We start from the raw sequence: 57,671 nt of genomic DNA, 5'->3' as shown, positions 1-57,671 counted from the left end.
TAGCAACCGATCGTATTCTTTATCATACATAGCCATTCCTCCCAACGTGTTTATACCCATTGTATCTTAACAGAAGAAAAAATCACCGACATTTTAAAAACGAAGTCAAACTTTTACCCGATGAATAGTTGGACCTGTATTCAGCGGGTAATTCCAACTATATAAGCTGAAGGACTGAACCCGCTGTATAAACGAAGCGAAGGTGCCTTAAGAGGTGCAGAGGTGCAATGGAGTTCTTTACTTCAACATATATATGAACACCTTAATTTAATTGTTTTAAAAAATCAGTCTACTATAGGTTGCCAGTATGGTATAATCCCCCGTATATGTAAATTCCATTAAATAAGAGTCGACAGAGAGGAGCGGATGGCATGGACACCAAATCATTACAAGCGTCTGTGACATTATTAGCTGGATTTCAGTGGCTATTCTTTATGTTTGCCAATACGGTCGTCATTCCAATCTCGGTTGGCGCGGCTTTTCAATTGGAGTCTGTTGAAATTGTTTCTGCAATCCAACGCTCCTTCATTTTCACGGGGGTAGCTTGTTTGCTGCAAGGACTTATTGGGCATCGCTTGGCGATAATGGAGGGACAATCTGGATTATGGTGGGGCGTCATTTTAAGCTTGGCAGCCACTGCAAGTGCAATGAATCTTGAACTAACTACGATTGGCGGAAGCATAGCAGTCGGAGTTATAATTTCGGGCATTCTCGTTACAGCCTTTGGTGTTTTAGGCATGGGAGAAGTTTTAAAAAAGTGGTTTACGCCTATTGTAATGTTCGTCTTTCTTTTACTATTGGCCAATCAGCTCATCACGATTTTCCTGAAAGGGATGATTGGTCTAAATACTGGAAATTTCATCGATGTAAAGGTCGCCTGCTTTTCATTTACTCTCGCCGCACTGACAATCCTTATCCATGTGAAAGGGAAAGGCATTATCAGCAGTTTAAACCTGCTCATCGGGATGACAGTCGGATGGATAGGAGCTATCCTATTATTTCCTGCGGAAGTAACAGAGACTATCAAAACAACTCCCTTCCTTACTTGGTTTCCTTGGGGGCAACCCGCCTTTGAGTGGGGTATTGTTATTACGGTCGTCATTACAGGGTTACTCAATACCACGAATACGATTGCCACATTAAAAGGGGCGGAAGATATTTTTGAAAAGGAGACGACACCCAAGCAATACCGAGCTTCCTTTATGTTGACGGGACTGCTATCGACGGCTTCAGGCGCTCTTGGACTCGTCCCTTATGCACCATACGCCTCCTCGTTAGGCTTTTTGCAGTCAACAGGCATTCGTGAAAGGGCTCCCTTTTTTGTAGGATCCGTATTATTCATCTTCTTGGGGATGGTTCCGCAATTAAGTGCCTTCTTCTCAACAATTCCGCATAGCGTTGGTAACACGGTATTGTTCGTCGCTTATTTACAGCTTTTTCGTTCAGCAATCCGCAATATTGAAGGATTGACATTTGAACCTACAACCGTCTATCGCATTGCCTTGCCTGCGCTACTTGGGCTATCAATCATGTCACTTCCAGCAACTGTTTTTACAACGATTCCGCAACTAATAAGACCTATCCTGTCGAATGGCATGCTCATGGGGATTCTGGTCGCGCTCTTTATGGAGTTCCTGTATTATGTTGGTAATAAGAGCCGTGTGAAGTTGTAAAGAACACTGTTCATAGAAAAGCACATAATTTCAGAAGCTTTCTCCTCTGTCACCATGTGCTTTTTCGATTGTTTCATACTCATAAAATTAAGCTATTTGAGTCAATTTCATAATTGCTTATTTTAAATAAAAGTACAAACATTAACGTGTTTTAGCAATTAATTATTCGTTTATGTGAATGAGTTCCGTTGATGGTGACGGAAGGCGGCGACTCCAGCGGGAACAGAAGGCAAAGATAGGAAGAGAAAGTTCACTCTTCCTTAGCTGAAAGTCCTGCAGGAACGCAGTGACGAGAAGATTGAAGCCGTGCCCGCGGAGCTTATAGCACAGAAGACCTTTCGAAAAAAACAGATAATCGTCAGATCTATTTGTGATACTTAACTTCTCTAGTGGGGAGCCCTCGTATTCCTAACCTTTCTTGATTCCTTTCTCTTGTTGCTTGTAGTGGAAGCGCTCGACTCCTGCGGGAATAGCATGAGCCTTGAGACCCCACAGGGAGTGAAGCGGACGAGGAGGCTCAAGCCATGCCCGCGGAAAGCGAGCGCTGGAACGAAAAGCAATTGCCTCGGGTTATTCTTTATTCCCCCACCAATTTCTTTAGAAATTACTTGACTAGAGGTAAGAAAGCGTCCGCTTGGAGTGGACATCAACCTTGTTCGGGTTTTAATACAAAATCCTCTAGTATGGAATTGATTCATTTGTATATTTTTTCTTCAGCGATAGAGCTAATGAAACAGCCGTTAATGCCAGGATAACGATAACTGTTCCATCAAGAACCGCAGTAGATCCGCCTTTGCCTAAAAACTGAATTAAATTGTGCAACGTATGAAATAGTATTAACGGATAAATGCTACCATTTTTAATAAATAGTTGTGCTAACACAATACCTATCAGGAATGCGTAAACCAGTTGAAGCACCGTTTGCCCAATACTCTGCCCTGATAACAAGTTTAGGACGTGTGTTAATGAAAATAATAGGCTAGACGTCAATATTGCCGGTACTATCCCTAAAGGTAATAAGATTTTTATCATTATCCCTCTGTAAATACTTTCCTCAACAAAACCAACTAAAGTTGCAAAGCCAACATAGAAAGCAATTGTTTCTATGGGCACGTAATCGAACCCTTGAAAACATAAAATAACCAAGATGGCGAGGAGAGGTAAATAATATAGCCAATTTGTTCTTACCACACCGACTTCGAAACCAAAAGAAGTCCATTTTCCTTTCCAAGTAAAATAGACGATTAGAACTAATGCAGTTGGAATGAATGATATCAATATCGGAGAGTTGTAGCTTAACTGGTTAATAGTTGCAATTGCTCCAGCTATAAAAACCGCTAATAAAAAACTAACTTCAACCATAATAATACTTTTAATAGGGTGTTTACGGGAATAAGACTTGTCGTTTTCCATTAAACATCTTTCCTCCTTATGATATCCTCTAACCAATCCAGTTCCATTTCAAAATGTCTGACGCCATATTGCAAAACAGACAAGCGATAATAGAAGTCCTGAGGATTGGTAATCCCCTCCAGTTCTCCTATAACAATCTTTTCGACTTCTTTCAGCTTATGCCGCTCACTTTTCAATTTGTTTTGATATTCTTTTAAAAGGAAATTTTGTTTTTCTTCATCGAGGTAGTCTAAAAAGAAAATTCTTAGTAAATGTTCATTTTTGGAACTTTTCAGTGGTTGCTTAAGCCATTCAACGAATGCCACCTCCCCGTCTTTCTGTAATGTATACATTTTTTTATTTTTACTGTCGCCTTTTACCTCCTCCACGATTACATACTCTTTTTCTTCAAGTCTTCTTAACGCAGGGTATAAACTTCCAAAACTTGTTCTGTAGAAAAACCCAACCGTTGAATCAATCGTCTTCTTTAACTCATATCCAGTCATTGGCTGTTCACGTAATAACCCTAGAAGTATATGTTCAAGCATTACATCACTCCTTGTGTATATCTAAACTATATATCGTTTAGATATATTATGTGGCAATATTGCAAATATTACAATGAAAATTATTTATATGCGGAGAAGTCATACCTCTTTTTTCAAATGTCTAGACATTTCAACCGCAGCACTCCTAGCAATTCTAAACTATATAAATTGAACAAATGAATACCTACATAAGCTGAGTGAAGGCGGCTTCAAGGGGATTATTTATATCAACATAAATAGTGGTTATATTCATTCGACAAAAAGCACATAATATCAGAAGTTTTTCCTCTGTCATCATGTGCTTTTCGATTGCAATTATATTTATGGCAAGATGAATTATTTCCCACTGCCTCGAGCAAACTCTATACTACCTTTTGACGGAAAAACCATTCGCCAACCTATGAGAACCACTGCAAGAAGCAGAACGAGATAGACATAAATCCCATACTCGAACACGTTGGCAATGAGATGACCCACTACAAATACACCGGTGACCAAGCTGAGCAGTAGCATTTTAGCCCCGCCAGCTTCTTGGGTAAATTCAAACGACTTTGAAAAAGGATACTCCTCATCATTAACAAGTTTATATGTAACAAGCGTTTGACCGATTCCAGCTAACAAAACCGCGACTAGGTCTGGTAGTATTCTCACCGAAAAAATCCAGATAAACACACAACTAAGTAAGAAAAGGACAGGTACATATAACTTCACCAACAATGCTTTTAATGCCCCACTGTAAACAGAAGAGACTTGGTAAATGGGAGCTGTCTTGAAAAGCCAACTACCTTTATAATTCCCTGAATACCTTAGCATGAGAACAATGTTTGGTATCATCAGGTTGCAAAAATAGATAAATAAAAATGAGTTACCCGTTCCAATATCCGCCAACGTTCGGTCACGTAATTCATTAAAGATAAAGATGAACGGAAAAATAATTGACATACCAAGGGCCGGATACACTTTTAACTTGAATTCTCTTTCTTGTTTCATCATAAGCGCGGCAAAACGAAAGAACACTCTCTCCTCATTACGTCGGCATGTTATTCTCGCCCACAACTCATCCAGTCGATTGCTTTTCTTTTTCCTTTTTTTCGTATCACTCATTAACTTTTCTAAATTCCGTTCAAAAGAAGGCATCAGCCGAGCATAACAATAAATTGCAATAAGTGGAATACATACGGCAAGAACCACAAAACCTATCATGTAATTGGTGAAATTATGCGCCAGCAACAATTCAAAAGGTGCACCATACCAAATTGGCGGGATGAACAGATGCCACCAACTAAATGTATACGTCATATTCAAGTCAACAAACTCAAATGACCGGATCAGTATTTGATAGCCCACGATAACTCCAACGGATAAAAGAATTTGCACGTAGTTAATAATATCCTTTAGTCTTTCACCATCGAAAAATCGTAAGACAAACAAATAAAGCAACGAAGTTAACACAACGACAAAGAGCATTGTAAACAATAGCCCGGCTAAAAAAATGAGCATAAAAATAAAGCCGTGACTAAAAAGGCTGACGAGGACCGGGATCGTAACAAACGCCCCCGTTATGAAGGTCATATAAATCATGACATGGACAATTTTAGCCGCACCAATCGTCTTCCCGCTAATTGGTTTCGTTTGTAAAATGTTTTTGTCCCTCACATCGAGCAATACAGTCGAAAAATCAGAAATCATAGAAGTCATTAAAATAAACATAATCATGCCAAAGACAATGCTCATTTGAAAGATATAATTATCTCCAAGCACAATAAACGGGATTAACATAATCCCATATAATCCGTAGATCCAAAGAGATTTTAAAAACTGATTGCCGTCCTTCTTTTTTTTCGCATCATTAAATATTGTCGGTACTCTTCTTTCATCCATCGTCAATTTAACACGTAATATTTTTTGCATCGCTTCATAGTCAATCCCAAATTTTATAAACATGTTCTTGAATAAAGCAAGGAACTTTAATGATTGAAAGTTACGCATGTACCTGCTCCTCTTGGACAATTGAAACAAAATTTTCTGCTCTGTTTTTATGCTCGGTAAACCCGGTCAATTGATTGAAAATCTCCGCAAGGGTCCCTTCTTCACTCATTTCTTGTAACTCCTTAAAACTACCATCTGCAATGACCTCACCCTTAACAAGCAAAACAATCCGGTTGCTGATTTTCTCAACGAGATCCATGATATGTGAAGAATAAAAAATTGTTTTTCCCCGCGCTGCAAGTTGCAATAAAATCTCCTGAATGACCATCATACTGTTTGCGTCTAACCCGCTTAACGGTTCATCTAAAAACAATAAATCTGGATCATGAAGTAAACTCGAAATAATGAGGACCTTTTGCTTCATTCCTTTTGAAAACGAAGAAAGTCTCGTATGAATGACGTCTCCTAACTCAAATTCATGCATTAGTTTCGTCGCTTTTTCTTCTGCATGGGCACGATTCATTCCGTAAAGCTCGGCAGTAAATATCAAATACTCACTCGCCGTCAAATTATCATACGCCTCAGCATTTTCCGGAACGTAGCCGATCTTTCGTTTGTACGATGGATCGCCCAAAGCAATATCCTGGCCAAAAATTTCAACTTCGCCTCGGTAATTATCAATTAAACCTAGCATAATTTTAACCGTTGTACTCTTTCCCGCACCATTAGGACCGATATAGCCAATAATTTGACCTTTGGACACTTCCAAATTCACACCATTTAGTACACGTTTTCCCCCATAATCCATCGTTACATTTTTAAGAGACAATATCTTTTCAGCTATAGATTCCATTTTCGCACCTCTCAAACATAATTATTCTACTATTCTATCACTTATTCGCCCTGGATTATGACTGACTTCCTAATTAAACCAAACCCCTAGACTGAATTCCTAATTTATGTTAACATAATATAGTTACTGAGGGTAACTATATTTTACAGGAGGTGTTTAAGATACAGATTTATCAAAGATTCTTTCATCAACTATTGCTGTTATACCGCCCCTTTGAGAATCACCTCAATTTGCAGCTTGCCAAGCACGATCTGTATAGAGCGCAATGGTCCATTCTGTATTACTTATCCAATAATGATTCCGCAACGCTAGTGGAGCTTTCCCATTATCAAAGTGTCGAGAAACCCACCATTACGAGGACCATTAACCGTTTAGAAGAACTGGGCTATGTAGAGCATATTCCCGGCAAAGACAAACGTGAAAAAAGAATGAAGCTTACAGATCTTGGGAAAATAGTATATAAGGACGTCCGGGTGACGATTGACCAATTTGAACAGGACATTTTACAAGGAATTTCAGAAGAGGAACAACTCGAGACAATCCGTGTTATGGAAGGAATACGAAACAATCTTATCGGATAAGGAGACAAACATATGACTCAAACAAAACCTAAATTATGGACGAAGGATTTCATCGTTGTTTCCTCTGTCAATTTTATCTTAACGTTAATCTTTTATTTATTAATGGTGACAATTGCCGTTTACGCAGTGGCTGAATTCAATGCGACTACAAGTCAGGCCGGCCTTGTAACAGGAATCTTTATCATTGGAACTTTGATTGGACGGTTATTTATCGGACGCTTTATCGATTCGATTGGTCGCAAAAGAACTTTATTCATTGGCCTTATTTTTTTCACACTGACAACCACTTTATATTTTGCAAATTTCGGCCTTACCTTCCTGCTTATTAATCGTCTAGTCCACGGGATTGCATTGGGTGTGGCGAGCACAGCAACAGGAACGATAGTGGCTCAAATTATACCGACAACACGAAGAGGAGAAGGCATCGGCTATTACAGTATGAGCGCGACACTTGCTACCGCAATCGGGCCTTTCATTGGTCTCTTTATGAGCCAGCATACAAGCTATCCTGTGATCTTTGGCTTCTGTCTGGTATTAGGGGTCATTTGTTTGCTAACAGCCTTCTTCCTGCGTGTGCCAGTGGTAGAGAAAGCAACAGATACAGTGGCGATAAAAGGATTCAAACTTTCCAACTTTATTGAGCCAAAGGCACTGCCAATTGCTGTCGTTACGCTTGCAGTCGCTTTTTGTTACTCTAGTGTCCTTTCATTTATCAATTTCTATGCAATTGAAATCAATCTGGTTGAAACAGCCAGTTTCTTCTTCGTTATATACGCAATCGCAGTATTGGTATCACGTCCTTTTACTGGACGCTTAATGGACGTGAAAGGGGCGAACTATATTATGTACCCTGCTTTTCTGATCTTTGGAGCGGGAATGTTGCTTCTGAGTTCAGCAAGTAGTGGTTTCACTTTGTTAGCAGCCGGTGCCCTTATCGGTCTTGGTTTTGGGAATATGCAGTCAAGCACCCAGGCCATTGCGGTTAAACTAACTCCTACCCATCGTTTGGGACTGGCAACGTCGACTTTCTTCATTGCATTGGATGCGGGACTCGGGTTTGGTCCATATCTACTTGGTTTCATCATTCCCGTAACAGGATACAGTACGCTATATATCATCATGGGTGTGTTGGTTCTCGCTACTTCAGTTCTTTACTACTTTCTTCATGGAAAGAAAGAACGCGCGACCTGGGCTTAAATTTAATGAAAGCGCAAAAAAGGGGTATCCTGTACGTGGATATCCCTTTTTTGCGCTTTCGCTTATTACATCTTCAAATGATGTATTTTATAGCTGCTCATTTTCAACAATCTCAACAAATTTAGTTGAGGCAGGCGATAGAGGCACACTTTTCAAAAAACATACGCCTACATTTCTCCTTGGTATTTCTTCAGTTAGTTGTACTTCTGATAATAGTCCTTTCGTTAAATAGTCTTGAGAAAACTCTTTCGTCACGCAAGCGATCCCTAAGTTAATTTTTGCAAACTCTAATAATAAGTCATGGGAGCCTAATTCAAATTCCGGCGCTATCTGTATACCTTTCGAAATCAGATAATCCTCTACGTACTTTCTAGAATTTGATTTTGATTCAAGAAAAATTAACGGGAGTTTGACTAATTCATGAAGACTTAACGGCTTTGCTAATATTTTCTTAAATCTTTCTCCGTAAACAAATGTATCCTGAATTTCAAAACAGGGTCTCAGTTCCAATGTAGGATCGTCTATTGGAAGGTTACAAATGGCGATATCCACCCCTCCCGATTTTAAAATCGAGCAAAGTTCAATTGTTGTGCCATTTGCAATGGTAAACTTGATATTCGGGTATCTATTATGGAAAGCCTCTAAATAGGGAAGGAGAAAATATCTAGAAATAGTATCACCTACACCTATTTTTAATTCACCTGTCGTTAAATTTTTAAATTCTAAAATTTTTTCTTCCCCAACATGGAGTAAATTAATTGCCGAGTTAGCATACTCAAATAGAAGGTTGCCTTCATTTGTTAAAGAAACCCCTTTAGGTGTTCGATTAAAAAGACGTGTATCTAATTCCTTTTCCAATTGCTTGATCGCTTGACTGACTGCTGGTTGTGTCATGTAAAGTTCTTTAGCAGCCTCGGAGAAACTTTCACTTTTCCCTACCTTACAAAATACTTTATATAAATCTAATTTGCTGACCACATAACCACTCCTTATACCTACCATTTGATATATTAATTTTACTTATACCATTAGAGTAATGTATATTACAAGTGGGTAGTTAAATAATAGCAATTATACCTCGGCGTAATTGCGTCCCAATTTTGATTTGCGCTTGCGCGATTAATTCCTTTCAAGATTTGTGACATCCGGTTGAAGCAAGGTAAGTAAACTTGATAATTTGAAGGAGCGATACTATTGGAAAGAGTAGTTGGTACAGTTGTAAGAGGCCTTCGTTGCCCAATCATAAATCGAGGCGACAATATAGAAGAAATCGTTGTAGATAGTGTGTTAAAAGCTTCAGAAGTTGAAGGCTTTACCATTAATGATAAAGATATCGTTACAATAACAGAATCAATCGTTGCTCGTGCACAAGGGAATTATGCATCCATCGATAATATTGCCAAAGACGTAAGTTCAAAATTTGGTGAAGAAACTGTCGGCGTTATATTCCCAATCTTAAGCCGTAATCGTTTTGCAATCTGTCTTCGCGGCATTGCAAAAGGCGTTAAAAAAGTTGTTTTAATGCTTAGCTATCCATCTGATGAAGTTGGTAACCACTTAGTGGATCTGGACATGCTTGATGAAAAAGGAATTAATCCTTGGACAGACGTTTTAACAGAAAAACAATTCCGTGATCATTTTGGATATGGTAAACATACTTTTACAGGTGTTGATTATATTGATTACTATAAATCGTTAGTTGAAGAATATGGTGTTGAATGTGAAGTTATTTTCTCAAATAATCCAAAGACTATTTTAGATTACACAAAACATGTTCTTGCTTGTGATATACACACGAGATTTAGAACTAAGAAAATACTAAAAGCAAATGGTGGAATTAACGTTTATAGCCTCGACGACATATTAGCTGAGTCTATTGATGGCAGTGGATATAATGAAGACTATGGTTTGCTCGGATCAAATAAATCTACAGAAGATGACGTTAAACTTTTCCCACGTAATTGCCAACCTACAGTGGACAAAATACAGCATATGCTTAAAGAAAAAACAGGTAAAAATGTTGAAGTCATGATTTATGGAGATGGCGCATTCAAAGATCCAGTAGGTAAGATCTGGGAACTTGCGGATCCAGTTGTATCACCAGCTTACACAGCAGGGCTTGATGGTACCCCTAATGAAATCAAGTTAAAATACCTTGCTGATAATAATTTTGCTGATTTAAGAGGCGAAGAACTGAAACAAGCTGTATCCCAATTCATTCGTGATAAAGACGAGGATCTAGTAGGCTCGATGGAAGCACAAGGTACGACACCAAGAAAACTTACCGATCTTATTGGCTCTCTATCCGATTTAACATCAGGGAGCGGAGACAAAGGTACACCGATTGTCTTTATCCAAGGGTATTTTGATAACTTTACGAAATAAAATAAATAATGCAAAGCCAGATGCTCATTTCAACATTCAATGAGCATCTGGCTTTTTTTCAAAACCGCAATAGTTCCTTGCTGTGGAGTATAATACGTGTTTCCCCCCCCTATTGGAGCAATTTCAATCTATTCTCTGTAACAAATCTTTTTTTAGTTACTGTTTTTTCTAACGGATCTAGGAGATGTGCAGCAATACTATTACTTCCTAAAACTTTTCCTAAGTAAAAAAACCATTTATCGAGACTTTCCTCTATAGAAGAACACATCGATAAATCACGTGTAACACTAAGTAATAACTGCTTTTCAGCAATAAGATCTTCCTTTTGTTTTAAATTATTTGCGTTTTGAATGGCGACTGCAGCCATATTCACATAAGCTTCAACACTTTGAATTTCTGACTCTGTTAAGTTCATTGGCGTTCCATAATCAAATAAAAATATTCGCGAGCCTAGAATATCTCGTCTGTTCACTTAACATTCACATGGTCTCCAATCAAAAGCCTACTAAAATTAACAGTATAATTTCTAGCCACTAATACTTGTCTACTACTTTTAACTTTTTTCTGTATTCTGTTTTACAAGGAAAACCTCATTTACTTATGATACGGTTCTTCGTGATATGGCTAAGTGCGGTTTTTTTTTGAAAAAAAGTACCTTATCCATTTCACATGAATAAGATACTTTAAAATTTTACTATAACTTCCAATCAATACATTATTCTCTTGTAAGTTTCGGTAAATAAATCATCGCCTTAAATAAATCACCATCTACTTGAACTAAGAACTTTCCGCGTTGGATATGAATAAGGCTTTCGGCAATCGACAACCCTAATCCACTGCCCTGACTTGTTCTAGATTCATCCCCTCGTTTAAAGCGTTCCATTAGCTCATCAGCTGAAATATTTAATTCATATGCTGAAATATTTTTAAATGTCACGAGTATTTCATTCCCTACATCTTCAACATCAATATATACCCTTGATGCAGGCTGTGCGTATTTAAAAATATTCGAAAATAAGTTTTCGATGGAACGCCATAACAGTTTCCCATCAGCCTTCACATAAACCTTTTCTGTTGGATAGGCTAACTTAAAATCTAATGCCGACGCTTCAATTTTTTCATCCATTTCTCCTATTCCTTGCGTTAGTAATGATACGATGTCAATCCGTTCTTCCTGAACAGGTATACTTCCACTTGATGCTTTAGCCGCTTCAAATAAATCATCCGTTAAGTGCTTGAGTCTTTTCGATTTTTGATCTAACACATCTACATATTCAGCAATTTTTTCAGGGTCGTTTTCTATTTTTAATAAATCGACATACGTAATGATTGACGTTAAAGGCGTTCTAATATCATGTGAAACGTTCGTAATGAGCTCTGTTTTTAAACGCTCGCTCTTAATCTCACTATCCACCGATTTTTTTAACCCATCAGTAATACGATTAATATTCGCTGCCAGTCGGCTAAACTCCCCTTTTCCTTTTCCATCTACTTCAATTCGATGCTGAAGATTTCCATTCTTAATTTGCTCCACACCCTCTTTGATACGGTTAAACGACTTCACTTTTTTTAACGCAAACCAAGCTGCTAGACCAATCGTAATCGGAAACATGAAAAACGTTGCCGCAACTACGATTGGATAACCAATGACAAGCAGCACGGTTTTTACACCTATACTGCCACTATCAAATACATGCTTCCCCGCAAGAAAAACTTTTTTCAGGATTTGATAAATGAGTGTATACGAAAGTATTGTCCTATTTTTGATATGCTTGACGAGCGATAAAATCAGCAGTAAGACAATGATAAAAATTGGTACCGAGAGCGGCAGGTAGATCTCACGAACCACTTCAATAATCAGTACGAACCACATCGACATTAAACAACCGACAATCACCATATTAAGGTCATTATAAAGCTTATCAATGACATGAACATGAATGTTTTTATCTTTAAACGATGTTCTTCCAATCACAATCACTAAATATATAAAAGATACAATAAATCCTATTAAAAATAATATGGATTCATTCATAAACTTTTGGGCTTTTACTTTATCTATTTCCCATTCTTGTATTTTTTGCTGTAAAAAAGAATCTGTAAATGCTACATACATAACATCTGTTTGCGGGTTCAGTTCATCAAATTTATACGTGGAAAAATCATAGTAGTGACTTTCCACCACTCTATTTGGGTACACTTTTTGTTGGTAATCCCCAAATAGCGCATAGGCATCATACGATTCAAATTGCTCTTTCTTATTCAGTTCACTATTGGAAAATATATGCTCACCATCGCTCGCGTAATAGACGATACCTTCATACGTTTTCAGTGTATCGACTGCCTGATAAAATTCCTTCACTTGCATTTGTATATGTTCTTCTTTTTTTTGCTTGATGTCATCTGCATATATTTCTTTGAAGATACGCTTATTGTCCGCTTCAGGTAAGTTATGATCATACCCATCCGAATAATAAAATTTATCATAGAATAATTCATTTTCAATTTCTCGTCTGTTATCTTTCGTTAATGCCTTACCACTTAAAATATTGGCTTCACTTTTATAGTTTCCAACTAATTTCGTTAAGGTGTTAAATAGGCCGTAACTTTCCTCCGAGAATGCTTGGCTTTCAAAATAATTATCTGCATTTACATCATTGAGATTGACTCTATTATATTCCAAATCAATCAGTGCCTTCGCTATACCCGTTAAACAAACAATGGCAATCAGAAACGCAACTACTTTCGTAATGCGTGCATGACTAATATTTTTCAACTTTGTATCCAACTCCCCATACAACTTTTAAATACTTCGGCTCTTTCGGATTAATTTCAATTTTTTCTCGAATCTTTCGAATATGGACTGAGACCGTATTTTCTGGATTAACAGCCCTTTCATTCCATACCTTTTCGTAAATCTCTTCAATTGTGAATACTCTCCCAGCATTTGCTGTGAGGAGTTTTACAATTTTATACTGCACCGGTGTCAAATGAACATCTTCTCCATCCACGGTAATGACTTTCTGTTCATCATCAATCGTGAGCCCGCCCGATTGAAATACATGACTACTCACCTCAAGACTCCCAAATGTCGTATACCTTCTTAGCTGCGATTTCACTCTGGCCATCAATTCTAACGGATTAAACGGCTTAGCCACATAATCATCTGCTCCGATATTTAATCCGAGTATTTTATCATGATCCTCTGACTTAGCAGAAAGCATAATTAACGGAATCATATTATCTTGCCGAATTTTCATCGTCGCCGTAATCCCATCCATTTTCGGCATCATAATGTCCATAATAATGAGGTGAATCACGTGATCTCGAATAAGATTGATTGCCTCTAGCCCATTGTAAGCTTTGAACACTTGATATCCCTCATTTTCCAAATAAATGCTAATCGCCCTTACAATTTCTTTATCATCATCACAAATCAAAATGTTCAACTACATTCACTCCTCCATCTCTCTCGGTTCACATGATCACCCCTATAGGATTCGTATAAGGATATAATACTAGTTAAATCTTAACAAACACACATACCCTTTCTTAATGTTTTCTTAGTATTTTTCCTAAGTAAGTGCTTGTGCCAAATATACGTCATGAACTTAGAAAATTATATAACCTGACATACATGAAAAAATTCTTAAAAAATTGGTAAAAGCCGATTTTCTGTTTGCTCAGAAAATCGGCTTTCTTTTTGTATTTATATTTAATTTGATAAATGTAAAGCAAAAATATCTCTTACTTATGATACGGTTCGCCCAGCACAATTCCCTTTTCTTTTAATATCAATTGTATAGCTTGTAAACGTGTAATTGGATCATTTGGTTTAAATGTTCCATCTGGATAACCTTTAATTATTCCTTTGACTGTCAAATACATAATTTCATCGACAAATGAACTTACATCCTTAAATTTAGGCGTTGTTTTAGGTAGTGTTCTAGCGTTGGTTGCTTGTTCAAAAGAATAGGCTAGATCTAATAGTGACTGTTCACTGTACGGCAATCCTAGGAAAGATACCCCAACAGGTAATTCTTCTTTCGTGGAACCGGCAGGAACTGTAATTTCAGGGAATCCCGTAGCCGTTGCTACGTAACCAGCGGCATACGTGTCATACGCTTCACATATATATGTCGGGTCTTCCTGATCGAATCTTGATGATGCAGGACATGACATGGTTGGGAAAACAATTGTATCCAAGCTTTCCTTATCCATGATTGACTGAACTTCATTGCGCACCTTAGGGATCTCTTTTGTTACTAAATCATTATATTCTGGCGTATCTTTAAATGCCGCTTGTTTCAAATTCGTTTTTAGACCTTCCAAACCTGCTGGATTTACTGGCGTTGCAGAATTCAAAACTTCTGGCGATTCACTGACTTTGATAACATCTTCTACTGTTTTTGGCTGACTTCCCGGGAACCGTTGTAAATACTTCTCCAATTGAACCTTGAAATCTGCTGCGCCAATCGGCCCAATAATAGGTGTCCACAGGTACTTTGTCGTCTCCGAGAAAGATACCGGTATAAGTTCGGCACCCATTGCCTCCATTTTCTTCAAGGCTTTATTCGTAATCGCATCTACTTCGGCGTTATCTCCAAAGAAGTCAACAGCTACTCCAATTCTCGCATTTTTCAGGGCCGCATTGTTTAATGACTTACTATAATCTTCAACAATATGTCCCTTTGCCGCTAATGTTTGCTCATCCTTCTCATCGACTCCAGCCATGAAACTCAATGCAATGGCTACATCTTCTACAGATCTAGCCATTGGACCTGGCGTATCGAAATTTAACGAGGAAGGAGCGACTCCGTCACGACTGATTAAACCTAGCGTCGGTCTAATACCGACTAGACCCGTAACATGGGCTGGTCCTCTAACAGACCCAGATGTATCCGTCCCTAATCCAAATACACCAAAGTTTGCTGTGACCGCTGCTGCAGTTCCGCTACTAGAACCAGAAGCATCGCGTTTAAGGTTGTAAGGGTTTAAGGTTAAACCACTCAAAGAGCCATATCCTAACCTTCCATATGATGCTGCGAACTCTGACATATTTGTTTTCCCGATGATAATGACTCCTGCATCCTTCAATTTCTGGATCGTAAAAGCATCTTTTTCAGGGTAAGCTTCCTTTAGTACAACAGAACCTGCAGTTGTAGGCATTCCTTTTACGTCAAAATTATCTTTAACAACAATCGGAATACCATGTAGTACACCTCTTGTACCTTTACTTTGTCTCTCTGCGTCCAATTGCTTTGCAATCTCTATAGCTTCTTCATTAATGTTAGTCAACGAATTAATCGTAGGGCCTTGCTTGTCATAAGCTTTTATACGTTCTAGATAATACGTAACCAACTGCTCAGAAGTAATTTGATTGTTATCCAAGGCTTCCGAAATTTCTTTAATACTCTTTTCAAATGGATCGAATTTGGTTTCTTCTGCAGAAACACTTGCCATTGGAAGCACGGCCATAACTGCCATAAGGGCTATCAAGGTGATAACATGATTTAATACTTTTAACATGGTATTTCCCCCCTATTCTAAATTAAATGAAACATAAAAATTTTTCTTTTACAATTTAAATTGCTGAATGGCTACTTCCAATTCATTTGACATCCTAGCTAACTCTTGAGAAACCGCTGAAACCTCTTCCATGGAGGCACTCATTTCTTCGGAGGATGCCGCAACGTTTTGAGAATAATTATTTACTTCAATACTCGTTTTTGAAACTTCTTCTATGTGAACGACCACTTCAGCTATATGATTCTTCATGTTTTCCATCGCTATGCTAGCTTCAGATATTTTTGTTGTACCAGTGAGAATAGAATCCATAATTTCCCCAAATGCTTTCCCGCTTTCATTCGCAAGTTTCATTCCCTCTTTAGCCGAACTTACGCCTAGATTGACAAGTTCCATCGAATCTTCAATTCCATCATTAATATCGTGAATGATCTCATTGATCTGCAATGCTGAGTTGCTAGATTGCTCTGCAAGTTTTCGAACTTCATCTGCCACGACTGCGAATCCTTTTCCATGTTCACCAGCTCTAGCAGCTTCAATTGCAGCATTCAAAGCTAATAAATTCGTTTGCTCTGAAATGGACTGTATCATTAAGCTAATTTGTCTAATTTCATTTGATTTTTCATTTAACATGCTGATTTTCTCAGCGGAAGAACTCACATTTTTATCAATTTCACTCATCTGACTTACCGTTTGTTCAACGACCTCACTACCTTGTTTAGCCGTTTCCGTTGAATAATGGATGGAATCTTTTACGTTGCCCATACTCACTGTCACATCATCTACACGATTAAACACTTCATTGATAATACCTACAGCGTTTTTCATAGCCTCATCCTGGTCATCAGCTCCAGTAGCAACCAATTGGATTGACTCGGATATTTCGCTGGAAGCTGTTTGATTTTCAATCGAAGACGCTGCCAACTCTTCAGAGGTCGCAGATAATTGTTGAGATTCATGCGCAATTTTTCGCATGGTTTCTTTCAAACTGGTAGACATGGTATTGAAATTCTCTCCCATATCCCCGATTTCATCGTTCACCTTTACCGTGACTTGTTGCGTCAAATCACCTTTTGACATCGCTAAAGACAAATCACTAATGCTTTTAATTCTCTTCGTTATACGTAAACTCATTATAATAGACGCAATGACAGCAAGAATCGCGAAAACCCCACCTATAATGAAAAGCATTGTTCGTATGAAAGTCGCCGTACTTAAAATTTCGTCCTTCTTAATGACAGCAATATACTTCCAGCCATCAATTTCTGAAGTGATTGTGTTCAATACATAGTCTTCACCATCTAGGTTCGTTTCAAATGGGCCGTCTTTGCTTAAATCTGTTAATTCCGGAACATTTAGTTCGGAAACGGGTTGGAAGTTCAATTCGGAGTTTTTCGGATGTGCAAGGATTGTTCCATCTTCTTGCGCAAGAATGACATAACCTTTTTTACCGATACTGATTTCCTTAATAATATCTGTTAAGCCTTCCAAACTTACATCCAGGCCTAACACACCTGTTTGCTTTCCGTTTTTTTCAATCGATACTACATTACTGACTATAATTCCCTCTACCCCAGTTGCCTTATAGGCACTTGTTAATTTTACTTCTCCTGGTTCTGCAATAGCCGTGTTATACCAAGGACGGTCTCTAGGATCGAAACCAGCTGGCGTGGGCCCCTCGGGATATTGGACATAACCTCCATCCGATGTACCTATATAAACATAAGAGGCTTTAGGATGACTATTACTAAATTGAGAAAACACATCAAAAATGGCTTTCTCCTTATCCCCATTTTCTGAAGGGGTCATATCAATTGAGCCTTCCCCCGCTATATCTTTATAGGAAGTAATACTTGAATCGGCATTTAGAACGGAATGGTCATTAGCTAATAAATTGACATTTTCCCTAATCGTTTCAAAGTATAGAGAAATTCCATTATCCACCTGTTTAATTTCTTTCTCGCTGAAACTAATATAATCATCCTTGGTTTTTTTGCTAACTGTTTTATTCACTAACACGCCAACAAATACAATCGGTACTATCGATAGCAATAGTGAGAAAACTAATAACTTTGCTTTGAACGAAATCCTTTTCTTATTCATTTGCACAATCCTTTCTATTTAATTAATAGTGAATCAAGCGTAAGTTGCCTGCTGCTTCAAAGCTTTTAAATTGTTAACTTCAAGAATCTCTTAATCCTTTCTAACTACGTCTTTTTGCCAAATTCATTCTAGGTGGTTTTAAACACTCAAAAAACTATTCTATTTAATATAGAATAGCCAAAGGATTTATATATATATTAATCCATAAATTTGGTAACCAGGCGATCATTGTTTAGATTGCAGGACTTTTGATTAATCCCTAAACTTTAGATCCTAGGCTTTGCGTGCTGCCCTTTCAGAACAGGTTGCCTTTAACTTCTATAGTTTTAGTTTAAAATTACGCTCACCAATAATCTCACGTAACTCTACAAAATTCAAGACTTTTTAACCACTCCTCACTGTTTATCTATGAAAAATGAATCACGAGGATAGTTCGGAACCAGTTAAAAAGTAGGTTTTCATCGACTATGTATAAGGTTTTATAGAAATGAAGTCAAAAATATGATTTCAAATTAGTAATTGATTGATTTTGGCGACATTATCCAATATTTGGCTGATACTATCGCTTCACCCGCCTACTATTTGCTACAATGATAACTAATCTCGATTACTTTGACACACCTAATTGGCCTATCTCCCAGTTCGAGATAGACCTTGAAACCATTTGAGCTTCGCATTTTCTCCTTGAAATCCCTTTTCTTATGGTTTCCTTTGAATTTATCTGGCTCTAACGTTTGTCACTGACCGAGTCTCATCATATTTTATCAATAACCGCCTTTACTTATGATACGGTTCCCCCTTCATAATCCTGAAGGCCCTATACACCTGCTCCAACAATATCAGCTTCATCATCTGATGCGGAAATGTCATTTTCGAAAAAGACAACAATTCATCCGACCGTTTTATCACGCTATCATGAAGCCCCAGCGAGCCTCCGATAACAAACGCTACCTTGCTCCGCCCGTATGTCATTAGCGACTCCATATCCGCTGCTAGCTCTTCTGATGTCTTCATCTTCCCTTCAATCGCGAGCGCAATCACATAGGAATCCGTCCCTACTTTCGCCAAAATACGATCCGCTTCTTTTTTCTTCACGATTTCCATATCTGCATCACTTAATGATTCAGGTGCTTTTTCGTCCGGAACTTCTATTAAGTTAATCTTTGCATAAGCACCTAGTCTTTTTGAGAATTCTTCTATACCCATTTTTAAATATTTCTCTTTTAATTTACCCACTGTCACAATTGTAATATTCACAAGTTGTCCACCCTTTTTTTATTATTATAAACAAAACTTATACACATATCCACATCACTTATCTACATGTTGTGTCCGACTACTCATCCCTCACAACATATAATGCCGCGTCTTCACAATACGAGCACTTTGTGGATAACTTATTTTCTTCTGCTACAGCTTCCATGATTGGAAACTTTCCCTGCTCAGCTACAAAAACGTCAAGAGCATGGTTTATATGGGTTTCACAGCTATAAGTATTCATTTTCATCCCAACTTTCAGCTTTTTTATTTTACACAAAGTTATTCACAAATTTTTAGATTTATCCACAAAGAGCGAATACAATAAAAAAACGGGCATAATAGCTAGCCGATAGCTATTATGCCCGCTGTGGATAAGTTTTCATTGTAAAGTGTTTGTAATGCTATTACTAAAACGAGTTACCGTCTTTTAACACCATTTCTATTTCGAGCAACTTGCCTTCACGATACACTTTCATTTGCATCGTATCACCCACATTCTTCGCATTATACAGGTGTTTTCGTAAACTGACCATATCTTCTATTTTTTCTCCATCCATTTCAACAATAACGTCATATTGCATAACGTCGGCAATTTCAGCGGCTGATTTGCTCATGACTTCATTCACGACTACTCCGTCTGTTATGGTGGCCGGTAATTTGAGCATATCCCGTTGCTGTTGTGCCGGAATACTTCGGAGGTCAAGTAACGTGACACCCATTGTCGGACGGTTTACCTTACCGTTTTTTTCAAGTTGATCGATAATCGGCGTTGCAAGATTGATTGGGATTGCAAGGCCAATTCCTTCAACCGTTGCTTCTGAAATTTTCATGGAATTGATGCCGATTAGCTGGCCGGCAAGATTAATTAGAGCACCGCCAGAGTTCCCTGGGTTAATGGCTGCATCCGTTTGCAAGACATCCGCAAACCAGTCAACTGTACCATTTTCATCGAAATCAATTGGAATTGATCGATCTTTTCCCGATACAACACCTACTGTCACAGAACCTGAAAAACCGAGGCCCAGCGGATTGCCGATTGCAATTACCGTTTCTCCACGTTTCAACGCATCTGAATCTCCAAAGCCAATAACTGTTTTGACAGGTTTAGCATCAATTTCAATGACGGCCAAGTCTGTCCACATATCGCTACCAACGGTTTTTCCTGCTGTTTTTGAGCCATCATCGAAAGTGATTTCTAATTCTTGTGCACCTTCCACGACGTGATGATTCGTGACGATATACGCTTTGTCGCCTTGTTTTTTATAAATAACGCCCGAACCTGATCCCGTTTCCCTAGTTGTTTCTACGGGTGACCAAGGATCGTGAACCGTCTGCAAGTTTGTTATGCCAACAACCGAATCCGCCACTTTTCCGACGATATCTGTTATGTCATTATTCATATCGTAAGATAAACGTTCAGTTTGAATACCGGCCTGTTGTTTTGACACATCTACAAGAGGTGTTTCCTTCGTACTACTTCCACCTTGCATGATAAACCAGACAAGTAACGCACCAACTACAACGCCAAGAATGCCTGGCAGAAAGCCGCCCCTTTTCTGAGGCCGGCGCAGACTTGGTTGCGGTTTATTTTCCGGCACAGAAGGTTCCAAATCCCTAGTGGCAGGATTTTGATTGTATTCGTCCATATACTTCTCCCTTTCTGAAAATGCTGTTGTATTTAACATTACCCTATTTTATCCGTTTCAAAAGGAAAAACCTCACCCTACAGAGATTTAAATAAAATCCCTCAAAGGTAAGGTTCAATGCATGACTTCTATACCGTGACAAGTTCAGTCGGCTGGTCGGCATCCGTATCATAAAGATGAACGAATTCGCCTGTAACAATCCCGCATGTTTCCAGCGTCTGCGTGACACTCATCCTTGCAAGGTCTTTCATATTATTATCTTTACTTAAATGTGAGAGATAGATTTTCGTCTCTTTTTGCTCAACTACTTCACTGATTGCGACTGCTGCATCTTCATTAGATACATGTCCTACATCACTGAGGATCCGACGTTTAACGGACCATGGATACCGTCCTACCTGCAACATACTGACGTCATGATTACTTTCAAAAACAAAAGCATCTGCACCTCTGATAAAACCTTTCATCCTGTCACTCACATAACCAGTATCCGTAATAACCGCAAGTTTCCGGCCGTTTTCATGAAAAACATAAAACATTGGATCAGCAGCATCGTGCGAGACTGCAAATGATTGAACATCGAGTGAACCGAATGATTTTACAGTTTCCATATCAAATTGAAAGCGCTGCTCAAGCGGTATGTTGCCAACAAGACCATCCATCGCCTGCCACGTTTTTTCATTTGCATAAATCGGAATGCCATATTTACGTGCTACGACACCAATTCCTTTTATATGGTCACTATGCTCATGCGTTACAAAAATACCATCGATCTGTTTCATAGAACGATCGATTCCCGCTATTAAACTGTCCATTTTTTTTGCACTGAAACCTGCATCCACAAGAAATGCATGTTTATCATTCTCTATAAATACCGCATTGCCGCTACTGCCGCTTGCGAGAACACTAAAACGCATTACAAAAACCCCTTATTCATTATCTTCTTCAAACGGTTCAGACTGAAACTCTATAATCATACCTTCAATTGCATTGATGAAGTAATCTTCCATTACCTCATCCTTCAATTCTACACGTATATGCCATGTCGGGGCAAATACTTGAGTTTCCGTCACTTGTACAAGGCTGGAATAACCAAGCGTCATATCTTTTATCTTATAGCCCTGTTTCAAATACCCTCGTGAATATAAGTTCTCGATTGCCTCGATAGGTGATAGAAGATCGTTTTTCTGATTGAAGCTGTCGAATTCGCCCAGCATACTTTGTTCGTAATTTGTTACTTCTCCATCTTCGTTCCAGTATACCCTCAACATTGCAGTCCGGCTGTAGTAGATTGGATTGTTATCTACCTTCTGGAAAAGTAACGCCCGTTGTTCTTCTTCATTTACTTCCCAAAGTTCATACCGTTCCCCATTCATGACATACTTCGAAAGAAATTCTGTGAAATCATATTTTCCTTTTTCATGCATCACGCTGAACGGATCTACCAGTGTAGATTGAAGCAGTGATTCATGCAGCAATTTGACGGTTTGATTTTCAAGTTTTTCAAGCTGTTCATTAGCGAATATCACAGGTTTTGCAGACACGTAAAAAGGATCATTTTTATAAGGCGGCAAGTTATCGTACGTAATATTGTCCATCTTTAATGATTCTTCAATCGGTGTTTTTCCGATTACCTGGACGTTTTGTGCATCCGTAAGTTTAGTTAGGTAAAGCCAGTAAAGAAAGACGTTTACGATTAAAAATACGATAATGAATATCGTTTTCGTCTTATTCCAATCCAATCGGCTCACCCCCTAAGTTTTCAGGTGAAAAACGATGCCAGCTTTCGCTATTCTTTCTTTTCACCAAGTAAAACCATGCTGGTTCCATGATGAAATTCTCTTTTTCGGTATCATGCTTCATGAAATAACCTGGAGCAATTTCATCGATAGTATCAAAATCCACCATATCCGATTCGATGAGCCTTTCAGCGATATCGATACCTGAGGGGAGAAATTCAGCTACTTTTTCGTGAGGAAGCGACCAATTAAGAAGGAAGTAAGGCCTCTCATATTTGTATATCTGTTTATTTCCCCATTTTTGTATGATTTCAGCAGTCGAACTAGAATCCGTGTAAACGGGAAGCCCCTGCACGAATAAGCGGAAGTTCACGGTACGTGATTTTGGATTCATGTACGTATATCTAAATTCATCTGTCCAACCACCATGTTCATTAACAAAGTTGATCGTATCTGCCAGCAACTCAGATGGGATTGCAAGTTCACTAAGGCGCGCGGTAGGATAAGCATACTCAAATTTCAACTTATCTTTGTCAATCTTCATCAACGCGTGGTTATCAACTAGCTCTTCCTTGTTAGTAGCCACCTGGCTACTCCGTACTGCATTTGGATCACTGAACAATGCATCACGAAACTTACTGGGAGGGGTTTCTCCCTCAATAAACGTGTATCGGTCTATTTCAACGGGGTTTTTGGGAACAACAATTAAGGTAGAACCTTCAGGGTTTACTTCTGTATACTCTGCAAGTTCCCGGGCTTGTGTCAATACAGTACGTTGAAAGTTTCGATAATCCTCGGGCTTCGCCTTTGCACTATAAAGCGTCTTGTTCGCCCTACTGACAAAGAAAATATCCATCGCTATACCGGCTGGGTTCCAATCGACTATAATACGGTCGAAAGAAATCACCGGTACAATTGGAACCGGCTCATTGATGTTCAAGACATTATCATAAACAGTCAAGGGTACCTCACCATGAAAGAACAATGTAAATCGGTTCTGTTTTCGAAGCAATGTTCTAAGATTCTCTGCACTGAAATTGCTATTCACCGGCTTAAGATCTGATACTTCCCATTCTGTTATTTCATCCATAATCTCATCGATGGTATCTGAATCAGTTGTTCCTCTTAACACGTCGTCAAAATTGAACACAGTTTTATAGGGTTTGATGAGCTCATTAAATTTCTTCTTCTCCGCAATCGCAACATCTGCGGGCGGTAGTTTCTCAATCGTGTCATAACTTGGGGTATACGTCCAAATAGAAAAGGTCAACACCATACTTAATGCGACAAGCAAGAGAAGGATTATCGATTTAACCGTTTCAATGTATTTCAATCCCACTCACCGTCCTCTTGAAGTTCGAACGGCAACGTAAAGATAATTGTCGTTCCTTTTCCTTCTTCACTTTCCGCCCAAATCTCTCCTCCATGCGCCATAATCATTTCGCGGGCAATTGCAAGACCTAGTCCTGTACCACCCAACGCACGTGATCTTGCTCGATCCGCACGATAAAATCTGTCAAAAATACGTTTGACATTCGCCTGCGGTATTCCCATACCATCATCCGAAATCATCACTTTAATAAGATTATCGGACATTGTAATACCAAAACGAATATTGCCGCCATCCGGAGAGTACTTTAACGCATTTGAAATGATGTTATCTAACACTTGCGTCATTTTATCCGTATCAATCTCAACAAACAATTCGTTTGAAGACAGAAGACGTACAAAATGGACTTCTTGCGATTTTGAAAATTCAAATCGATCAATTATTGAGTTGAAAAAGTAATTGAACTCAACCCATTCTTTATTTAAATCATAGTCTTTACTATCCATCCGTGATAGTTTCAATAAGTCATTAACAAGCCGAATCATCCGCTCGGTTTCAGTCTGTGTTACATGTAAGAAGGACGGTGCAATCTCCTCGTTTTTCCACGCCCCGTCAGCGAGTGCCTCCAAATAGCTGCGCATGGTCGTGAGCGGTGTCCGCAATTCATGCGATACATTTGATACAAATTCCCGTCGTTCCATATCAATTTTTTCTTGTTCCGTGTTGTCATGTAAGACAACAATAAGGCCATTCACAAATCCCGTCTCTCTTTGTGTGACGGAAAAGTTTGCCCGTAAAATATAGGGTTGATCTTTCGTACTAAAATCTAGGGCAATTGACTCTTTAATTTGGATTAAATCTTCAAATGCATATTCCTGTTCGAGTCCAAGAATGCTAGAAATCGGACGATTCAAGACAAGATCCCGTGTCAGTCTCAGCATTACAAGAGCGGAGTCATTAATAAGGCTGACACGTCCTTTTCGATCGGTCGCAATGACCCCATCGGTCATATTCTCTAACACAGAGGCCAGTTTTCGTCGTTCACTTTCGGTCGATGACTGGGATTCTTGCAATTGGTTTGTTAAATGGTTGAAGGCGATTGCAAGCTGCCCCATTTCATCATTTCCGTAAACACGAACCTTTCTGGAGAAGTTCCCTTTCGCCATTGCTTGTGCCTGCCGTCGCATGTCAGAAATTGGCCTCGTCATTGTCTGCGCAATTAAAATGCCCAGAATGATGGTAATTGTCAAGGAAACAGCTACACCGCCAGCCAAAATTTGATTCACTTCATCGATTTGAGTAAACACCTTTTCAATGTTAGCTTCTAGATAAAGCGTGCCAATCACTTCTTCATCCACGATGATAGGTGTTGCTCGAACCAAAACCCGATTTCTTGTTTTCAAGTTAAGATTGATCACTTCGTCCGGTGATTTAGATGTGATAGACTTTCTCACAATTTCGACCGGTGAACGCTGTCCTACAACTGATTGGTTATCAGCAGAAGTCGCGAGAATAAGATTCCCAGCACTGATAACCCGGATTTCATTGATATCCTCCGATTTAAAACCTGAAAGGACGGCCCGAAGACTCATTTCGAGTGTCTGCGGGTCGTCCGTGGCACGTTTTTTCGTCATTTCTTCAAGAACACTGAATTCCACTAGACTCATTCTATCGGCTATCGATGTTGTGAAATTTGTTTTCAAGGTTTGCTCAAGCTCACGTGCAAAATAAAGCCCGATAACTTCCATGGCAATAAGAATGAGCATCACATAAATTAGAACAAATTTAACATGGATAGAGCGAAAAAAACCAACCTTTTGCATAGCTGTTACTCCTGTTCCGGATCCCGAAGGTAATAGCCTACGCCGCGTCTTGTTACAATCCACGTCGGATGACTTGGTGTATCTTCAATCTTTTCACGTAAGCGGCGGATTGTCACATCTACAGTCCGTACATCTCCAAAGTAATCATAGCCCCATACCGTTTGTAAGAGATGCTCGCGTGTCATTACTTGTCCGATGTGCTTAGAAAGATAGTGTAGCAGTTCAAACTCCCGATGCGTCAATTCAATTTTTTCATCTCTTTTTAAAACTAAATAAGCATCTGGTTGAATAATCAGGTTGCCGACCGTAATATCATTTGTCGCCCCTTCTAGTTCTTCTTCAACTGACTTCATATGTCTTCGTAAATTCGCTTTTACACGTGCAATAAGCTCGCGTGTGCCAAAAGGTTTTGTAACATAATCATCTGCACCCAGTTCCAAGCCTAGCACTTTATCGATTTCAGAGTCTTTCGCCGTTAGCATAATAATCGGAAAATCATATTTCTTACGAATCTCTCGACATACTTCCATGCCATCCCGTTTTGGAAGCATGATATCGAGAAGTAAAAGGTCGGGTTTTACTTCCTCTACTTTTTCAAGTGCTTCATCTCCGTCATACGCACAGAAAACGGTGAAACCTTCCTTTTTAAGATTAAATTCAAGTATATCTGCAATAGGTTTTTCATCGTCAACAATCAAAATTACTTTATCTTGCATATTCTCTTCCCCCATCTCGCCCTGTCGGCGCCTCTTTCAATGTCCTTTTACTCTATCATTCTTCCCTGTCATTCGCACGTTTCTGTTGCTAACACCTTTTTTACCATTATCATTATTTCCCGGGCAATATTCCCCGAATATTGTCGAATAGCATTAAATAAGTGAAAGTCGCTGTAGTCCAGACAGTGACCTCTATATGTTGAGATAAAGAGTTCCATTGAACTGGTGAGGCGCCTTCGCTAGGTTTATACACCAGATTCAACACTTAAACTTATATAATTATTTAAAAACTGCATACATTCCAATCTTTTAAAAAGGACGATACAACATGTGTATCGTCCTTAATTACCTATTCATCTAAAAAAGCTCATAGGGTCGATATTAGATCCGTTCTTGAATACTTCAAAGTGAAGATGGACACCCGTAGAACGGCCTGTCGATCCCATGACACCTATTTTTGTCCCCTGCGGTACAGTTTGTCCTACGCTAACGTCAATTGAAGAGAGGTGAGCATACAAAGTCTCATAGCCATTGTTGTGTGTAATAACCACATGATTTCCATATGTGCTGTGCCGTCCAGCGGTTGTAACAACACCATTGTCTGCAGCCACAATCTCATATGAGGATGGGCGCGCAATATCGATGCCTTGATGGGTTCTGCCCCAACGAGTACCCATTTGGCTTGATACATACCCTCCTGATGCCGGCCAAATGAAGGTGCCTGATCCTCGTGAAGGCATCACTTTTGTTCCGACAATTGTCACTTTGTTTACTGGCTCAGCAATAATCTTCTCATCAGATATTGAGCTACCTATCTGCTGACCGTCCATTTTGCGAATCAGAGCAGTAACTATTTTTTCTCCGTCAGAACCTTTCTGTGTCACTTTCTTTTCACCTTTGTATAAGGAATTATCTTCTTCAGATAGCTTAGCATATTTAATTGTTTCTTTTTTCTTCGTCTCATAATGGACTTCCACTTCTACATAAGGTTCGATAGCTGTAACATTGAGCTCATCGCCTAACCTAAGAATCGTATTTTCTGTAAAGCCCGGATTTAGTTCCAACAGTTTAGCTGTCGCCATATTGTGAGTGACAGCAATCGATCCAAGGACATCCCCGGAACTGACTACATACTTCTTCTCTTCCAGCGTACCTTTATTAAGAAGGGTCATGGCTTCTTTTGCATTTCTTACCTTTTCTGGAGCTGTTTTTCCTGGCACAGCCTGTATCTCACCACTAATCAAGATGTTGGCAATGCGCGTTTCATCCACCTTCAAAGGGGGTACAGTTTCAGAAGACGCTGTGCGGGCTTCGAATTCGTTAAGCTCCTTCTCAGTAACGGATTGTAATTTCAGTTTGCGAATCACTTCATCGTACGTAGCCATATCATTGACGTAGAATGCCAGTTCTCCGTCAATTGAAACACCGATTGCTTCCGCTTCTACGGATAGCATTTCATGAAGTTTTTCGAAGACGATGCTATCGTCCGTTTCTGCTGTAAATACTCGTTCTGGAATCACTGACAAATCTGTTCCTATAGTGAGCGGGAGATTCTCAAATTCGGAGGCCGCCTTTTGTAGTTCTTCTTTTTTCAATTTTTCCAACTTTTCTTCGTCCGATATAACACCCACATATTCCCCTTTTGAGTAGATATGGAATATTGTTGAGAGGGCTGCATTCTCATCTTCATTAGCAACAACTGAATTTATCCCAAGTCCTGCTAACATTAGTGTCATAATAAGGACTTTCTGAACCTTTTTAAAAGGACGATTAAAACTTGGTAAAGTTCTTTTTGTTTCGTCCTGCTTATTTCTTTCGAAAAACATGTATGAAACTCCCTCCATATTTCAATCAGAAGACTGATATAGATCATTTTCAATTGACCAAATTTTTCACGCCCCTTTAATTTAACATATCCTATCCAGTTCTTATAGCATTCTAGATCTTTGTAATGTAATTGTAGAATTGCATCCAATTATTAACTATTCCTTTTTATTTAGTAGGGAATTTTATTTTCTAGCACATTGCTTGTCTACAATTTCCTAATTTGTACACTTGTCTTTCTACTTCTCTATCATTTTTGTGAAGATAATTTACAAAAAAATACATCTCGTCTACCGGAAGCTCTTGGTAGATGAGATGTATTTACATTTAGTAACTTGACGTTCCTGTTCTATTAGTAGTCAGACGACTCGTGTTGACTCCAGTCGATATTGACAAACTTGTTATATTCCTTTGCAAAAGCAAGCGTCACAGTGCCTGTTGGACCGTTCCGCTGTTTTGCAATGATAATTTCAATCATGTTCTGGTTTTCTGTTTCTTTATCATAATAGTCTTCCCGATAAAGGAACGAAACGATATCCGCATCTTGCTCGATACTCCCTGATTCCCGGAGATCGGACATCATTGGCCGCTTATCCTGACGTTGCTCAACCCCCCGGGAAAGTTGGGACAGTGCGATTACTGGCACTTTCAATTCTCTCGCAAGTGATTTTAACGATCGGGAGATTTCCGAAACTTCCTGCTGGCGGTTTTCACCAGGCTTAGCGCCGCTTCCTGCAATCAGTTGCATATAGTCAATCATTATCATGCCCAATCCATGTTCCTGTTGTAAGCGTCGGCATTTTGAACGAATGTCATTGACCCGTATGCCTGGAGAATCATCGATGAAAATACCAGCATTTGAAAGGCTGCCCATTGCCATCGTAAGTTTGCGCCAATCTTCTGCTTCGAGGGCACCTGTCCGGAGTACTTGTGCATCAATATTACCTTCCGCACACAGCATCCGCATCACTAGCTGCTCTGCTCCCATCTCTAAACTGAAGATCGCAACGTTTTCATCAGTTTTAGTCGCCACATTTTGCGCGACGTTTAACGCAAATGCCGTTTTACCAACGGATGGACGCGCAGCGACAATAATTAAATCGTTGCGCTGAAAACCCGCTGTAATTTTGTCCAAATCCCGGAAACCTGTCGGGATACCTGTAACGTCACCTTTTTGCGTATGAAGAAGTTCAATACTATCATACGTTTCAACGAGGACATCTTTGATATGACGAAAATCCCCGGCATTTTTTCGGTTAGATACTTCCATCATTTTCTTTTCCGCTTCAGAAAGAAGTGCTTCAACTTCATCCTCCCGTGCGTAACCATCTTCAACAATTGAGGTGGCAACCCGGATAAGACGTCGTAGAAGTGCTTTCTCTTCAACGATACGTGCATAGTGCACTATATTGGCTGCTGTTGGAACTGAGTTGGCGATCTCCATCAAGTATGAAATACCACCGACATCCTCCAGTTCCTTTTTAGCAGATAGTTCTTCTGTGACTGTGACAACGTCAATTGCCTGACCTTTGTCACTGAGACTAATCATCGTCTGGAAGATTTTCTGATGCGCCATCCGGTAGAAATCTTCTGGCATAAGAAGTTCAGCCGCAGTAATGAGCGCTTGTGGTTCAAGAAAAATTGCTCCGATGACCGACTGTTCCGCTTCATTATTATGTGGTGGGACGCGATCAATCATCTGATTCATCTACCCAATCTCTCCTTATCCTTCTTCTATTACATGTACTTTAAGTGTTGCCATAACATCTGGGTGGATTTTAATGGGAACATTCGTAAAGCCCAGTGCGCGAATTGCATCCGGTAATTCCATTTTGCGGCGGTCCACCTTGATGCCTTCAGTTTTATTCAACGCTTCGGCAATTTGTTTTGTTGTAATTGAACCAAATAATCTTCCGCCCTCACCAGATTTGGCTTTCATTTCAACTGTAATTTTATCAATTTGATCCTTCAGCACTTTCGCTTCTGCCAACTCTTCGGCAGCATCTTTCGCGACCCGATTTTTCTGTCCTTCAAGTCGGCTGATATTCCCAGCTGTTGCTTCAACGGCCAATTTATTTTTCAGCAAGAAGTTTTGCGCATACCCCACAGATACTTCTTTTATGTCACCTTTTACCCCAATACTTTTTACGTCTTTCAATAAGATCACTTTCATTACGAATTTCCCCTTTCTGTCTTTGTATTTAATACATCTATTAGCATTTCTTTTGCTTTTTCCACCGATTCAACGTCAAGCTGACATGCTGCATTCGTCAAATGACCACCGCCTCCGAGCTCCTCCATAATGAGTTGAACATTCAATTCACCGAGAGAACGGGCGCTAATACCAATTTTACCATCTGCCCGGGATGCAATCACAAATGAAGCTGCAACACCTTGCATCGTAAGTAGGATATCGGCAGTTTGGGCAATTAGAACAGTGCCGTAAACAACTTGGTCCTGCCCTTTTGCAATGGCAATACCTTCATCGTATAAATCAACCGTTTCAATTAGTTTGGCCCGCATAATATACGTATCGATATCCTCTTTTAAAAGACGTTGCACAAGTACGGTATCTGCACCATTCGTCCGTAAATACGATGCAGCTTCAAACGTTCTTGCCCCTGTACGCAATGTAAAACTTTTCGTGTCGACGATAATACCTGCAAGCAACGCAGTCGATTCAAGCATTGTAAGTTTTTCATGTTTTGGCTGGTATTCAATTAATTCGGTTACAAGTTCGGCAGTGGAAGATGCATATGGTTCCATGTAGACGAGCATCGTGTCGTTGATGAACTCTTCTCCCCGACGATGGTGATCGATTACTACAACCTTCTCTGCCTTTTCAATAATGCGTTCATCAATGACCATACTTGGCTTGTGTGTATCAACAACGATGATCAGGGATTTCTCTGTGATTTTTGTAAGTGCCTCATCAGGAGTGATGAATTGATTGAACAAATCCGTATCGCGCTTAATTTCATCCATCAGGCGCGTTACACTTCCGTCCAACTCATTAAAGTTAACAACGACATGACCTTCTACATTGTTCATGCGGGCCATTTTTCGAACGCCGATAGCCGCTCCAATCGCGTCCATATCCGGCATTTTATGACCCATCACAAACACTTTATCACTGCCTTGGATCAGATCACGCAGAGCATGCGATATGACCCTTGCACGAACGCGCGTCCTTTTTTCAACAGGATTTGTTTTCCCGCCGTAAAATTTCAGCTTCCCGTCAGAACGCTTGATAGCCACTTGGTCACCACCGCGCCCAAGCACTAGATCTAAACTTGACTGCGCCAGTTCACCCAGTTCTATTAAGGACGTAGATCCCACCCCTACGCCAATACTAAGCGTCAAGGCAGTGCTCTGCTTGGCAGTTGTTTCACGAATATCATCTAAAATCGAGAACTTCGTTTTTTCCAAGTTGGCCAATGTTCCTTCGTTAAAAACGGCCAAGAATCGATCTGTCGCAATTCGCTTTACAAAGATTCCATTCGTTGTTCCCCAACTATTTATAAGTGACGTCACGAGCGAATTGAGCTGACTTCGAGTCTGATCGTCCATCGCCTGTGATACTTCATCATAATTGTCGACAAGAATAATTCCGAGAACCGTACGGTCAGCATAATAAAGGGTCTCCATCACTAGTTGCTCCGTAATATCAAACAAATAAATGAGTTTCTCCTCTGCTTTGTAGAAAACTTTATACGACTCTTCTCCAATCGTCAAAACATTGTTTTCCGGTTTCTCACTCTTTAAAATTGTATGGAATTGCTCGGACAGATCGAACAACTCATCGCCAATAAGCGAATCCGACTTTGCAAACACTTTCGCAGCATACGGGTTTGCCCATTCAACGACATTTTTTTCGTTAATAAGGATAATTCCAATCGGCAATTCAAGAAGTGCTTCTTCTCCGACTTTCTTCATCCTGTATGACAATGTTTCAATATGTTTCTCTGTTTCATTATAAGTCTGTTCTTCAAATTTCCACGCAATTATTGCTGCCGCTGTAAATAAAATGGAAAAAAGAAGTCCGAGCCAAAAATGAGATAAGAGCAGAAGCACTGCCGCCATCACGCCCAGAATCGACAATACTGTCAATGGATAACGTATTGCCCTTTTTCTAAAAAATGACGTCATTGTCACATCCCCTTATTTCAACTTGTCTTTTCTGAGCCAGGCGCGTATATTCACTCCCGTATCAAGTATTCCGAGCATCGTTGTTATCGGAGTCAGCACCAATGCAAAAATAGTGGCAACGACTGTTGCTACTTTCGGTAATTTCATTTCATTTACATAGTAATGGATAAGTGAAACACCTTGCAACAGAAACAGAAATCTTAAAAGTGTAGTTGCATTGACGATGATTAAATATAGATTTGTTCCCGGCTTCATGTCTGTAAAGAGGGTAATAAGAAGAATTACTCCGTACAGGATCACTGTAATGATCGGCAACTTCATTTCCCGGAATGGCGGGAATTTCGGTACTTCGAATCCTAACCGCTTGGCAACGCCAAGATTCAGTGTAAGGATGATAAAAGCCAATGTGAAAATACTCATAATGAAGAGGGATGGAATAGTGTATTCGTATACATCGAACGTTGCTGTAATGATTTCATCATAGTTGTCCGGCAAGCCGCCGGTGTTAGCCATGAAAGAAGTCATCTTCTCTTTTGTAGTCTGCATAACTGTCATCAATTCATCAATCATATTAAAACCGAAGAATAAGACAGCTCCGACATACATACCCATCCCCATAATTAGCAAGGTGAGTCCAGAAGCCATGAAAATATAAAATTTAGTTTTACCCTTCCTGATTGTTTCCCCGATAATGAAACCAAGAATTCCATGAACCAAGGCAAATGGTACGAGTAGAATGCCTCCGATTAATAAAGACAATACGATTCCGGCTGCTAGCATAAGAAGTGCCGAGGCACGGTCGTATTTCAATCTGTAAAGAATAATCGGCAATGGTATGAAAAACATGGTAATGCTTCCGACAAGAGGCATATATAATGATACCGCAAGCAAGATTGCAAACAGCGCAATCATCATCGCCCCGTACGTGATTTTCCTCGCATTGTCCTGCATAATATAGATTCCTCCGGTCTTTCGTTGGACGACTAGTTCTATCCACTTGTTTAACTTCTGCTACCTTTGGATAGTTACTTCAATTGTATCATGATTCTTGTTTTAAGACCAAAACAAGAACATATGTACTTTTCCTGTTTGAATAAAAAGACCGCCCCCCATCCCGGTTGTACCGGTATGACAAGGCGGTCTATCCAAATAAAATTATCTTTCTTCCGAACTGAATGGAAGAAGTGCCATGATACGTGAGCGTTTGATTGCAAGTGTCAGTTTACGCTGATACTTCGCGCTTGTACCAGTTACCCGGCGAGGCAAGATTTTTCCACGCTCAGAAATAAATTTCTTAAGCAGGTCTGTATCTTTATAATCGATTTTAGTAATGTTGTTTGATGTGAAATAACAAACTTTACGGCGTCTCTTTCCTCCACGACGTGGTGCCATAATTGTTCCCCTCCTTCTCGGCTTCCGATAAGCGGCGCATTGCTTGCTTCTCGAAACCCTCGTTTTCATTGATAAATGTTAACCATGCACATTCGATTTTAGAACGGCAGATCGTCGTCCGATACTTCTATCGGACCTCCGCCTGTCGAGAATGGATCTTCGTCAGTGCGTGTATAGTTTTGCTGATTAGGTTGTTGATATTGTTGACTAGGCTGCTGATTCTGATAGCTCGGTTGTCCACTTTGCTGAGAACCCTGGTAAGGTGCTCCGCCGCCGGATCCCGCTCTATTTTCACCAGATGCATTGCGCGGTTCAAGAAACTGCGTGCTGTCTGCCACAACTTCTGTAGTATAAACACGCTTTCCATCTTGTCCTTCAAAGCTGCCCGTCTGAATACGGCCATCTACTCCGACAAGACTTCCCTTTTTCAAGAAGTTTGCAACGTTTTCAGCTTGTTTTCTCCAAGCTACACAACTGATGAAATCAGCTTCTCTTTCGCCTGAGGCACTTTGAAAAGCACGATTCACTGCTAACGTAAAACGAGTCACAGCAATACCAGTTTGTGTATACTTGAGTTCAGGATCTTTTGTCAATCGCCCTACTAAAACAACTCGGTTAATCATCAGAATTCAACCTCCCTCATCATTTTGTAAGTTTCACCTGTTCATTGTTATATATGGATTAGTCTTCAATGCGGACAGTCATATGACGAAGAATATCTTCGTTGATGTTCGCAAGACGTGTAAATTCATCGATTGCTTTAGTTTCAGCATTCAACTTAATTAGTTGATAGAAACCTTCACGTAGATCGTCGATTTCGTAAGCAAGACGGCGCTTGCCCCACTCTTTCGACTCGATGTTTTCTGCACCGTTAGTAAGAAGAACATCGTTAAAACGTTCAATCAACGCTTTTTTCGCTTCATCTTCTACTGTTGGGCGGATAATGTACATAATTTCGTACTTTCTCATCTGTAGTCACCTCCTTATGGACTTGGGCCCTGCTGATGTCAGCGGGCAAGGAGTAAGTAATACTATTACTCACATCAGTACATGTTAGCATGACTTGATTCATCTTTCAAGTTTTTTCTTGTATACTTTTAGAAAGAGGTGATTTTCAGTGAACGAGTTCCCTGAATCAGACAAAATAATCGAGATTGATTTACCTAGGGTGGCTAAAAATAGCTTAACTATAACTGTGGCGGCTGCCCTTTTTTTATGGGCTTTGAAAATTTTTATTGAAAGAGATTTTTTGTTCTCACTTGGCTTATGGACTATTGTTCTTTTCGTTTCAGGTTATATTCTGTTGATTATCCTGCATGAATTATTTCATCTTCTTGGTTTTCGTGTATTTGGAGGAGTTCCATGGAAAAAGATGGTTGTTGGTGTCAATCTTAAAATGGGTATTGCATATGCAACAACCGATCAACTCATGACAAATCACGCTATACGAAAAGCGCTGTTGCTCCCCTTTTGGATGACAGGTATTCTGCCTGCCGTAATCGGTCTTTCTGTGGGCAGTGGATTGTTAGTCAGCCTGTCTGCTTTACTGATAGGCGGGGCGGCCGGTGACTTCGCAATGTATAAAGAGTTGCGCAAACTTCCGGATGACTGGTTCGTAAGAGATGACCCCGAGTTGCCAAAGCTCTATGTCTATTCACCCGACAAGATCAATGGATTGGGGTAATAGCCGATTATAAGAAAAGCGCAAGCGCCTTGGTAGAGGCGACAGGCATAAGGCGGACCGGCGAAGCTGCGTCCTTTGCCGAGTAGCTGGGTCGACTTATGACCCGAGCCTCTAGGCGCTGGAGCTAGACAGCGCCCCAGGTTGAAAAACTTATACTTTCTTATCTTGAAGAAAAGCCGTATCAGGATATTAAATCCTGATACGGCTTTTTCTACTACGTTTACTATTAAACGTTAAAACGGAACAGCATAACGTCGCCGTCTTTAACGATGTATTCTTTACCTTCCAGACGGACTTTGCCGGCCTCTTTGGCAGCAGTCATCGATCCCGTCGCAACAAGATCTTCATATGCAACCGTTTCAGCACGGATGAAACCACGCTCGAAGTCAGTATGAATAATGCCGGCACATTGAGGTGCTTTCATCCCTTTACGGAACGTCCAAGCACGAACTTCTTGTACACCCGCTGTGAAGTAAGTTGCAAATCCTAGAAGTTTGTAGGACGCCTTGATAAGCTGATCAAGACCTGATTCCTTGATACCGAGTTCTTCAAGGAACATCGCTTTTTCATCATCTTCAAGTTCAGCCATTTCCTCTTCGATTTTCGCACAGACAACGATTACTTGCGCATTGTCTTTTTCCGCAAATTCGCGAACCGTTTTAACGTTCTCATTATTATCCGCGTCTGCAATTTCATCTTCCGAAACATTTGCCACATACAACATTGGTTTGATCGTCAGAAGGTTCATCCCTTTAGCGAGGATAAATTCTTCATCCGTGAACTCAACAGAACGGGCTGGCTTTTCATTCTCGAATGCTTCTTTTAGTTTAATTAAGATTGGCTCTTCTGCAATTGCAACTTTGTCTTTCTGTTTCACCATTTTGGTAACACGTGCCAATCGCTTTTCGATTGTTTCCATATCAGCAAGAATCAGTTCTAGATTGATGATTTCAATATCATCAATTGGATCAACTTTACCAGATACGTGCGTAATATTTTCGTCAACGAAACAACGGACAACTTGGCAGATTGCATCCACTTCACGAATGTGCATAAGGAATTTATTCCCTAACCCTTCTCCTTTACTTGCCCCTTCAACGATTCCAGCAATATCTGTAAATTCGAATGCAGTTGGAACAGTTTTTTTCGGTGTAACAAGCTCTGTCAGTTTATCTAGTCTTTCATCAGGTACTTCAACGATTCCAACGTTCGGATCAATTGTACAGAACGGATAGTTCGCCGCCTCTGCCCCTGCTTTTGTAATCGCATTGAATAGTGTAGATTTACCTACGTTTGGTAGACCGACGATTCCAGCTGTTAATGCCATTCGTTCCACAACCTTTCATTTAGCTTTTTAAGCGGTACTTTCGCTTAAAGAAGCCTCCATTATATGCTCATTCATTCATTCACTCATTCATTCCTATATACAACTCTTCCATTATAAGGACAGCAGGCTCAGTTGTCCATCTACTAGAGAAACCCAGCTTATGATTCAGCTTTTATAAGCACTTTTTTCATTTTTTTCAAAAACTCATTACGCGGTATCATGACGCTATGCCCACAGCCTTCACATTTTATTCGAATATCTGCTCCCATTCGAATAATTTTCCATGAGTTCGTTCCGCATGGATGCTGCTTTTTCATTTCTACAACATCGTTCAATCCGAATACTTTACCTTCCATATAAATTGCACAATCCTTCCTTCACTAGATAGTTTAGTCAGTAGCAAATGATTTTGTCACTAATGTCGGATACGGAATTTCGATTCCCTGGTGCTCCAAGTACTTCTTCAATCCAACACTAATTGTTCTTGCACTATCAAAATGACGCATCGGTTTTGTTTCCGCAATAATTCTGACAATAATTTCAGTTTCGGTAAAATCATGAGCCCCAATTAATTTCGGGACATTGATGAAGTCCGAGTTAGTTGTCAACAATGTTGATAAGTAGCTTTTAATCAGTTTTTCTGTCTTATCCACACCCACTTCAAAAGGTATCGCTACATCGACAATGGCCAATGAGTTTTCCATAGAATAATTAACGACCTGGCTGATCGTCCCATTTGGTAAAATGGAGATTTCTCCAGTAAAGCTTTTAATTTTTGTAGTTCTTAATCCAATTTCTTCTACAGTTCCTTCTGCAATACCAATTTTTACGTAATCTCCAACTGAAAATTGGTCTTCAAAAATGATGAAAAATCCTGTGATAATATCTTTCACAAGACTTTGTGCCCCAAACCCGACAGCAAGTCCTAGTACTCCTGCTCCGGCAAGTAATCCTTTTACGTCAATCGAAAACTCGGAAAGAATGGCAAGGATAGCTGAAAAATAGATAACGTAAGCCAACGTATTTTGCAGCAGTTTTACCAATGTTTTCTCACGCCGTTCTGAATGGCGCAATGGGCCTTTCAACTTCACTTTAAATATGCGGCCAATAACGGCCTTACCTACGTTAACAACAATGATTGCAAGCAGAATAATGAAGATTATTTTAAGTGCAACCATGCCAATACCCATCCAAAATTCCTGGTCAAACAAAAACTTTCCCGCTTCTTCAAATTCCTTTGGTATATCTATAATATCCTTTAATGCAGTTAACTCCACAATTCTCTTCCTTCCGTATAATTAATCAATCGCAAGCGTAGACTGGGGTATAAAAAAAGAAATGGAGTTTTTTTATGCGAGCTACTCTTGTTTCACCATACGATTACAGGATCCATTACAAGGAAACAGGTGCTGTTTGGAAGCTTAGTTCGTTCTTCCTCCAACATATTCCGTTCAATACGCAAGACCTTATTTTTTTCTGCATCGGAACTGATCGATCCACAGGCGATTCGCTAGGACCCCTGACTGGTTCTTTCCTATCTGAGTCTCCACTGTTTCCGTACACCGTAATCGGCACATTAGAAAGTCCGCTACATGCCTTAAATTTGCAGCAGCATATAGATGAAACCAGACTCACCAATCCTGCCGCTTTCATTGTAGCAATTGACGCTTGCCTGGGACAAGTCAGCTCCATCGGTCAGCTACTTTTCAATAATGGTCCCATACACCCGGGAAAAGCTGTTGGTAAAGAGCTCCCTCCTGTCGGAGATGTCTCTATTAAAGGCATCGTCAATATTGCCGGGTTTATGGAACATGCTGTTTTGCAAAGTACCCGTCTCTACCTTCCATATGAGATGAGCCGCACCATCGCTAGGGCACTACAGCTGGCCCATGGACGTCAGAAGTCAAAAGAAATGAACGATAGTAACAGCAACTCCGACAACAAAAATACCTGGAATCAGATTAGCAACTCTCACTTTAGTCAAACCAATTAAATTCAGACCGATTGCCAAAATCATCAAACCGCCTGTCGCCGTCATTTCAGAGATGAAGAAATCCAGTAAATCATCTGGAACAAAGCGACTAATTTGGGTAGAAAATAACGTAATTAATCCTTGATAAAGAATCACTGGAATTGCCGCAAATGCAACCCCTATGCCTAGTGTTGAGCTTAAAATGATAGCAGTAAAACCATCAATAATCCCTTTCGTCACAAGGACATCATGATCATTTCTCAGCCCGCTATCAATAGCTCCAATGATTGCCATTGAACCAATAACAAAAATTAATGTAGCTGTAACAAACCCTTGTGAGATGCCCGGGCCTTTATCATTTGCCGGTATCTTACTCTCCATCCAGTGTCCTAGATCATTCACTTTCTTATCAAGATCCATCCACTCACCAATTACCGCTCCAACCACGATACTAATAATGACAATCAGGACTTGTGTACTTTCAAATGTCATTTGTATCCCAATAACGGCAACTGCAAGTCCAATCCCATACATGACGGTTTCTTTCATCCGCTCCGGTATATTGTGTAGAAATCGACCTACGAATGCACCAACAACTATTAAAAGAGCATTTATAATTGTGCCGAATAAAATCATTTCCTCACTTCCGCCCATTAAAAATAAAACCTATTTTGCACATTCTGCAAAATAGGTGCATGCTTATTCGTTTAATAATTCAAGTATACGCTCCAGATCATCTTCAGAGAAAAATTCGATTTCTATTTTCCCTTTATTTTTTGTTTTCTTGATTGACACATTCGTACCAAAGTAATCACGCAAATTTGATTCTCGCTCAGCTAGAAATAGATCCTTACTTTTCTCCGGTTTAGTTTCACGTGGAACATCTTCATTCATCCTTTGGACCAGCTTCTCAAGTTGTCGGACATTAAGTCCCTCTTTAAGTGTCCGTTCTGCAACGAGGGCAATTTGTTCTTTCTTACGGAGACCAAGTAATGTCCGACCATGTCCCATTGACAGTTTGCCTGCTGTAATGTAATTTCTTATTTTTTCAGGCAAGGAAAGTAAACGGACATGGTTTGCAATATGAGGCCGGCTTTTACCAAGTCTAAATGCTAACTGTTCTTGTGTAAGACCTAGCGTTTCCATAAGGTTATGATAAGCTTCTGCCTCTTCGATCGGAGTTAAATCTTCACGCTGCAAGTTTTCAAGGATTGCAAACTCCATTGTTTCTTCGTCCGTCAAGATACGTACAACTGCTGGAACTTCAGTAAGAACCGCCATTTGTGCCGCCCGGAATCGTCTTTCACCAACCACGATTTCGTATGCAGTTCCAACTTTTCGAAGAATAATTGGCTGCAGGATACCATGTTCTTTAATGGAAGCACTTAATTCTTGAATAGCATTTTTATCGAATACTTTTCTTGGTTGGTATGGATTAACCTTAATACTTTTCACATGAATATGTTCGACAGATTCTACTTTCGCCAGTGACTCTCCAGGAAATAAAGCATTCAATCCTTTTCCAAGGCCCTTAGCCATTGCGTACCACTTCCTTTGCCAAGTCTAAATATACTTCTGCTCCTCGTGATCGTGAATCATAGACTATAATCGGTTCACCATGACTTGGTGCCTCACTCAATCGTACATTTCGCGGAATAATTGTTTTATAAACTTTATCCTGAAAGTACTTTTTAACTTCATCTATGACCTGAATCCCCAGATTCGTCCTTGCATCAAACATTGTAAGCAAGACACCATCGATCATTAAATTTTCATTTAAGTGTTTTTGAACAAGCCTAATTGTACTTAATAGTTGGCTTAATCCTTCAAGCGCATAATATTCACACTGAACAGGGATGATAATTGAATCTGCGGCAGTTAATGCATTTATTGTCAGTAATCCAAGTGATGGCGGGCAATCTATAATAATGTAATCATACATATCTTTCGCTTCTTGAATGGCATGTTTCATCCGAACTTCTCTTGAGATTGTAGAAACTAGTTCAATTTCCGCTCCCGCCAATGAAATTGTTGCCGGTACGATATCAAGGTTTTCTACCTTCGTCGAGCAAATAACGTCTTTGATGTTGACATCATCTATTAATATATCATAAATGCATTGTTGAACATCCCCCTTGTTAACACCTACCCCGCTTGTCGCATTCCCTTGTGGATCGGTGTCAATCAATAGGACCTTTTTGCCTATATGAGCAAGGCAAGCACTTAGATTTACGGATGTTGTCGTTTTTCCGACGCCTCCTTTTTGATTGGCAATTGCTATAATTCTGCCCACATCTGCACCTGCTTTCCTGCACTATTATATCTTTATATTCTCTCAAATTTGTAACTTCTTCTAGTTTATCAATAAAATCATTTTTTGTAGAGAAATATGTAGTAAAAAGACTCTTGCCTAAGTCGAGCAAGAGTCTTTTATTATTTCTTTTTTGGAATTTTAACAGTGATCGTATAAAATTCCTCTGAATCTTCTTCTTCTGTTTTTATATCGATTCCACTTTTAGTCACTAAAACTAGTGATTGCCTAATAGTATTGAGTGCAATTCGGACATCCTTACTGACTGATTTTCGCCGAGGAGCCGTCTTTTTATCTTTTACATTTTCTGGCGGATGTAAAACTTGAGTAATTCTTGCTTCAAGTTGTTTAACATTCAACTGTTGTTCAATAACTTCCTTGTACAATTGCGACTGTAACTCGCTATCTTTAATAGGAATAAGCGCTCTTGCATGTCGCTCTGAAATTTCTTTTTTTAAGATTCCATTTTTGATGTCATCTGGCAATTTTAATAAACGTAATTTATTGGCAACGGTTGACTGACCTTTTCCGAGTCTTTGGGCAAGCGCTTCCTGTGTTAATGAATGAAGTTCAAGAAGCTTTTCATAGGCATATGCCTCTTCAATTGCGGTCAATTCTTCACGTTGTAAGTTTTCAATCAGTGCAATGGATGCAGTTTCTTTGTCATCGAGGTTTCGGATAATTGCCGGAACTTCGGACCATCCCAGCTTTTTCATTGCTCGATATCTACGTTCTCCCGCGATGATTTCATATTTCTCGTCATCTATTTTCCGAATGACAATGGGTTGTATGACACCATGTGTATGGATTGTTCTAGCAAGTTCTTCAATCTTCTCCTCTGAAAAGATTGTACGGGGTTGGTACTTATTCGGTTTTACTAACTCTATATTCACCTGTTCAATTATTTCGTGATGAACAACCTCTTCTCTTACTAGTGGATCTAATTCCTTATCCCCACTTCCAAAAAATCGTGAAAACGGACTTTTCATTCCCGGCACCACCTTTTCAATACTGCTCCCTAATTCAACTAATTCGGCATAGCGATAGTATATCCTCTTAACTTATTGTTCCACGTGAAACAGTTTACTGAATCGGCGACTTACTTGGAACACCCGGTTTACGAGGATACTTTTTAGGAGTGATTTTCTCTTTATCGAAAACAAAGATATTCCGTTCACTGTTTTCAACGGGCAAAGTGAATGAATGTTGTTCTTTGATGGTAGCTCCGAGAACGGAAAGTGCTTTTTTTGCATCTGCGAGTTCATCATCCGCCGCTGCGCCTTTCATCGCAATGAAGATTCCATCTTTTTTAACGAGGGGTATGCATAACTCCGCTAAAACAGAAAGACGTGCAACTGCGCGTGCGGTAACAATATCAAAATTTTCACGATACTTTATGTCTTGTCCAAAGTCTTCTGCCCTTGCATGAACGAAGTGAACATTTTCTAGTTGAAGTTCTTCAGCTAGATTTTTAAGAAAACCGATCCTTTTATTTAATGAATCGACAATTGTTACTTCTAGGTTCGGAAAACAAATTTTCAAAGGGATACTTGGAAATCCTGCTCCTGCCCCTACATCACAAATTGTTTTTCTATCATTCAAATTAATGTAAAAAGCAGCAGAAATTGAGTCATAGAAATGTTTTAAGTAAACTGATGGCGCATCCGTAATCGCCGTCAAATTCATCTTTTCATTCCATTCTACCAGAAGTTTAAAATACTGGCTAAACTGTGCAATTTGTATTTCATTCAGTTCAATACCTTGTTCTTTCAATGCCTGTATAAATTGCTCTACATTCATCAATATTCCCCCTTAAGAAAAGCGTAAGGCGTCGTTTAGTCCCGACAGGCACAAGACAGTTTGCGAGAAGGCGTTCTCCAGCCTATCGCAGCAAAATGACTTGTGACCCCGAGGGACTGACGCCTGTAGTCTAGACACCAAGAAAAGCGTAAGGCGTCGTTTAGTCCCGACAGGCATAAGACAGTTTGCGAGAAGGCTTTCTCCAGCCATCAAAGCAAAATGACTTGTGACCCCGAGGGACTGACGCCTGTAGTCTAGATACCAAGAAAAGCGTAAGGCGTCGTTTAGTTCCGACAGGCACAAGACAGTTTGCGAGAAGGCGTTCTCCAGCCATCACAGCAAAATGACTTGTGATCCCGAGGGACTGACGCCTGTATTCTAGACACCAAGAAAAGCGTAAGCGATTTTATCACAACAATATCCAAGTTCGTGTTAGCTAATTTAACCTGGAATCTTGGCGATTCTTCCTTGTTCAATATAGACAAGAAGGATAGATATGTCGGCAGGATTAACACCAGATATGCGAGACGCTTGCGCAATGGATAAAGGTCTTACTTCACTCAGCACACTTTTCGCTTCCGTCGCAATACCAGATATTGCATTATAGTCAATATTGTCGGGTATTTTTTTGTTTTCCAATTTTTTCATTTTATCTACTTGTTGCATGGACTTTTCAATATAGCCTTCATACTTAATGAAGATTTCAACTTGCTCTTCCACTTCGGCGGATCTCTTTTCCTCTGGTGGAACTATTCTTTCTATCTGGCTATACTTTATTTCAGGTCGTTTTAGAAGATCCGCTGCTTTCATCGGTTCTCTAAGTTCCGAACCGCCCGTTTCACGTATAACTTCTTGAACATTACTAGTAGGTTTAATCGTCACTTTTCGCAACCTGACAATCTCTTCCTCAATTTGCTGTTTTTTAACGAGATAGGCTTCGTGTCGCTCTTCACTGATCATCCCGAGTTCATATCCAATTTCCGTCAGGCGCATATCCGCATTGTCATGACGTAACAAAAGTCGATATTCAGCACGCGATGTCAGAAGTCTGTAGGGCTCGCTTGTCCCTTTTGTAACCAAGTCATCTATAAGAACGCCAATATATGCATCGGCGCGCCCGAGGACACGTTCTTCCTTTCCAAGAGCACGGGCTGCTGCATTTATACCTGCCATTATTCCTTGGCCTGCTGCTTCTTCATAGCCAGATGTACCGTTAAGCTGACCGGCCGTATATAGATTGCGAATTTTTTTCGTTTCTAGTGTCGGCCATAGTTGAGTAGGTACGATTGCATCATACTCAATTGCATAACCTGCACGCATCATTTCAGCATTTTCAAGTCCTGGAACACTTGCGATCAGTTGCTTTTGGACGTGTTCCGGCAAGCTTGTCGATAATCCTTGGACATATACTTCTTTCGTGTTGCGGCCTTCAGGTTCAAGGAAAATTTGGTGACGTGATTTATCAGCAAAGCGTACGATTTTATCTTCAATTGATGGGCAATAGCGTGGTCCTTTTCCTTTTATCATCCCTGAATACATTGGTGATAAGTGAAGGTTTTCGTTTATAATTTCATGTGTTCTTGGAGAAGTGTATGTTAACCAACACGGTAATTGATCCATGATAAATTCAGTTGTTTCATAACTGAATGCCCACGGCGTATCATCTCCCGGTTGGATTTCAGTTTTGCTATAATCAATCGTTCTGCTATTCACACGCGGTGGAGTTCCCGTTTTGAATCTCACCATGTCAAAGCCAAGTTCCCGAATATTATCCGCTAGCTTAATGGATGGCATTTGGTTATTCGGTCCACTTGAGTATTTCAGATCGCCGATAATAACTTCACCGCGCAGGAAAGTACCTGTGGTGATGATAACTGTTTTCGCACGATATACAGCTCCTACTTGTGTAATTAACCCTTTTACTTCATTATCCTCTACGATCAGTTCTTCTACCACTCCTTGATGAAGTGTAAGATTGTCCTGTTCTTCAAGAAGACGTTTCATTTCCTGCTGGTAAAGGACTTTATCAGCTTGCGCACGAAGTGCTCGTACGGCAGGTCCTTTCCCTGTATTCAACATCCGCATTTGAATGTGAGTTTTGTCGATTACTTTCCCCATTGCACCGCCCAGTGCATCAATTTCACGTACGACAATCCCTTTAGCGGGACCGCCGAGTGACGGATTACATGGCATAAAGGCGATCATATCGAGGTTCATTGTAAGTACGAGCGTCGTTGCACCCATTTTGGCAGCGGAAAGTGCCGCCTCAACTCCCGCATGGCCGGCTCCAATAACAATAACATCGAACGTGCCTGCTTCAAATTTGGGCATGTTCTTTTCCTTCCTTCTATTAAAGTAATTCAAAAAGTTCATTGGTAAGTAGTATCGGAATCCTGCTATAGGCAGGTAGCTCTCCATTGCTTGCCATTTGTTCTTTTTGAACACTCATCTTATTTTATTTTCCGAGGCAGAATTGAGAAAACAGCTCATTAATTAGACCATCTTGGACGGTATCCCCAATAATTTCACCGAGGATTTCCCATGTCCGTGTAACGTCAATCTGTATCATATCAACTGGAACGCCTGCTTCTGCAGCTGCCAGTGCATCTTCGATTGTTGCGCGCGCATTGTGTAATAGTGCGATATGTCGTGCATTTGAAACATATGTGAAATCGCCTGATTCAAGATTTCCTTCAAAAAAGAGTCCGGCGATTGCTTCTTCCAGCTCGTCTACCCCTTCGTCTTTCAATAGAGAGGTCGTAACAACTTTGCCAGTACCGGCATGTTCCATCACTTTCTGCATGTCAATTTTTTGTGGCAGATCGGTTTTATTGATTACAAAAATCGTATCCATTCCCGACACCACTTCGAAGAGCCGTTCATCTTCGATCGACAGCTCCTCGGAACTATTGAGGACGAGCAGAATCAGATCCGCTTCCTTCAATACTTTCCTTGATCTTTCGACTCCAATCCGTTCTACGATATCTTCTGTTTCCCGGATTCCTGCTGTATCGATAAGACGAAGTGGAACCCCTCGTACATTGACGTACTCTTCAATAATATCACGCGTCGTCCCCGCAATGTCAGTTACGATTGCTTTATTTTCTTGAATGATGCTATTGAGCAAAGAAGACTTCCCTACGTTTGGCCTTCCAATAATAACTGTGGACAGGCCTTCTCGCAGAATTTTCCCTTGAGATGACGTTTTCAACAGCTTATCAATTTCATTCATCACCCATGTGCTTTTTTCAATCATAAGCGGGATTGTCATTTCTTCAACATCATCGTATTCCGGATAATCGATATTTACTTCAACCTGCGCCAACGTTTCAATAAGCGCCTGTCTTAATGTCCCAATCAACTGTGAAAGTTTACCCTCCATCTGATTCAACGCAACATCCATGGCACGGTCCGTTTTTGCACGGATAAGGTCCATGACCGCTTCAGCTTGAGACAAATCGATACGCCCATTAAGAAATGCACGTTTTGAGAATTCACCCGGTTCCGCAAGACGCGCTCCTTGTTTCAGCACAAGTTGCAGAACACGGGTGACCGCAACAATTCCGCCGTGACAATTAATTTCTATGACATCTTCACGTGTAAATGTTTTTGGCGCTTTCATGAGAGAAACCATCACTTCCTCGACAGTTTCAGCAGTGGTCGGATCTATTAAATGTCCATAATGGATTGTATGTGATTGTTCTTCTTTCAGCCTCTTGCCAGACGGTGAACGGAAAATACGATCCGCTATTTGGACAGCTTCGTCCCCGCTTAACCTGACAATTGCAATTGCACCTTCCCCCATTGGAGTAGAGATGGCGGCTATTGTATCAAAATGCACGTTTTTCACCTTCCCAACTTGGTTACTCACATGTGGATAACCTATTTCAGACACGACTATCTAACATAATATATTATCACAAATTTGCCCATCCTCCTAGTGTCCCATTTCGGAAAATGTGGATAAGTTAAGTTATCCTTACAGTTAATGCTAAAAAGGTCCCGCAGAGACAGGATTCGTCTTTGCAGGACCTTTATTAAAAGATAAGAAAGTATACGTTTTTCAACTTTGAACAGTGTCTCGACTCTAGCCGCCTTACACTTTTCTTACTTCATTTAACTGATTCGATAACCAGATACCTGTAAGGATCAGATCCTTCTGAATACGTTTCAATATCCAATCGTCTTGATAAAGCATTATGAATGACTTTCCTTTCATAGGAAGCCATCGGTTCAAGCTGTACTTTTCGACCAGTACGCACTGCTTTGTCAGCCATCCGTTCAGCTAGTTGTTCCAATGATTGTTCACGTCGTTCCCGGTAATCACCGACATCTATCCGAACCACTTTGAATTGACTGGCAGACTTGTTCGTTACAAGTTGTGATAACTGTTGAAGTGCATTTAGTGTTTGTCCGCGTTTCCCGATCAACAATGCAGCTTTCGCACTTTCCATTTGGAAAGTTACGTATTTACCGCCAACTTCATGGCTAATTTGAAGATCATCGATGCCCATTCCAGATGCAACCATTTTTAAATAGTGTTCCGTTTCTTCAATTGCCGTTTCATCAGACAATCCTTCGATCCGGACTTCTTCTTTTTCCAATGCAGATTCAGAAACTGGTTCTACCTCAACTGGCAGATTTTTCAGTACTGGTTCTACTTCTTCAGACACCGATACCTTTTCAGGGACGGAAGGTTCTTCAAAGTTTATGATGGTTACGGCTACTTCAGCTTCTTGTGCACCGAAACCTAGAAATCCTTTTCTCCCTTGATTGATCACTTCGACTTCGACTTCGTCACGCGTAACACCAAGTGTTGCTAGTGCTGACGAAATTGCCAATTCAACCGTGGTTCCCCTTCGCGTCATCCTTGTCATTTCCGTTTTCCTCCCACTTTTACAAGTTCCACTTCTTTTTTCTTAAATGGTTTGTAAATGAAGATATTTTGGATAATTGAAATGATATTACCGATTACCCAGTACAGTGAAAGTGCTGCCGGCAGGAATGAACCGAAGATCATAATCATGAACGGCATGATATACATCATTACTTTCATCTGCGGGTTGTCCATTGCTGGACCCGTACGTAAAACGATGAACTGCATAGCTCCTGCTAAAATGGCTAGAGTAATACTCGGTGCAGCCAGCTCGAACCAAAGGAAATTTCCGATATCGTAAGTAACATTCATTCGGCTAATAGCATGGTAAAAGCCAAAAAGAATAGGCATTTGGATTATAACCGGTAAACAGCCTGCCGCCGGGTTGATTTTCCGCTCCGACATGATTTTCTGCATTTCTTCACGATACTTTTGTTGTGTTACCGCATCTTTTGATTTGTATTTCTCTTTGAGTGCCTTCAATTCAGGCTGGATTTCTTGCATACGTTTTGAACTTTGCGTCTGCTTGATCATTAATGGAAGCAAGACAAGTCGAATGATAATTGTAACTGCAACAATTCCGTACCCATATGTCCCCAGTATATCTTTGAATGTCGTTATAAGTGATACTAACGGCCAGACAACAAATTTGTTCCAAAATCCTTCACTGTCCTCGTAAATTGGTTGTTGGAACTCCGAACATCCCGCAAGAAATACCGACAATGCTGTCAGTATGAGGATTAACGCTAACTTTTTTTTCAAATCAGTTCCCCCAAATCTTCTCTTATTCAATTAGAAGGCCTATTGGCCAATGATCCCAGTTTATCATGTTCATTTGTATCCTTCTACCTCTTCTTTAAGAGACGAGAAATGCGCAGTACATGCTGCAAACTTTTCTTTGTTTCATGAAAATCAAGTGTCGCTGCCTGATGCCTGGCGATGATGACATAATCCATATCGCTGCGCACTTCATCTTTCATTTCCAGGAAGGATTGTCGCAAATACCGTTTAATCCTATTTCGCACTACAGCATTGCCTACCTTTTTGCTGACAGACAAGCCAATCCTAAATTCCGGTTGGTCTTCCTTCCTATAGGAATACACAACAAATTGCCGATTTGCAAACGACTTCCCTTTTTTGAATACTTCTTGGAATTCCTCATTTTTCTTTATCCGTTGACGTTTGTTCATATCATACACCTGCTCCGTCATCTATGATTATACTTCTTCATTATAAACAAGAAAAAAGACCACTGAAATGTCAGTGGCCTTATGCTGATAGCACTTTTCTTCCTTTGCGACGACGAGCTGCAAGAATTCTGCGTCCGCTTTTCGTGCTCATTCTCTCACGGAAGCCGTGAACTTTACTGCGTTTACGTTTATTTGGTTGGTAAGTACGTTTCATCTTTTAAGACACCTCCTGCATTGATTGTCCTTTTATTGCTGTGACAGTCTTGAATAGTATATCGGTCTTTCATAGTAAAAGTCAACCTTTTTTAATCCAACGGTCATTCAGCTTATTTGAATTCGTTGATTCCATCATTCAGAAGTTATCCACGGTTTCCCCGTTTTTTTTCGAACACCAATGTGGACATCCGTTTAGAGTATTTTTTTATACACATCGCTTATCGACATCTTTTTCACATACTAATGCCTGTGGATAAAGGTTTCATCCACATCTGCCGGCATTGTGGATAAGGTTCCGGAGTCCTTGTAATTCATGACATTCCCTGTTACAATGAGATGAATTTGTTGTGCACATAATTTTATAGCAATATTTTTATCCACAGTTGTTAATACAATGTGGATAATTTTTTCAACACTTTTGAATAATTGTTATCCACACGGAGAGAAAGTGTGTATAATACATATCTTCGGGTTTTTTATTTTCATCGTAAAGGAGGCACACGTTTGGAACATTTAGAAGAATTATGGATCGAAGTTTTGTCGAAAGTTGAGCAGAAGATTTCAAGACCTAGTTTTGAAACTTGGCTAAAGGCGACAAAATTGATGTCCTATGGCGAAGAGACGGTTACAATCGCCGCACCGAATTCGTTTGCGAAAGATTGGCTAGAAAATCACTATATACATCTCATTACTGGAATCCTTTCTGAACTGACAGGAGAAGACCGGATCATTCAGTTTGTTGTTCCTAAAAACATGGAAGAAAATGATTTCATGCTACCAAAACCGACTGTTAAAACGGTAGAAAAAGTACCATTGACATCGGCTCCAGGCATGCTCAATTTAAAATATACTTTTGATACATTCGTCATTGGATCTGGTAACCGTTTTGCCCATGCAGCATCGCTTGCCGTAGCCGAAGCGCCTGCAAAAGCCTATAATCCGCTGTTTATCTATGGAGGCGTGGGTCTGGGAAAGACACATTTAATGCACGCGATCGGACATTATGTGCTCGAACAGAACCCGTCGGCAAAAGTTATGTATCTGTCGTCTGAAAAATTTACAAATGAATTCATCAACTCAATCCGAGATAATAAAGCCGTCGAGTTCCGTAATCGATATCGGAATGTGGACGTGCTCCTAATAGATGATATTCAATTCCTTGCGGGAAAAGAACAAACGCAAGAAGAATTTTTCCATACGTTTAATACACTTCACGAGGAATCAAAACAAATTGTCATTTCGAGTGACCGGCCTCCAAAAGAGATTCCAACCCTTGAAGACAGGCTGAGATCCCGCTTTGAATGGGGTCTTATTACTGACATAGCACCTCCCGACCTAGAAACAAGAATTGCAATCTTGCGTAAAAAGGCAAAAGCCGACGGACTTTTTGATATTCCAAATGAGGTTATGTTGTATATTGCCAATCAGATTGATTCAAATATACGTGAACTAGAAGGCGCCCTTATACGGGTTGTTGCTTATTCATCACTCGTCAATTCGGATATCAATACAGATCTTGCCGCGGAAGCATTGAAAGATATCATTCCGAATTCACGGCCGCGCACCGTTACAATTCTCGACATTCAAAAAGCTGTAGGAGAGCACTTTGACATACGTCTTGAAGATTTCACTGCGAAGAAAAGAACAAGAGCAATTGCTTTTCCTCGACAAATTGCCATGTTTCTATCCAGAGAGCTCACAGACTTCTCATTACCTAAAATCGGATCTGAATTCGGCGGTCGAGATCATTCGACCGTTATTCATGCGCATGAGAAAATCAGAACGCTGTTAAAAGATGAACAAGCCCTTCAGCAAGATATCCAAGATATTCGTAATGTCCTTGGCAGGGGGTGACCTGTGTATAACATATAATAAGGGGTGCACACCTGCAAACAGGTTATGCACATGTGGAAAACGTTAACTGGTCGAGTGAAAATAGACTTACCCACATATCCACAGCCCCTACTACTATTACTACTAATTTATTAATCATTAATAATATATATATAAGTGAGGGTACAGAATGAAATTTGAAATTATGAGAGACAAGCTGCTTGATGGATTAAGCGATGTAATGAAAGCGATCAGTCAAAAAGTTGCAATTCCAATTTTGACTGGAATCAAGATCGAAGTGGATGAAAAAGGAATGACGTTAACAGGAAGTGATTCCGATATAACAATCTGCACATTTATACCAGCTGAAGATAATGGTGAACAGATTATTCATGTCACGGAGAAAGGCAGTATCGTACTGCAAGCGAAGGTTTTTAGCGAAATTGTTCGAAAACTGCCGACTAATGACGTAACAATTGAAGTTGCAAACGGACTCCAAACACACATTCAATCAGGAAAGTCAGAGTTCCATTTGATTGGATTAGACCCTGAGGATTATCCCGTCTTACCAGATGTAAAAGATGAATATCTATTTTCATTACCCGCAGATTTGATGAAGTCTATCATCCGAGAAACCGTCTTTGCAGTATCTCAACAGGAAACAAGGCCGATACTGACAGGTGTTAAGTGGGAAGCAAAAGATGGAGGACTTGCCTGTGTAGCTACAGATAGCCACAGATTGGCAAGAAGGCTGACTGTACCGGAAGAAATGCCAGAGGTTCCATTCAGTGTAGTCATTCCTGGTAAAAGTCTTCAGGAATTGAACAAAATCCTGCCTGATAGCGGGGAACTTGTGGATATTGTTATTGCGGATCAACAAGTATTATTCAAAACGCGTGGCGTTTTATTCTATTCACGTTTACTGGAGGGCAATTACCCAGATACTTCCCGTCTTATTCCGCTTGAATATAAAACGTCGGTTACCGTAAATGGGCGCCTTCTTCTTCAAGCAATTGATAGAGCTTCACTTCTGGCACGTGAAGAACGAAATAACATTGTTCGTTTCTCGGCAGATGAAGGAAATGTCATTGAAATCTCTTCGAATTCACCAGAAGTAGGTAAAGTAGAAGAATTGGTAGAAGCAATTGGCGTGACAGGTGAGGGTTTGAATATCTCTTTCAGTGCCAAATATATGATGGACGCATTGAAGGCAATTGATGGACAGGACATAACGATTCAATTTACAGGAGCAATGCGGCCGTTCATCCTAAAATCAGTCGATGATGACTCGATATTGCAACTTATTCTCCCTGTACGGACATACTGAATTTCGAAGGATAGTCACTTATTTGACTATCCTTTTTACTTACTGCTGAAAGTCAGCTAAAATAGAAAGACAGACTAACTTGCGAAAGGTTGAGACCATATGGAAAATCTAACGATTGATACAGAGTTCATAACTCTTGGACAACTATTGAAAATGGCAAATGTAATTAGTTCAGGCGGTATGGCTAAATGGTTCCTTGATGAACACATCGTCTATGTTAATGGCGAGGAGGAACAACGACGAGGTAAAAAACTTCGCGATGGTGATATTATCAAAATTCAAGATATCGGCACATACAAAGTAATTGGACTACCAGACGGTCAAACGGATGTATATTGAACGGCTTGCGTTAACCGATTACCGGAACTATGAATCACTCGACCTTTCATTTTCCCCGCAAATTAATGTGTTGATTGGTGAAAATGCTCAGGGTAAAACAAACATCATGGAAGCCATCTATGTACTTTCCATGGCAAAATCGCATAGAACTTCAATTGATCGTGAATTGATACGCTGGGACCAAGATTATGGTAAAATAGAAGGGGACATACAACGTAAATATGGACGACTGCCATTAGAACTGATCATTTCAAAAAAAGGCAAGAAAGCACGTGTCAATCATCTAGAACAGAAACGTCTTAGCCTGTACGTCGGTCAATTGAATGTCGTCATGTTTGCTCCTGAAGATTTGAATCTCGTAAAAGGTAGCCCCCAGGTGAGAAGGCGTTTTCTGGATATGGAAATCGGCCAAATTTCACCTGTCTATTTACATGACCTTTTAACATTTCAAAAAGTACTTAAACAACGCAATGCTATTTTAAAAGACAATCGTGGGAAATTGGATTTCAACGATGTCATGTTTGATATTTATACAGAGCAGTATATTCAAGTAGCTGTCCAAATTATTCGCAAACGATTTTATTTCATGGAACTTTTACAAAAGTGGGCGGATCCAATCCATAAAGGTATTTCCCGCGGACTCGAAACCCTTCAAGTTTCATATGGGACATTAAAAGAGCTCGATTCCGGACAGACTGCAGAACAGATGGAGTCGATACTGGGTCAACGCTTACTTGAAGTGAGACGACGTGAGTTAGAACGTGGCATGACGTTGATTGGACCGCATAGGGATGACCTCCACTTTTACGTCAACGGTTACGATATCCAAACGTATGGATCGCAGGGACAGCAGCGAACAACGGCGCTGTCCCTTAAACTTGCGGAAATAGAACTTGTAAAGCAAGAAGTTGGAGAAGCACCTGTCCTCCTTTTAGATGATGTCTTATCTGAACTTGACGATTACCGGCAATCTCATCTCCTGAACACGATTCAAGGAGAAGTGCAGACAATCGTCACGACGACGAACATAGCAGGGATTGACCATGAAACCATTCGTCAGGCAGACATATTTGAAGTTGCAGCAGGTGAAGTTACGAAGAAAGAAACTTGACGATTAAAGTCATTTAGTTTTACAAGGCCAGGCAATAGTGGTGTTAGACGTTCGGAAAGGGAAGGTGAACAGTTTGGCAATGGAAGAGAAAGATATGCAGATGGCATATGATGAGAATCAAATCCAGGTCTTAGAAGGACTGGAAGCTGTCCGCAAACGTCCAGGTATGTATATCGGGACAACAAGTTCTAGAGGACTTCATCATCTTGTATGGGAAATTGTCGATAATAGTATTGACGAAGCACTTGCAGGTTACTGTGACCATATCGAAGTGACAATTGAAAAGGATGATTGGATCCGTGTCGACGATAATGGTCGGGGAATTCCAGTAGGTACACAGGAATCGACTGGAAGACCAGCAGTTGAAGTCATTATGACGGTACTTCACGCCGGTGGTAAATTCGGCGGCGGCGGTTATAAAGTTTCCGGCGGTTTACACGGAGTCGGTGCATCAGTTGTGAATGCGTTGTCAGAGACGACAGAAGTATTTGTCAGACGTGACGGAGAAGTTCACTACATCGAGTTTGAACGCGGAGCCGTGTCAAAAGAGCTGAGTGTCATCGGTAAAACCGAGGAAACTGGTACAAGAATCCGCTTCAAGGCAGACCCGGAAATTTTTACAGAAACAACGACTTATGAGTATGAAATTTTAGCGAACCGGCTTCGTGAACTTGCTTACCTCAACCGTGGTTTACGGATTACGATTAGTGACGAGCGCGATGAAGAAGCACGAAGTGACATTTATTACTACGAGGGCGGCATCAAGTCGTATGTCGAGCACTTGAATAAAAATAAAGAACCTATCCATGATGAACCAATTTACATTGAAGGTGAAAAAGACGGAATTTCAATTGAAATCGCAATGCAATACAATAGCGGCTATGCAGAAAATCTGTTTTCATTCGCCAATAATATCAATACCTACGAAGGCGGTACCCACGAATCAGGTTTTAAGACAGCACTGACGCGTGTCATTAACGATTATTCCCGGAAAAATGGCGTGCTGAAAGAGGCTGACCCGAATTTATCTGGTGATGACGTACGTGAAGGACTGACGGCCATCATTTCGATAAAACACCCGGATCCCCAGTTTGAGGGTCAGACAAAAACGAAACTCGGTAACTCCGAGGTAAGTACAATCACCAACTCACTTTTCTCAGAAGGTTTCCAACGATTCCTGCTTGAAAACCCAACAACATCGCGTCAAATCATCGACAAGAGCCTTATGGCGGCACGCGCACGTCTTGCTGCAAAAAATGCACGTGAGTTTACGCGCCGGAAATCGGCACTTGAAGTGTCGAGTCTTCCAGGGAAATTGGCAGACTGCTCTTCACGTGATCCTGCTATAAGTGAACTGTATATTGTTGAAGGTGACTCGGCGGGCGGTTCAGCTAAAATGGGACGTGACCGTCACTTCCAGGCGATTCTTCCGCTTCGAGGTAAGATTTTGAACGTCGAAAAAGCTCGTCTTGACCGTATTTTAGGCAACTTGGAAATCCGTGCAATGATTACGGCGCTCGGTACAGGCATCGGCGAAGAATTCGATCTTTCAAAAGCACGCTATCATAAACTTGTCATTATGACCGATGCGGATGTCGACGGTGCCCATATTCGTACGCTTCTTTTGACCTTCTTCTTCCGATTCATGCGGCCGCTCATCGAAGCAGGGTATGTCTATATTGCCCAGCCTCCGCTTTACCGCGTGAAACAAGGGAAGAGTGAGGAGTATTGCTATACTGAGGAAGAACTCCAAGAAATTATTGGCCGTATCTCACCAGTACCAAAACCGGTTATCACTCGCTACAAAGGACTTGGAGAAATGGATGCCACGCAATTATGGGATACAACAATGGATCCCGATCAACGCACATTGCTCCAAGTTCATCTAGAAGATGCATTTGATGCGGATTCAACTTTCCAACAGCTAATGGGAGATGAAGTCGAACCGCGTCGTAAATTCATCGAAGAAAATGCAATGTATGTGCAAAACATAGATACCTGATTAGTTAGTTGAATCGAAAGACAAATAGAACCAGCTAATTGAACTATTTTTTAAAGGGTTTTTGAGTTGAAAGGAGTCTAACAACATGGCAGATATGCCTCAACGTGGTGTCAAGGGGATTAACATTAGTACAGAAATGAAGGACTCATTTCTCGATTATGCAATGAGTGTCATCGTTTCACGTGCGCTCCCCGATGTAAGGGACGGTTTAAAGCCGGTTCACCGCCGTATTCTGTATGCAATGCAGGATCTCGGAAATACCGCCGATAAACCGCATAAGAAATCCGCACGTATTGTTGGAGACGTTATTGGTAAGTATCACCCACACGGTGATAGCGCTGTATACGACACGATGGTACGAATGGCGCAGGATTTCAACTACCGTTACATGCTTGTCGATGGTCATGGGAACTTTGGTTCTGTTGACGGCGACGGCGCGGCTGCGATGCGGTATACAGAATCGCGTATGTCGCGTATTGCGATGGAACTTCTTCGAGACATTAACAAAGATACTGTTGATTATCAGAATAACTACGATGAACAGGAAAGAGAACCGGTTGTACTTCCAAGTAGATATCCGAATCTGCTCGTTAACGGAACGACCGGAATTGCGGTCGGTATGGCAACAAACATACCGCCGCATCATCTGGGGGAAACGATTGACGCTGTTCTTGCGTTAGCGGATAATTCCGCTATTACAACGGAAGAACTGATGGAAATTATTCCAGGCCCGGATTTTCCGACTGGCGGGATTATTCTCGGCCGTAGCGGAATCAGAAGGGCTTATGAAACCGGTCGGGGTTCAGTAATCATCCGAGGCAAAGTTGAAATTGAACAGCAATCGAACGGCAAGGAAACAATTCTTGTACATGAGCTGCCATTCCAGGTAAACAAGGCCCGGCTTATTGAAAAAATTGCCGAGCTGGTTCGTGATAAGAAGATTGATGGGATTACCGACTTGCGTGATGAATCAGATCGTACGGGAATGCGGATTGTCATGGAAGTACGACGTGATGCGAATGCTAATGTACTGTTAAATAATTTGTATAAACAGACGGCACTTCAATCTAGTTTTGGTGTCAATATGCTTGCACTCGTCGATGGTCAACCGAAAATTCTTGCATTAAAGGAAATTTTATACCATTACCTAGAACACCAAAAAGTTGTTATTCGCAGACGTACTATATATGATCTGAAAAAAGCGGAAGATCGCGCACATATTTTGGAAGGACTGCGCATAGCACTTGATAATATTGATAGAATAATTACCCTTATCCGTGGATCTAAAACAACAGATGAAGCAAAAAACGGGTTAATGGAACAATTCGATCTATCTGATCGTCAAGCACAGGCCATTCTTGATATGCGTCTTCAACGTTTGACAGGACTTGAGCGGGACAAAATTGAAAGTGAATACGAAGCACTGCAGCTCCTAATGTCAGAACTTCGTGCAATTCTTGCTGACGAGTCAAAGCTGCTTGAAATTATTCGTGAAGAATTACTCGAAGTGAAAACCCGTTTTGAAGACAAACGCAGAACGGAAATTACGCTGGGCGGGGCTGAAATGATCGAGGACGAAGATCTTATTCCAATCGAGAACTCAGTATTAACCCTTAC

At 40.3% G+C, this 57,671-nt stretch carries 52 protein-coding genes, 1 pseudogene and 1 riboswitch (2 of these 54 only partly in view); of the genes and pseudogenes, 12 read left to right on the top strand and 41 right to left on the bottom strand.

Annotation, left to right across the window (positions count from 1 at the left end; all coding sequences use genetic code 11):
• Positions 1-30: the 5' end (the start) of a class I SAM-dependent methyltransferase gene (locus tag MKZ11_RS04125; RefSeq protein WP_340792753.1), read on the bottom strand. The gene continues 579 nt to the left of window position 1, outside the view; the window shows 30 of its 609 coding nt (coding positions 1-30); its start codon is at positions 28-30; the stop codon falls past the left edge of the window.
• A gap of 341 nt (positions 31-371) precedes the next feature.
• Here MKZ11_RS04125 and MKZ11_RS04120 point away from each other — a divergent pair, with 341 nt between their 5' ends.
• Entirely contained in the window at positions 372-1,673 is a 1,302-nt protein-coding gene (locus MKZ11_RS04120) for a uracil/xanthine transporter (RefSeq protein ID WP_340792752.1), read from the top strand.
• A 678-nt stretch (positions 1,674-2,351) separates the two neighbouring features.
• On the opposite strand, the gene MKZ11_RS04115 is transcribed toward MKZ11_RS04120, so the two are convergent.
• From MKZ11_RS04115 to MKZ11_RS04100, 4 genes are all read right to left on the bottom strand, one after another.
• The gene (locus MKZ11_RS04115; RefSeq protein ID WP_340792751.1) at positions 2,352-3,086 is read right to left on the bottom strand and encodes a CPBP family intramembrane glutamic endopeptidase; all 735 of its coding nucleotides are present in this window, start codon (positions 3,084-3,086) and stop codon (positions 2,352-2,354) included.
• Positions 3,086-3,613 (bottom strand): PadR family transcriptional regulator, encoded by a 528-nt coding sequence (locus MKZ11_RS04110; RefSeq protein WP_340792750.1) that lies wholly within the window; start codon positions 3,611-3,613, stop codon positions 3,086-3,088. The genes MKZ11_RS04115 and MKZ11_RS04110 overlap by 1 nt, the downstream gene beginning before the upstream one ends.
• A gap of 336 nt (positions 3,614-3,949) precedes the next feature.
• Positions 3,950-5,602: a hypothetical protein gene (locus MKZ11_RS04105; RefSeq protein ID WP_340792749.1), complete on the bottom strand. Its 1,653-nt coding sequence runs from the start codon at positions 5,600-5,602 to the stop codon at positions 3,950-3,952.
• Positions 5,595-6,395, bottom strand: a complete 801-nt coding sequence (locus MKZ11_RS04100; RefSeq protein WP_340792748.1) for an ABC transporter ATP-binding protein — start codon at positions 6,393-6,395, stop codon at positions 5,595-5,597. Before MKZ11_RS04100 ends, MKZ11_RS04105 begins: the two co-directional genes overlap by 8 nt.
• Before the next feature lie 161 nt (positions 6,396-6,556).
• On the opposite strand from MKZ11_RS04100, the gene MKZ11_RS04095 reads away from it, so the two are divergent.
• On the top strand, positions 6,557-6,976 hold the full coding sequence (locus tag MKZ11_RS04095; protein WP_340796908.1) for a MarR family winged helix-turn-helix transcriptional regulator: 420 nt from the start codon (positions 6,557-6,559) through the stop codon (positions 6,974-6,976).
• A 12-nt stretch (positions 6,977-6,988) separates the two neighbouring features.
• Entirely contained in the window at positions 6,989-8,173 is a 1,185-nt protein-coding gene (locus MKZ11_RS04090; RefSeq protein WP_340792747.1) for an MFS transporter, read from the top strand.
• 87 nt (positions 8,174-8,260) lie between these two features.
• Here MKZ11_RS04090 and MKZ11_RS04085 read toward each other — a convergent pair whose 3' ends face one another.
• On the bottom strand, positions 8,261-9,151 hold the full coding sequence (locus MKZ11_RS04085) for a LysR family transcriptional regulator (protein ID WP_340792746.1): 891 nt from the start codon (positions 9,149-9,151) through the stop codon (positions 8,261-8,263).
• A 216-nt stretch (positions 9,152-9,367) separates the two neighbouring features.
• Between MKZ11_RS04085 and MKZ11_RS04080 the strand changes: the two genes are divergently transcribed.
• Positions 9,368-10,558 carry a coenzyme F420-0:L-glutamate ligase gene (locus MKZ11_RS04080; RefSeq protein WP_340792745.1) on the top strand — a complete coding sequence of 397 codons (1,191 nt, stop codon included), beginning with the start codon at positions 9,368-9,370 and terminating at the stop codon, positions 10,556-10,558.
• Positions 10,559-10,709: 151 nt separating this feature from the next.
• On the opposite strand, the pseudogene MKZ11_RS04075 reads toward MKZ11_RS04080, so the two are convergent.
• The 21 genes and pseudogenes from MKZ11_RS04075 to rpsF all read right to left on the bottom strand — a co-directional run.
• A pseudogene (locus MKZ11_RS04075) lies at positions 10,710-11,000 on the bottom strand (ATPase); the annotation flags it as partial.
• 273 nt (positions 11,001-11,273) lie between these two features.
• Positions 11,274-13,334 (bottom strand): HAMP domain-containing sensor histidine kinase, encoded by a 2,061-nt coding sequence (locus MKZ11_RS04070; protein ID WP_340792744.1) that lies wholly within the window; start codon positions 13,332-13,334, stop codon positions 11,274-11,276.
• Positions 13,321-14,007 carry a response regulator transcription factor gene (locus MKZ11_RS04065; RefSeq protein WP_340792743.1) on the bottom strand — a complete coding sequence of 229 codons (687 nt, stop codon included), beginning with the start codon at positions 14,005-14,007 and terminating at the stop codon, positions 13,321-13,323. The genes MKZ11_RS04070 and MKZ11_RS04065 overlap by 14 nt, the downstream gene beginning before the upstream one ends.
• A gap of 298 nt (positions 14,008-14,305) precedes the next feature.
• On the bottom strand, positions 14,306-16,087 hold the full coding sequence (locus tag MKZ11_RS04060) for an amidase family protein (RefSeq protein WP_340792742.1): 1,782 nt from the start codon (positions 16,085-16,087) through the stop codon (positions 14,306-14,308).
• A 48-nt stretch (positions 16,088-16,135) separates the two neighbouring features.
• Entirely contained in the window at positions 16,136-18,187 is a 2,052-nt protein-coding gene (locus MKZ11_RS04055) for a methyl-accepting chemotaxis protein (RefSeq protein WP_340792741.1), read from the bottom strand.
• Between the two features lie 209 nt (positions 18,188-18,396).
• A riboswitch (cyclic di-GMP riboswitch) is annotated at positions 18,397-18,507 on the bottom strand.
• A 457-nt stretch (positions 18,508-18,964) separates the two neighbouring features.
• Positions 18,965-19,444, bottom strand: coding sequence for a 23S rRNA (pseudouridine(1915)-N(3))-methyltransferase RlmH (gene rlmH, locus MKZ11_RS04050; RefSeq protein ID WP_340792740.1), 480 nt, complete (start codon positions 19,442-19,444; stop codon positions 18,965-18,967).
• A gap of 79 nt (positions 19,445-19,523) precedes the next feature.
• Entirely contained in the window at positions 19,524-19,688 is a 165-nt protein-coding gene (locus MKZ11_RS04045; protein WP_340792739.1) for a CxxH/CxxC protein, read from the bottom strand.
• A gap of 166 nt (positions 19,689-19,854) precedes the next feature.
• Positions 19,855-21,132, bottom strand: coding sequence for a S1C family serine protease (locus MKZ11_RS04040; RefSeq protein ID WP_340792738.1), 1,278 nt, complete (start codon positions 21,130-21,132; stop codon positions 19,855-19,857).
• Between the two features lie 89 nt (positions 21,133-21,221).
• Positions 21,222-22,010, bottom strand: a complete 789-nt coding sequence (locus MKZ11_RS04035; protein ID WP_340792737.1) for an MBL fold metallo-hydrolase — start codon at positions 22,008-22,010, stop codon at positions 21,222-21,224.
• 12 nt (positions 22,011-22,022) lie between these two features.
• Positions 22,023-22,835 (bottom strand): two-component system regulatory protein YycI, encoded by an 813-nt coding sequence (locus tag MKZ11_RS04030; protein WP_340792736.1) that lies wholly within the window; start codon positions 22,833-22,835, stop codon positions 22,023-22,025.
• The gene (locus tag MKZ11_RS04025; RefSeq protein ID WP_340792735.1) at positions 22,822-24,171 is read right to left on the bottom strand and encodes a YycH family regulatory protein; all 1,350 of its coding nucleotides are present in this window, start codon (positions 24,169-24,171) and stop codon (positions 22,822-22,824) included. Before MKZ11_RS04025 ends, MKZ11_RS04030 begins: the two co-directional genes overlap by 14 nt.
• Positions 24,162-25,985 carry a cell wall metabolism sensor histidine kinase WalK gene (gene walK / locus MKZ11_RS04020; protein WP_340792734.1) on the bottom strand — a complete coding sequence of 608 codons (1,824 nt, stop codon included), beginning with the start codon at positions 25,983-25,985 and terminating at the stop codon, positions 24,162-24,164. Before walK ends, MKZ11_RS04025 begins: the two co-directional genes overlap by 10 nt.
• A gap of 5 nt (positions 25,986-25,990) precedes the next feature.
• Complete coding sequence (gene yycF, locus MKZ11_RS04015; RefSeq protein ID WP_340792733.1) at positions 25,991-26,701, bottom strand: response regulator YycF; 711 nt, start codon at positions 26,699-26,701, stop codon at positions 25,991-25,993.
• Between the two features lie 353 nt (positions 26,702-27,054).
• A complete protein-coding gene (locus MKZ11_RS04010; RefSeq protein ID WP_340792732.1) occupies positions 27,055-28,527 on the bottom strand; it encodes a M23 family metallopeptidase in 1,473 nt (490 codons plus the stop codon).
• A 350-nt stretch (positions 28,528-28,877) separates the two neighbouring features.
• Positions 28,878-30,233, bottom strand: coding sequence for a replicative DNA helicase (gene dnaB, locus MKZ11_RS04005; RefSeq protein ID WP_340792731.1), 1,356 nt, complete (start codon positions 30,231-30,233; stop codon positions 28,878-28,880).
• A 15-nt stretch (positions 30,234-30,248) separates the two neighbouring features.
• The gene (rplI, locus tag MKZ11_RS04000; protein WP_340792730.1) at positions 30,249-30,698 is read right to left on the bottom strand and encodes a 50S ribosomal protein L9; all 450 of its coding nucleotides are present in this window, start codon (positions 30,696-30,698) and stop codon (positions 30,249-30,251) included.
• Entirely contained in the window at positions 30,698-32,674 is a 1,977-nt protein-coding gene (locus tag MKZ11_RS03995) for a DHH family phosphoesterase (protein ID WP_340792729.1), read from the bottom strand. The genes rplI and MKZ11_RS03995 overlap by 1 nt, the downstream gene beginning before the upstream one ends.
• Before the next feature lie 12 nt (positions 32,675-32,686).
• Positions 32,687-33,625, bottom strand: a complete 939-nt coding sequence (locus MKZ11_RS03990) for a YybS family protein (protein ID WP_340792728.1) — start codon at positions 33,623-33,625, stop codon at positions 32,687-32,689.
• Positions 33,626-33,829: 204 nt separating this feature from the next.
• A complete protein-coding gene (rpsR, locus tag MKZ11_RS03985; RefSeq protein WP_179392759.1) occupies positions 33,830-34,066 on the bottom strand; it encodes a 30S ribosomal protein S18 in 237 nt (78 codons plus the stop codon).
• 98 nt (positions 34,067-34,164) lie between these two features.
• Positions 34,165-34,689 (bottom strand): single-stranded DNA-binding protein, encoded by a 525-nt coding sequence (gene ssb, locus MKZ11_RS03980; RefSeq protein ID WP_340792727.1) that lies wholly within the window; start codon positions 34,687-34,689, stop codon positions 34,165-34,167.
• Positions 34,690-34,747: 58 nt separating this feature from the next.
• Positions 34,748-35,035 (bottom strand): 30S ribosomal protein S6, encoded by a 288-nt coding sequence (rpsF, locus tag MKZ11_RS03975; RefSeq protein ID WP_340792726.1) that lies wholly within the window; start codon positions 35,033-35,035, stop codon positions 34,748-34,750.
• A 148-nt stretch (positions 35,036-35,183) separates the two neighbouring features.
• Between rpsF and MKZ11_RS03970 the strand changes: the two genes are divergently transcribed.
• The gene (locus tag MKZ11_RS03970) at positions 35,184-35,750 is read left to right on the top strand and encodes a DUF3267 domain-containing protein (protein ID WP_340792725.1); all 567 of its coding nucleotides are present in this window, start codon (positions 35,184-35,186) and stop codon (positions 35,748-35,750) included.
• Positions 35,751-35,976: 226 nt separating this feature from the next.
• Here MKZ11_RS03970 and ychF read toward each other — a convergent pair whose 3' ends face one another.
• The 3 genes from ychF to MKZ11_RS03955 all read right to left on the bottom strand — a co-directional run bounded on the left by ychF (position 35,977) and on the right by MKZ11_RS03955 (position 38,354).
• Complete coding sequence (gene ychF, locus MKZ11_RS03965) at positions 35,977-37,077, bottom strand: redox-regulated ATPase YchF (RefSeq protein WP_340792724.1); 1,101 nt, start codon at positions 37,075-37,077, stop codon at positions 35,977-35,979.
• A gap of 158 nt (positions 37,078-37,235) precedes the next feature.
• A complete protein-coding gene (locus tag MKZ11_RS03960; RefSeq protein ID WP_340792723.1) occupies positions 37,236-37,433 on the bottom strand; it encodes a DUF951 domain-containing protein in 198 nt (65 codons plus the stop codon).
• Positions 37,434-37,466: 33 nt separating this feature from the next.
• A complete protein-coding gene (locus tag MKZ11_RS03955; RefSeq protein ID WP_340792722.1) occupies positions 37,467-38,354 on the bottom strand; it encodes a mechanosensitive ion channel family protein in 888 nt (295 codons plus the stop codon).
• A 74-nt stretch (positions 38,355-38,428) separates the two neighbouring features.
• Between MKZ11_RS03955 and yyaC the strand changes: the two genes are divergently transcribed.
• Entirely contained in the window at positions 38,429-39,070 is a 642-nt protein-coding gene (gene yyaC / locus MKZ11_RS03950) for a spore protease YyaC (protein WP_340792721.1), read from the top strand.
• On the opposite strand, the gene MKZ11_RS03945 is transcribed toward yyaC, so the two are convergent.
• The 11 genes from MKZ11_RS03945 to rpmH all read right to left on the bottom strand — a co-directional run bounded on the left by MKZ11_RS03945 (position 38,981) and on the right by rpmH (position 49,440).
• Positions 38,981-39,685 carry a DUF554 domain-containing protein gene (locus tag MKZ11_RS03945; protein ID WP_340796907.1) on the bottom strand — a complete coding sequence of 235 codons (705 nt, stop codon included), beginning with the start codon at positions 39,683-39,685 and terminating at the stop codon, positions 38,981-38,983. The genes yyaC and MKZ11_RS03945 overlap by 90 nt on opposite strands.
• A gap of 63 nt (positions 39,686-39,748) precedes the next feature.
• Positions 39,749-40,588 (bottom strand): ParB/RepB/Spo0J family partition protein, encoded by an 840-nt coding sequence (locus tag MKZ11_RS03940; protein ID WP_340792720.1) that lies wholly within the window; start codon positions 40,586-40,588, stop codon positions 39,749-39,751.
• Positions 40,581-41,342, bottom strand: a complete 762-nt coding sequence (locus MKZ11_RS03935; RefSeq protein ID WP_340792719.1) for a ParA family protein — start codon at positions 41,340-41,342, stop codon at positions 40,581-40,583. Before MKZ11_RS03935 ends, MKZ11_RS03940 begins: the two co-directional genes overlap by 8 nt.
• Positions 41,343-41,482: 140 nt before the next feature.
• Positions 41,483-42,349 (bottom strand): nucleoid occlusion protein, encoded by an 867-nt coding sequence (gene noc, locus MKZ11_RS03930; protein ID WP_340792718.1) that lies wholly within the window; start codon positions 42,347-42,349, stop codon positions 41,483-41,485.
• A gap of 94 nt (positions 42,350-42,443) precedes the next feature.
• The gene (gene rsmG / locus MKZ11_RS03925; RefSeq protein WP_340792717.1) at positions 42,444-43,160 is read right to left on the bottom strand and encodes a 16S rRNA (guanine(527)-N(7))-methyltransferase RsmG; all 717 of its coding nucleotides are present in this window, start codon (positions 43,158-43,160) and stop codon (positions 42,444-42,446) included.
• A 441-nt stretch (positions 43,161-43,601) separates the two neighbouring features.
• Positions 43,602-45,491 carry a tRNA uridine-5-carboxymethylaminomethyl(34) synthesis enzyme MnmG gene (mnmG, locus tag MKZ11_RS03920; protein ID WP_340792716.1) on the bottom strand — a complete coding sequence of 630 codons (1,890 nt, stop codon included), beginning with the start codon at positions 45,489-45,491 and terminating at the stop codon, positions 43,602-43,604.
• A gap of 124 nt (positions 45,492-45,615) precedes the next feature.
• Entirely contained in the window at positions 45,616-47,001 is a 1,386-nt protein-coding gene (mnmE, locus tag MKZ11_RS03915; RefSeq protein WP_340796906.1) for a tRNA uridine-5-carboxymethylaminomethyl(34) synthesis GTPase MnmE, read from the bottom strand.
• Between the two features lie 271 nt (positions 47,002-47,272).
• Entirely contained in the window at positions 47,273-48,037 is a 765-nt protein-coding gene (gene jag / locus MKZ11_RS03910; protein ID WP_340792715.1) for an RNA-binding cell elongation regulator Jag/EloR, read from the bottom strand.
• On the bottom strand, positions 48,034-48,798 hold the full coding sequence (gene yidC, locus MKZ11_RS03905) for a membrane protein insertase YidC (protein ID WP_340792714.1): 765 nt from the start codon (positions 48,796-48,798) through the stop codon (positions 48,034-48,036). Before yidC ends, jag begins: the two co-directional genes overlap by 4 nt.
• A gap of 83 nt (positions 48,799-48,881) precedes the next feature.
• Entirely contained in the window at positions 48,882-49,226 is a 345-nt protein-coding gene (gene rnpA / locus MKZ11_RS03900) for a ribonuclease P protein component (protein WP_340792713.1), read from the bottom strand.
• A 79-nt stretch (positions 49,227-49,305) separates the two neighbouring features.
• Entirely contained in the window at positions 49,306-49,440 is a 135-nt protein-coding gene (gene rpmH, locus MKZ11_RS03895) for a 50S ribosomal protein L34 (protein WP_067204080.1), read from the bottom strand.
• A 506-nt stretch (positions 49,441-49,946) separates the two neighbouring features.
• Here rpmH and dnaA point away from each other — a divergent pair.
• From dnaA to gyrA, 6 genes are all read left to right on the top strand, one after another.
• The gene (gene dnaA / locus MKZ11_RS03890) at positions 49,947-51,296 is read left to right on the top strand and encodes a chromosomal replication initiator protein DnaA (protein ID WP_340792712.1); all 1,350 of its coding nucleotides are present in this window, start codon (positions 49,947-49,949) and stop codon (positions 51,294-51,296) included.
• Positions 51,297-51,465: 169 nt separating this feature from the next.
• The gene (gene dnaN / locus MKZ11_RS03885) at positions 51,466-52,602 is read left to right on the top strand and encodes a DNA polymerase III subunit beta (protein WP_340792711.1); all 1,137 of its coding nucleotides are present in this window, start codon (positions 51,466-51,468) and stop codon (positions 52,600-52,602) included.
• A gap of 99 nt (positions 52,603-52,701) precedes the next feature.
• On the top strand, positions 52,702-52,941 hold the full coding sequence (yaaA, locus tag MKZ11_RS03880) for a S4 domain-containing protein YaaA (protein WP_340792710.1): 240 nt from the start codon (positions 52,702-52,704) through the stop codon (positions 52,939-52,941).
• Positions 52,931-54,052, top strand: a complete 1,122-nt coding sequence (recF, locus tag MKZ11_RS03875) for a DNA replication/repair protein RecF (RefSeq protein WP_340792709.1) — start codon at positions 52,931-52,933, stop codon at positions 54,050-54,052. The genes yaaA and recF overlap by 11 nt, the downstream gene beginning before the upstream one ends.
• 79 nt (positions 54,053-54,131) lie before the next feature.
• Entirely contained in the window at positions 54,132-56,054 is a 1,923-nt protein-coding gene (gene gyrB / locus MKZ11_RS03870; RefSeq protein WP_340792708.1) for a DNA topoisomerase (ATP-hydrolyzing) subunit B, read from the top strand.
• An 85-nt stretch (positions 56,055-56,139) separates the two neighbouring features.
• Positions 56,140-57,671, top strand: partial view of a DNA gyrase subunit A gene (gene gyrA, locus MKZ11_RS03865; protein ID WP_340792707.1) — the 5' portion only. 1,018 nt of this gene lie beyond the right edge of the window; the window shows 1,532 of its 2,550 coding nt (coding positions 1-1,532); the start codon lies at positions 56,140-56,142; its stop codon lies beyond the right edge, outside the window.

Source organism: Sporosarcina sp. FSL K6-1508 (assembly GCF_038007465.1).
Taxonomy (GTDB): domain Bacteria; phylum Bacillota; class Bacilli; order Bacillales_A; family Planococcaceae; genus Sporosarcina; species Sporosarcina psychrophila_B.
This window is presented reverse-complemented; position numbering and strand designations above follow the sequence as displayed.

Bases quoted from the DNA above. Each gene is read 5' to 3' on its own strand.
- MKZ11_RS04120 (WP_340792752.1), top strand. From the start codon at position 372: ATGGACACCAAATCATTACAAGCGTCTGTGACATTATTAGCTGGATTT.
- MKZ11_RS04115 (WP_340792751.1), bottom strand. From the start codon at position 3,086: ATGGAAAACGACAAGTCTTATTCCCGTAAACACCCTATTAAAAGTATT.
- MKZ11_RS04110 (WP_340792750.1), bottom strand. From the start codon at position 3,613: ATGCTTGAACATATACTTCTAGGGTTATTACGTGAACAGCCAATGACT.
- MKZ11_RS04105 (WP_340792749.1), bottom strand. From the start codon at position 5,602: ATGCGTAACTTTCAATCATTAAAGTTCCTTGCTTTATTCAAGAACATG.
- MKZ11_RS04100 (WP_340792748.1), bottom strand. From the start codon at position 6,395: ATGGAATCTATAGCTGAAAAGATATTGTCTCTTAAAAATGTAACGATG.
- MKZ11_RS04090 (WP_340792747.1), top strand. From the start codon at position 6,989: ATGACTCAAACAAAACCTAAATTATGGACGAAGGATTTCATCGTTGTT.
- MKZ11_RS04060 (WP_340792742.1), bottom strand. From the start codon at position 16,087: ATGTTAAAAGTATTAAATCATGTTATCACCTTGATAGCCCTTATGGCA.
- MKZ11_RS04055 (WP_340792741.1), bottom strand. From the start codon at position 18,187: ATGAATAAGAAAAGGATTTCGTTCAAAGCAAAGTTATTAGTTTTCTCA.
- MKZ11_RS04045 (WP_340792739.1), bottom strand. From the start codon at position 19,688: ATGAATACTTATAGCTGTGAAACCCATATAAACCATGCTCTTGACGTT.
- MKZ11_RS04040 (WP_340792738.1), bottom strand. From the start codon at position 21,132: ATGTTAAATACAACAGCATTTTCAGAAAGGGAGAAGTATATGGACGAA.
- MKZ11_RS04035 (WP_340792737.1), bottom strand. From the start codon at position 22,010: ATGCGTTTTAGTGTTCTCGCAAGCGGCAGTAGCGGCAATGCGGTATTT.
- walK (WP_340792734.1), bottom strand. From the start codon at position 25,985: ATGCAAAAGGTTGGTTTTTTTCGCTCTATCCATGTTAAATTTGTTCTA.
- yycF (WP_340792733.1), bottom strand. From the start codon at position 26,701: ATGCAAGATAAAGTAATTTTGATTGTTGACGATGAAAAACCTATTGCA.
- MKZ11_RS04010 (WP_340792732.1), bottom strand. From the start codon at position 28,527: ATGTTTTTCGAAAGAAATAAGCAGGACGAAACAAAAAGAACTTTACCA.
- dnaB (WP_340792731.1), bottom strand. From the start codon at position 30,233: ATGAATCAGATGATTGATCGCGTCCCACCACATAATAATGAAGCGGAA.
- rplI (WP_340792730.1), bottom strand. From the start codon at position 30,698: ATGAAAGTGATCTTATTGAAAGACGTAAAAAGTATTGGGGTAAAAGGT.
- MKZ11_RS03995 (WP_340792729.1), bottom strand. From the start codon at position 32,674: ATGACGTCATTTTTTAGAAAAAGGGCAATACGTTATCCATTGACAGTA.
- MKZ11_RS03990 (WP_340792728.1), bottom strand. From the start codon at position 33,625: ATGCAGGACAATGCGAGGAAAATCACGTACGGGGCGATGATGATTGCG.
- rpsR (WP_179392759.1), bottom strand. From the start codon at position 34,066: ATGGCACCACGTCGTGGAGGAAAGAGACGCCGTAAAGTTTGTTATTTC.
- ssb (WP_340792727.1), bottom strand. From the start codon at position 34,689: ATGATTAACCGAGTTGTTTTAGTAGGGCGATTGACAAAAGATCCTGAA.
- rpsF (WP_340792726.1), bottom strand. From the start codon at position 35,035: ATGAGAAAGTACGAAATTATGTACATTATCCGCCCAACAGTAGAAGAT.
- ychF (WP_340792724.1), bottom strand. From the start codon at position 37,077: ATGGCATTAACAGCTGGAATCGTCGGTCTACCAAACGTAGGTAAATCT.
- MKZ11_RS03960 (WP_340792723.1), bottom strand. From the start codon at position 37,433: ATGGAAGGTAAAGTATTCGGATTGAACGATGTTGTAGAAATGAAAAAG.
- yyaC (WP_340792721.1), top strand. From the start codon at position 38,429: ATGCGAGCTACTCTTGTTTCACCATACGATTACAGGATCCATTACAAG.
- MKZ11_RS03945 (WP_340796907.1), bottom strand. From the start codon at position 39,685: ATGATTTTATTCGGCACAATTATAAATGCTCTTTTAATAGTTGTTGGT.
- MKZ11_RS03940 (WP_340792720.1), bottom strand. From the start codon at position 40,588: ATGGCTAAGGGCCTTGGAAAAGGATTGAATGCTTTATTTCCTGGAGAG.
- noc (WP_340792718.1), bottom strand. From the start codon at position 42,349: ATGAAAAGTCCGTTTTCACGATTTTTTGGAAGTGGGGATAAGGAATTA.
- rsmG (WP_340792717.1), bottom strand. From the start codon at position 43,160: ATGAATGTAGAGCAATTTATACAGGCATTGAAAGAACAAGGTATTGAA.
- mnmG (WP_340792716.1), bottom strand. From the start codon at position 45,491: ATGCCCAAATTTGAAGCAGGCACGTTCGATGTTATTGTTATTGGAGCC.
- jag (WP_340792715.1), bottom strand. From the start codon at position 48,037: ATGACAAGGATGACGCGAAGGGGAACCACGGTTGAATTGGCAATTTCG.
- rnpA (WP_340792713.1), bottom strand. From the start codon at position 49,226: ATGAACAAACGTCAACGGATAAAGAAAAATGAGGAATTCCAAGAAGTA.
- rpmH (WP_067204080.1), bottom strand. From the start codon at position 49,440: ATGAAACGTACTTACCAACCAAATAAACGTAAACGCAGTAAAGTTCAC.
- dnaN (WP_340792711.1), top strand. From the start codon at position 51,466: ATGAAATTTGAAATTATGAGAGACAAGCTGCTTGATGGATTAAGCGAT.
- yaaA (WP_340792710.1), top strand. From the start codon at position 52,702: ATGGAAAATCTAACGATTGATACAGAGTTCATAACTCTTGGACAACTA.
- recF (WP_340792709.1), top strand. From the start codon at position 52,931: ATGTATATTGAACGGCTTGCGTTAACCGATTACCGGAACTATGAATCA.
- gyrB (WP_340792708.1), top strand. From the start codon at position 54,132: ATGGAAGAGAAAGATATGCAGATGGCATATGATGAGAATCAAATCCAG.